Below are 57,181 nucleotides of genomic sequence, written 5' to 3'. Positions count from 1 at the left end.
CAGGCTGAACACCGTGGAGCCCAGAAGATCGGCCACAAAGCTGTTGGGCGCGAGCAGCCGCCACAGTCCGTCCCAGCGACTTAACAGCCAGCCGACCCCGCCAAGGACCAGAAACACCGCCATCGCCAAGGCCAGCAGCGGAATGATCCGCACAAGGTCTTGCAGCGTCGTCTCCAACTCGCCCATGGCGGGCGCGACGCGGGTGGAGACCGACAGATCACGGTCGATCCGGTTCTCCACCGTCACCACGCCCTCGACCCGAAGCGCCAGCGCCTCGGCGCGGCTGGCGGCGTCGGCGGTCAGGGTTTCCCCCGTCAGGGTGACGACGCCTGACTCAACACTGATTTCGACCCCGGACAGGGTGTCGATCTCGCCAAAGATCGTGGCTATGCGTTGCGCGATGGCGGCGTCCGACGGCGCGTCGGTCTCAAGCGTGATCTCGCCGCCCGCCTCACCGCCTTCGGCTTGCGCGAACGCAGTCTCTGGACACAGCGCACAGGCGCTCGCCAGAAGGATCAACAGGACGAGAGAGCGGAACAGGGTCAGAGGGTTCATCCGGCAAGATTTGCGCAGGGCGCAGGAAAAGAAAAGGCGCTTAAGAACCAAACGCCCCGCCGCCCCATTGGTTGCGCCCCGAGCAGCAAAAAGCCCCGCTGTTTCCAGCGGGGCTTTTCATGTCTGTCTGTCGCCAGCGCTCTAGCTGTCCAGGAAGGAGCGCAGCTTGCGGCTGCGGCTCGGGTGCTTGAGCTTGCGCAGCGCTTTCGCTTCGATCTGGCGGATCCGCTCGCGGGTCACGCTGAACTGCTGGCCGACTTCTTCCAGCGTGTGGTCGGTGTTCATGCCGATGCCGAAGCGCATGCGCAGCACGCGTTCTTCACGCGGAGTAAGCGAGGCGAGCACCAAAGTGGTGGTTTCGCGCAAGTTGGAGTGGATCGCGGCGTCGATGGGCAGAACCGCGTTCTTGTCCTCGATGAAATCGCCCAGATGGCTGTCTTCCTCATCCCCGATCGGGGTTTCAAGGGAGATCGGCTCCTTGGCGATCTTCATCACCTTGCGCACTTTCTCAAGCGGCATGGAGAGCTTTTCCGCCAGCTCTTCGGGGGTCGGCTCACGGCCGATCTCGTGGAGCATCTGACGGCTGGTGCGCACGATCTTGTTGATCGTCTCGATCATGTGCACCGGAATACGGATGGTGCGCGCCTGGTCGGCGATCGAGCGGGTGATCGCCTGACGGATCCACCAGGTGGCGTAGGTGGAGAATTTATAGCCGCGGCGATATTCGAACTTATCCACCGCCTTCATCAGGCCGATATTGCCTTCCTGGATGAGGTCGAGGAATTGCAGGCCGCGATTGGTGTATTTCTTGGCGATGGAGATCACCAGGCGCAGGTTGGCCTCCACCATTTCCTTCTTGGCGACGCGGGCTTCGCGGGCGCCTTTCTGGACGGTGGCGACGATGCGGCGGTAATCATCGATCGGAACGCCGGATTCCTGAGCCAGAGTGGCGATCTGTTCGCGCAGCTCGCCCGCCTCTTTCTCTTCACGCTCGACAAAGCGCGTCCAGGCCTTGGTCTTGCCGGACATGTCTTTCAGCCAGTCAGGATCAAGCTCATGGCCCTGATAGGATTTGAGGAAGTCCGTGCGCGGCACGCCATGGGCTTCCGCCATGCGCAACAGCTTGCCTTCAAGGCCCATCAGTTTCTTGTTGATGGCGTCCAGCTGTTCGACCAGCGCCTCGATCCGGGCGTTGTTCAGGTGCAGCGAATTGAGGTTCGCCACGATACGCTCGAACACATCGTCATAGGCGGCCTGGTCCTTGTCGCTCAGATGCTTGCCGGACAGGCGCGAGGAGACCAGACGGTCCTGCAGCTGACGGAAGACGTCGAAATCGGTGGCGATGGCGTCCAGGGTCTCCATGACCCCGTCGCGCAGCTCGGCCTCCATGGCGGCAAGCGACATGTTCGCGCCGTCATCATCATCATCGTCGTCGCTGTCGCCTTCGGACTCGCCTTCGGCTTTTTCGCCGTCTTCGCTGTCTGACGACTCGTCATCGGTTTTGGCGTCGGCGTCATCGGCCTTGGCCTCGTCACCCTCGCCTTCGCCGTCTTCATCATCTTCAGACACCGCGGTAGCGTCTTCACGCACGCCGCCATAGGTGGCGTCCAGGTCGATAATGTCACGCAGCAAGACCTGGCCTTCGCGCAGCTCGTCGCGCCAGACCATGATGGCTTCAAAGGTCAGCGGGCTTTCGCACAGCCCGCGGATCATCGCATTGCGGCCCGCCTCGATGCGCTTGGCGATGGCGATCTCGCCCTCGCGCGACAACAACTCGACCGAACCCATCTCGCGCAGATACATGCGCACCGGGTCGTCGGTGCGGTCTTGCGCAGAGGTGGTGTTCTGACCGGCGACGACATCCGCCTTGGCTTTCTTGGTGACGGCGGTGGACTTTTCCTCGTCCTCCTCGTCATCAGCCTCGGCGCCGGACGCGTCGGTGTCCGCATCCTCTTCGGAATCCACGACCGTAATCCCCATCTCGGAGAGTTGGGCGAGGATGTCCTCGATCTGCTCGGAGCTGAATTCTTCGCTCGGCAGGACCTTGTTCAGCTCGTCATGGGTCACATAACCGCGTTTTTTCGCGGTTTTGATCATGGCTTTGACGGTCTGATCAGTCAGGTCCAGCAGCGGGCCGTCCTGATTTTCAGAGGTCGCTTCAGCGTTTTCAGCGGCGGCTTTGCTCATTCGGTGATCATGCTCCCGGAGGATTTCATTGGCTGCGCGCACAAAGGGCGGCGTGGGCGCGCGCTAGCGCTGTCGACCCCGCCGCTCCGCGACGAGGTAATTTTTGAGGGCGTCAGAATCACCCTCTTCAAAGAAGTCGGCGTGTCTTGGTCGGTCCTGAGCGTCTTGCGCAACTCTTTCCATATAAGAAGCCGAAAGCCTGCGCCAAGCCTCAAGCCGGCTGTCAGCATCAGCCTCACTCCCCCCAAGACTGGCGCGCATGGGCGCTTTGTCCACAGCCAACCGTGTCAGTTGGGGGCCGAAACCCCGTCGAGACAACGCATCGCGCAGTCCGCCGACAGGCAGAGACTCCCCAGAGAAACACGCGTCTAGAATCGCGTCCCTAAGGCTGTCAAGCGTTCCGAACGAGATTTGCAGCAATGTCTCGGCCTCGGCCTCAGCGATTTCGGGGTGTTCGATCACCGCCAGAAGCAGCTGACGCAAGGGCGCAGACGGCGATTTATGCTTGCGCTGCGCCACCAGTTCGGCGGTCGGCGGCTGCAGCGGCATGAAGCGCCGACCGGCGCCGCGCCCTGTATATCCGCCCCGGTTTCGATCCGGTCGAAACCCGGCCTGGGGCGTACGCCCGAACTGCGCATCGATGCGCACATCAAATTCGGCGCGGTATTCCGCCTTGATGTCGGGATCCTTGATCTTGGCGACCAGCGCCTTGATCCGCTTACGGAAACCGGCGCGGCGGTCAGGGTCGTCCAGCGGTTCAAGCTCCACTTCACGCCGCCATAAAACGTCGATCAGCGGCTTGGCGTCATCGATGGCGTCTTTCAGCGCCTGGGCGCCGCGCTCGCGCAACAGGTCGTCGGGGTCCTGGCCATCGGGCAGGAAAACAAAGCGCAGCGTGCGCCCCGGTTCCAGCAATTCCAGCGCGCGTTCCGCCGCCAGCGCCGCGGCCCGCGTGCCCGCCGCGTCGCCGTCCAGACACACCACAGGCTCCGGTCCGGCGCGCCATAATAAACGCAGCTGGTTTTCCGTGAGCGCCGTGCCGAGCGGCGCCACGGCCTGGCCCAACCCGGCGCGGGCGAAGGCGATCACATCCATATAGCCTTCCGCCACGATCAGGCCCTTGGCCTTCACCTTGGGATCATGGGCGAAGGCGCGCGCTTCGGGATAGCGATAGAGCAGCGAGCCTTTGTGAAACAACTCTGTCTCGGGCGAGTTGAGATATTTCGCGCGAACGTCCTTGCTCATCGCCCGGCCGCCGAACGCCACCAGCCGGTCGCGCGCATCCTTGATCGGAAACATCACCCGGCCGCGAAACCGGTCATAAGGCTCGCCGCCATCATCGGGCAGGATCGACAGGCCGGCGTCCGACAAGTCTTGCGCGCTCGCGCCCTTCTGGATCAGCGCACGGGTCAGGCCGCGGCGATTATCGGGCGCAAACCCCAGACCAAAGCGCTCCATATCGGATCGGCTGAGCCCGCGGCGTTCGAGATAAAGTCGCGCCTCTTCGCCTTCAGGCGCATAAAGAGAGCGTGTGAAATACTCCTGAGCGAGCGCGATCCAGTCGAGAAGCGTTTTGCGATGCTGTTCTTGCTGGGGGTCGCGCTGCTCCATGCGCGGCACTTCCAGCCCGGCTTCCTGAGCCAGGGCCTCGATCGCTTCCATGAAGCTCAGGCCTTGGGTTTTCTGAAGCCAGGTGAAGATGTCGCCATGCTCCTGGCTGGCGAAGCAATGGTAGAAGCCCTTCTCGTCATTGACGAAAAACGAGGGCGTGCGCTCTTTCTTGAAGGGGGACAATCCGACGAACTCGCGGCCCTGCCGCTTGAGCGGCACCGTACGCCCGATCAGCTCGGATGGGCGGATGCGCGTCTTGATCTCGTCTTTGAAACCGTCGGGAATCGCCACGAACTGAACATCCTCCAGCCCGACAGCATAAACCGGCTCGGGTCAGACGGCTAGAAGCCTAAGCCTGACCTTGCAGCAAAGTTTTCACTTCCTTGCCGGCCTTGGCGAAATCCATGCGGCCGGTATAGCGCTCTTTCAGCGCCGCCATGCAGCGGCCCATGTCTTTCAGCCCGCCTGCATCCAGCTCGCTGACCACGGATTGGGCGGCCTGGGCGATTTCAGCAGGTTTCATGGGTTCAGGCAGATATGAGCTGACGATCTCGGCTTCCGCGCGTTCGCGCTCGGCGAGATCAAGCCGACCCGCATTTTCATACGTCTCGGCGCTCTCTTCGCGTTGCTTGAGCAGCTTTTGCAAGATCGCCTGAATTTCAGGCAAGTCGCAGCCGTCGCAGCGGTCTTCCTGACGCGCGGCGATGTCGCGGTCCTTGATGGCGGCCTGGATGAGACGCAGCGTGGAGACACGCGTGCTATCCTGAGCGCGCATGGCGTCTTTGAGGTCAGAGAGGATGCGGTCGCGAAGCGACATGAGGGCACCTATTTGCGGCGGCGCTGCAGATAAGCGCCAAGCCATTGAAATTACAAGAATTTGCAGCGCGGCCTTTTGCTTGACCCGGCCTCGCCGCTCGCCTACGTTCCGCGCGTTTAACCGCCCGCCGCTGGAGCCCAGCTCGCGGCCCCGCGCGTGTCAGGAGGCGAGCACCTATGCCGGAAGCAGTCAAGAATCAAGTCCCGATGCAAACACCATCATCGGATATCCAGCCCGAATGGGCGACCGCCGCTCTGATTCTGGCTGACGGTACAGTGTTTTACGGGACGGGAGCAGGCGCGACCGGCTCCGCCGTCGCCGAGCTCTGTTTCAATACCGCGATGACCGGGCATCAGGAAATCCTGGCCGATCCCTCCTATGCGGGCCAGATCGTGTGCTTCACCTTCCCGCATGTGGGCAATGTGGGCGCCAACGCCGAAGACGAGGAAGCGGCAAGCGCCATCGCCCGCAAGGCGGCCGTGGGCATGGTCAGCCGCGAAGAGATCACCCCGCCCGCCAGCTGGCGGGCCGAGACCGGCTTTGACGAATGGCTGGCGGCGCGCGAAATCATCGCCATCACGGGCGTCGACACCCGCGCCATCACTCGCCGCATCCGCGAGACCGGCATGCCCATGGCCACCATCGCCCATGCCCGCGACGGCAAGCTCGATATCTCCGCCCTGAAAGCCCAAGCCAAGAACGCCCCGCCCATGGAAGGCGTCGAGCTGGCGGGCGCGGTCGCTTGCGACGCGGCCAATGACTGGACGGACGGCGATTGGGGCTGGTCGGAAGGCTTCGCCAAAGGCCCCGAAGACGGCCCGCTGGTCGTGGTGCTCGATTATGGCGTGAAGGCCAACATCCTGCGCCGCCTGGTTTCCGCCGGCGCCCGCGTACAGGTCGTGCCGGGCAGAGCGAGCAAAGAGGATGTCCTCAAGCTCAACCCCGCCGGCGTTCTCGTCTCCAATGGTCCCGGCGACCCCGCCGCCACCGGCGAATACGCGCTCGAGACGATTCGCGGCGTGATCGAGGCCGGCGTGCCGGTTCTGGGCATCTGCCTGGGCCATCAGATGCTGGCGCTGGCGCTTGGCGCAAAAACCCAGAAGATGGTTCAGGGCCATCACGGCGCGAACCATCCGGTGAAAAACATCGAGACCGGTCAGGTGGAGATCGTGTCCATGAACCACGGCTTCGCCGTGGATCGCGACAGCCTGCCCGAGGGCGCGGTCGAGACCCATGTGTCTCTGTTTGACGGCACCAATTGCGGCTTCAAGCTGACCGACAAGCCGGTCTGGGCGGTGCAGCACCACCCCGAAGCCAGCCCCGGCCCGCAAGACAGCTTCAAGGTCTTTGAGAGCTTTGTGAGCGGCCTGAAGGCCGGTTAAGTCACTGGCGGCTCTGCCTGGCGCAATGCTAGTCTTCCCGCGTGAAACGGGGAGGGGCGCATGGTGAAGCTGACACGGCGGCAGACGCTGGTCACAGGTTTGGCGGGGCTGACGGGACTTGCGGCCTCCGCCTGTTCTGGCGGGACGGACGCGCCGGATGATCTGCTGCGCGTGGCGATCGAGACCGAGCCTGACAGCCTGGATCCGCTGCGCGGCCAGTTCGCCTCCGCCGCGCTTCTGTACAAGCAGCTGCACGCCCCGCTGACCGAATACGCGCCGTCTGGCGGTTTGGCGCCGGGGCTGGCTCTGACCTGGCGCAGCGAGGATGCGCGCGTCTGGCGCTTCACCTTGAGGCCCGACCTGGTCTGGTCGGACGGCGCGCCCCTGACCGCGGACGATGTGGTCTGGACCGCCCGGCGCGCCGTGGACCCCACCACCGGCTTTGCGGATCTGGGCGATTTTTTCGCCGTGATCGGCGCCCGCGAAGCGCTGGCGGGCGAGCGTCATCCCGACACCATCGCCGTCAGCGCCCCTGACCCGCGCACCGTTGTGTTCGAGCTGGATCGCCCGGTGGGCAATTTCCCGGTGCTGATGCGCGAGTTCTACCCCCTGCCCCGCCATCAGGTCGAAGCGTATCCTGATGACTGGATCCGGCCCGAACACTGGGTCTCGGCCGGACCGTACGTGCTGGACCGCCACGAAGCGCTGTCTTTGCAGCTGGTGAAAAACCCGCGCTTCACCGCCGCCGACAGCGTCAAGGTCAACGCCATCAGCGTGGATGTGATCGACACGCCCTCCGCCCGCGCCAGGCGGTTCCGGGCCGGCGATTATGACCTGGCCGAGCGCCCGCCGACCGACCAGATCGGCTTTCTGCGCGAGACGGTGGGCGATCAGCTGCACGCTTATCCGGCGCCGATCCTGACCTATCTCAAGCTCAATTGCGCCCAGCCCTATCTGAGCGACCCACGGGTTCGGCGCGCCTTGAGCCTGGGGCTCGACCGGGCGTTCCTGAACACGCATTTCTTCAATGGCGAGGCGCAATCAAGCGACACGGTGATTCCCCGACACGGTGACGCCTATACGCCTCCGCGCCCGGACCCTGACGCCGCCCGCGCCTTGCTGGCCGAAGCGGGCTTCACCGCGCAATCGCCTTTGCGACTGACCGTGCGTGCGACCGCCGGCGACCGCGACCGACTGGCCATCGCAATCCTGGACGACTGGTCACGGATCGGCGTGGAGGGCGAGCTGCTCGCCAGCTATCCGCTCGATCTTTATCAGGCGGTGGACGCCGGGGATTTCGATGTGGCGCTGGCGCGCTTTGATCGCGGGCTGAAATCGGATCCCGACTTCATGCTGCAGCCCTTCTCCCGCAACGGCTTCGCTGACAACACCAACTGGTCTGGCCCAGCGCGGGCGAGTTTCGACGCGCTGATGGCGGACGCCTACGCCATGATCGACCCTGCCGGGCGGGCGGTGCAGTTCCGGCGCGCGGAAACGATTTTCCTGGAGGCCATGCCGAACATCCCGCTGGTGCATGAGCGCGCCTACTGGCTGATCTCGGACCGCACCCGCGCCCCTGAAGACATCCAGCCTCAGCTCTGGCGGGATCTGGAATTGCGCTAGGCCTGTCGCGCGTGCGCGGCACATGCGTTGCACATCTTTTCCCCGGACATGCGAATACGGACGGGACGCTATAGAGCCCAGTCCCGGCTCAATTGTCTGAAGAGCGCTTGTATGACAAGGCGCTCAGCGCCGCAGCAAAACGGCGGCGCCGCCCCGTGAGAGGCGAGCTGAAGGCGGAAGAAACTGCCGATATGCAGATTTGGACGGCAAGACCGACCGGCCGCAACCTGTTGTGACCCGGCCTACGGGGACGAGACGTCAGGAGAAGACACATGAGCGCCAGCGCCATTACCGGCCCCTCATGGACACCCTGGGACACCAAGCACGCCAGGGGCGCCGCCCTGGGCGAGATGGCGCTGCCCGATCCCACCAAAAAGCCCGAAGACGCCCGAGAGAGCGAACAGGCCGCCGCAGCGCCTGAGCTCAACAGGGAAGAAAAGGCAGGCAAGATCAATGAAAGCCTGTCGTCGCAATTGTTCGCCGCCCTGCTCGATCTGCAGAATTTCGCGCAAGCCAATCCCATGGGTGACCGTGACAACGAAACCGGGTCGCAACTCGCGAATGGCGCCACCAGCGTGGATGGCGGCAGCGCCAATCTGACAGACACCGACGCACTGTCGGGAGGCGCGACGGGAGAAACGGTTCAACAAGCCGAAGAGAATGACGACAAACGCGGCGTCAGCGCCCAACAGTCTGGATCGGCCACTGTGATCAGTGCGAAAACGGCCGCGGCGACGGATGCGGATGACACAGCGCTGTCTCCGGCCCTGCTGGCCCAGATCGAAGGCGCGCGCAATCCGCAGGCTGCGTCCGACAGGCTCGCCCGTTTCCTGGCCTATAGCTAAACCATGACCCCCGATTTCGCCCTTACGCTCTGGCGCGCGGACCTCGTTCGGTTCGCGCTCGAGGATCGGCAGTTGAAAACCGGCAAGCGCGTGATCGCCACCCATGCCGGCTGGCTGCGGCGCTATCACGGCCTTGATCATCTGGCGTTTCTGTTTGAGCAAATCGAAGCGCAAGCGGACCAGATCACCGACTTGCCGCGGCTGGTCTACGCCGCCTGGTTTCATGACGCGATCCACAAGAGCTGGCGCAACGACAATGAGCAGCGCAGCGCCGACTGGGCGCAGGCGGCGCTTGTGGACATGGGCGCGGATGAAGCGCTGGCGACGCGGGTGCACAGCCTCATTCTGGCGACCGCTGACCCTGCCGGCGGCGGGGCGGATGCCGACGACGCGCTGTTCCTGGACATGGACTGCGCCGTTCTGGGCGCCAATCCTGACGCCTATGACCAGTATGCGCGGCAGGTGCGCGCAGAACATGTCTGGGCGCTGCCGCATTCCTATAAAAAAGGCCGTGCGGCGTTTCTCACCCGCCAGCTCGAGCGGGAGCGCCTGTATCACACGCCCGCCTATCAGGAGCGGTTTGAAGCGCAGGCGCGCGAAAATATGCAGCGCGAGCTGGCGAAGCTGACGCGCTAGTCGGCGCGCAACACCTCATCAAACATCGCCACTGACCGGTTGAGCAGGGTCATGCGAGAGCCGGGCAAATCCAGAAAATGGCTCTCCCCCTCAAGCCTCACATATTCAAAGCCCTCCACGCCGCGCAACTGGCGGCGCAGGGCGTCCGACGCCTCGATGGGAACGATGCTGTCCTGGGCGCCGTGCAAAAGCAGGATCGGCATGTCCAGCGTCTGGGCGTTGCGCAGGATCGAAACGCGATCAGAGGCCTCCTGATCCCAGACCAGATCGCCCATATACTGCTCCCAGAAATGATAAGCGATGAATGAGCCATTGCGACGCTCACGCCCCATAAGACTGACCGGGTTGGTCACGGGCGCGAACGCCACGACGCAGGCGACCTCATCGGGCGCCATGATGGCCGCGCGCAGCGCCGCATACCCGCCATAGGATCCGCCCGCCAGGCAATAACCCCCCGGTTGCGCCAGCCCGTCAGCCTGTACGGCGCGCGCGCCGTCAATGATGTCCTGAACCATCAGGTCGCCGAACTCGCCATATCCCGCGCGCTGGAAATCCAGCCCATAGCCGAGCGAGCCGCGAAAATTGGGCTGCAGCACCAGATAGCCCTGCGCCGCATAGGCCTGGGCCCACCAGTCAAACTCCAGACCATCACGGGCCGCCGGTCCGCCATGGGGCAACACAACAAGCGGCAGCGCCTCTGCACCTTCGCTCCAGCCCGCCGGCGTGGTCAAAACCGCTTCAATCTCCAGCCCGTCCGAGGCGGCGTAGCGATACAGCCGACGCGCGGGCAATGCGGTCCCAGCCAGGCTGGGATAGCTGGCGGAGAAGGGCCAGACATTTCGCGCCGACCGTTGATAGAGAAAGAATTCGCGCGGACGGGAGGGTTCTTCAATGGCCAGAACCAGCAGGTCCCGGTCATCACTGAAGGAGACGATCTGAACCGGCGAGCCCAAGGCTCGCGTCAGGGACGCCGCATCCGCCGCCAAATCCTCGTCAAAGAAAAACTGCGCGCTCTGGCCGTCGCGCTCGCCGTTAAAGCCCATCAATCTCTGGCGGCGATCCCAGATCGGCGCGCTGACTGTATCCAGTGTTATATTTTCAAGGCGCGTGATTTCGCCGCTGACCCGGTCCATGCGGCGATACCCGCCGCGCTCTCCCGGAAAGAATGCCAGGAACCCGGTTTCATCCATGAAGCCCAGCACGCTAGGCGCATCGCTCTGATGGGTGGCCGAGTAAATGACGGCGCCGCGTCGGCCCGGCTCTTTGATCTCATAAAGATAGCTGAGCGGATCAAAGTGTATTTCAGCGACCACGTCGCCCTGGGCGTCCAGAACCCGGTCAAAGATATCGGACCGGTCAATCCTGCGGTCATCGCCGGTTGCAAGGTCGACGCGAAACAGCCCGCTTTCAAACCCCTCACGGGTTTCAAAACGCGTTCCGATCTTACCCTCCGCCCCATTCAGAAAGGTCATCTGGATGAGGATGGTGTCAGGATCGACAAGATTAAGCGACGCCAGATCGGTCGCATTGGTGCTGCCTTGTCCGCGCTCCATCAGCATGACGACCTCGCCGCTTTCCAGGCTGAGCGACAGGGCGCGCGACACTTCATAATCGCGCAAACCACTCATTGTGCTCAGCGTCAGATAGGTGGAAAGATTCACGACCAGATAGTCTTCGGAGGCGAAGTACGCCCGGCCCAGCCAGGCGTTCTCCGGCGCCGGCATGGCGTGCGCCAACTGGTTCGTTTGCAGATCGAACACGCACACCGATGGCCGGACCTCGATATGGCATTCATAGGCCAGCCAGCGTCCCTCAGGCGATACGATCGGACGACTGGCCTCAGGCAATTGCGCGAAGTCCGCCAGAGTCTGCGCGTGAGCCTGGATCGACAGACCGCACAGCCCCCCGATCAGCGCCAGACACGCGCTCAGCACGGTTTGCGTCATGATGATCCCCCCGAGATTCAGCCTCCAACCTTTCCCCGCACGGGAGAGAATTCAAGGCCTTTTCTCTCATTTGGGGCATCGGGCAGGCGCGTGCGGCGTCCTTTACTGGACGTGACCGCAATCGCCTCTCGCCAAGCGACCGATTCCGGTCTAAGCACGGGTTTCAGCGTACATCATCAGCGCCGCACGCCGCCTCCACCCCGTTTCGGGCTTGTCAGAGGCTGCGTTTTCGCGCGCGCGTGCAACAGTTTAAGAGGCCGGCCATGCCCAAGCGCACAGACATCCAGTCCATCCTGATCATCGGCGCCGGTCCCATCGTGATCGGCCAGGCCTGCGAGTTTGACTATTCGGGCGTTCAGGCGGTGAAAGCGCTGAAGGAAGAGGGCTACCGGGTGATCCTGGTGAACTCCAACCCCGCCACGATCATGACCGACCCTGATCTGGCCGACGCCACCTATATCGAGCCGATCACGCCTGAAATGGTCGCCAAGGTGATCGAGAAGGAGCGCCCCGACGCGCTGCTGCCCACCATGGGCGGGCAGACCGCGCTCAATTGCGCGCTGGAGCTCGACAAGCGCGGCGTGCTGGAGCTGTTCAATGTGGAGATGATCGGCGCCAAGGCCGACGTCATCGACAAGGCGGAAAACCGCGAGCGCTTCCGCGTGGCGATGGACTCCATCGGTCTTGAAAGCCCCATCTCGCGCACCGTGCACACGATGGCGGAAGCCGAGATCGTGCTTGAGGAATTGGGCCTGCCGGCCGTGATCCGCCCCTCTTTCACCATGGGCGGCACCGGCGGCGGCATCGCCTACAATGTTGAAGAGTTCCGCGAGATCGTCACCTCGGGCCTCTATCACTCCCCGGTCACAGAAGTGCTGATCGAGGAAAGCGTTCTGGGCTGGAAAGAGTACGAAATGGAAGTGGTCCGCGACAAAGCGGACAACTGCATCATCATCTGCTCGATTGAAAACATTGACCCGATGGGCGTTCACACCGGCGATTCCATCACCGTCGCGCCCGCCCTGACCCTGACCGACAAGGAATATCAGCGCATGCGCTCGGCCTCGATCGCCGTGCTGCGCGAGATCGGGGTGGAGACCGGCGGCTCGAACGTGCAGTTCGCCGTGAACCCCAAGGATGGCCGCATGGTGGTCATCGAGATGAACCCGCGCGTGTCGCGCTCTTCCGCGCTGGCGTCCAAAGCCACGGGCTTTCCCATCGCCAAGGTCGCGGCCAAGCTGGCGGTCGGCTACACGCTGGATGAGATCGACAACGACATCACCGGCGGCGCGACCCCGGCGAGCTTTGAGCCGACCATCGATTATGTGGTCACCAAGATCCCGCGCTTCGCATTTGAGAAATATCCCGGCGCGAAAGCCACGCTGACCACCTCCATGAAGTCGGTGGGTGAAGCCATGTCCATGGGCCGCAGCTTTGCCGAAAGCGTGCAAAAAGCCCTGCGCAGCCTGGAAACCGGCCTGTCAGGCTTTGACGAGATCGAGATCGAGGGTCTCGATCAGGCTGAAGACGAAGCCGCGCGCCATCAGGCGGTGCTGGCGGCGCTGTCGCAACCCACGCCGGATCGCCTGTTGGTGATCGCCCAGGCCTTCCGCGAAGGACTGACCGTGGAGCGGATCCAGAGCGCCTGCCTGTATGAGCCATGGTTCCTGCGCCAGATCGAAGCCATCGTGCACGCCGAAGAACAGGTGCGCATGCTGGGCCTGCCGCAAAATGGCGATGAGCTTTTGAAGCTCAAATCCATGGGCTTCTCCGACAAGCGCCTCGCAACCCTCGCCAAGGTCGAGGAGACCGAGGTGAAGGCGCTGCGCAAGACCTTCGGAGTGCGCCCCGTCTACAAGCGCGTGGACACCTGCGCGGCCGAGTTCGCCTCACCCACCCCGTACATGTATTCGACCTATGAGCGCGGCGGCGAGTGCGAAGCTGCGCCGACGGATCGCAAAAAGGCGATCATTCTGGGCGGCGGGCCGAACCGGATCGGCCAGGGCATCGAGTTTGACTATTGCTGCTGTCACGCGGCCTTCGCCTTCGCCGAGATGGGCATTGAATCCATCATGGTGAACTGCAACCCCGAGACTGTCTCCACCGACTATGACACCGCGGACCGGCTGTATTTCGAACCGCTGACCGCCGAAGACGTGCTGGAGCTGATCGAGACCGAAATGCAGTCAGGCGAGCTGCTGGGCGTGGTGGTCCAGTATGGCGGCCAGACCCCGCTGAAACTGGCGCCGGAGCTGGAAGCGGCCGGCGTGCCGATCCTCGGCACCGCGCCGGACGCCATCGACCTGGCCGAAGACCGCGAGCGCTTCAAGGCGCTGCTCGATGATCTGGGGCTGAAACAGCCGCCCAACGCCATCGCCCATGATGAAGCTGAAGCGCGCGTCATGGCCGAGGAGCTGGGCTTCCCGCTGGTGCTGCGCCCGTCGCACGTGCTCGGCGGTCGCGGCATGGAGATCGTGCGCGATGTGGAGAGCTTCAGCCGCTATATTCGCGAAGCCGTCCATGTGTCAGGCAAGGCGCCGCTGCTGCTCGACCGCTATCTGTCAGACGCCTCCGAAGTGGATGTGGACGCGGTCTGCGACGGCGAGGATGTCTGGATTTCCGGCATCATGGAGCATATCGAGGAAGCGGGCGTGCACTCGGGCGATAGCGCCTGTTCCTTGCCGCCTTACTCGCTCTCTGACCAGACCGTCAGCGAATTGCGCCGCCAGACGAAAGCCCTCGCGAAAGCCATCGGCGTCAAGGGCCTGATGAACGTGCAGTACGCGGTGAAGGACAACATGGTCTACCTCATCGAGGTGAACCCGCGCGCCAGCCGCACCGTGCCGTTCGTGGCCAAAACCATCGGCGCGCCGGTGGCCAAGATCGCCGCCAAGGTGATGGCCGGCGCGAAATTGTCAGAGTTTGAGACCCCGGCCATGCCCAGCCGCCATATCGCGGTGAAAGAGGCGGTGATGCCGTTCTCGCGCTTCCCCGGCGTCGATCCGATACTCGGCCCGGAAATGCGCTCCACCGGCGAAGTCATGGGCATTGACGAACGCTTTGAAGCCGCCTTCGCCAAGGCCGAGCTGGGCGCGGGCGTAAACCTGCCCAAATCGGGCACGGTGTTCGTCTCGCTGAAAGAATCAGACAAGCCGATGATGATTGAATCCTGTCATCGTCTGACCGCTCTGGGCTTCAAACTGCTGGCGACCTCCGGCACGGCGGCGACCTTGAAAGAGGCGGGCGTCGCGGTTCAGCCGATCAACAAGGTCTTTGAAGGACGCCCTCACATTGTGGACGCCATCAAGAACGGCGAAGTGCAGCTGGTGTTCAACACCACTGAGGGTCAGCGCTCCATGATCGACAGTTATTCGATCCGCCGAACCGCGCTGGAAATGAAGATTCCATGCTATACGACAGCGTCGGCTTCACGGGCGGCAGTGAAGTCAATTGCGGCGATTGATGCAGGCCAGCTTGAACCGCGCTCATTGCAATCCTATCGTAATAGGCCGTCTGGCGGCTGAGTAGAGTTGTCAGTTCGTCAGAGCACTGATCACGAGACCGGACATTCATGCAGAAAATTCCGATGACCGCCGAGGGCCATAAAGCGCTCGACGAAGAACTCAGACACCTCAAGAGCGTGGAACGGCCTGCCGTGATCGCCGCGATTTCCGAAGCGCGCGAACATGGCGACCTGTCCGAGAACGCCGAGTACCATGCCGCCAAGGAGCGGCAGGGCTGGATTGAAGGCCGCGTGCAGGAGCTTGAGGACAAGATCGCCCGCGCCCAGGTCATCGACATCTCCAAGATGTCGGGCAGCCATGTGAAGTTCGGCGCCACCGTCACCGTGGTGGACGAGGACACCGAGCAGGAGAGCACCTACAAGATCGTCGGCGATGACGAGGCCGATGTGAAATCGGGCAAGATCTCGCTCTCCTCCCCGATCGCCCGCTCCATGATCAACAAGGAAGAAGGCGATGTGGTCGAGGTCAACGCGCCCGGTGGCGTGAAAAGCTATGAGATCCTCAAGGTCGAGTGGAAATAGGCTCGGCCTTCAAGGCTCAGAAGACAAAACGGCCGGCGCGATGCGCCGGCCGTAAGTTTATCCGAAGCTGTGGAACGATCAGTTCTCGGGAAACAGAGCCAAGCGGATCTGACGCATGGCGGTGGCGTCGTCAGCTCGACCAGTCTGCTCATAGAGGTATTGCAACAACAGCAGCGTGTCCCGGTCTTCACCATCCTGAACCTGCCTCGCGTATTCAGCGTATGGCAGGGCAGCCTCGAACTCATCCAACTGCAAATAGGCTTGAGCGACCGTCCTGCTCATTTGACCTGACATCGGGAAATCAAACTGAAGCAACCGCTCCAGCGACTGACTCACGGCCTCATAATCTTCCATGACGAGGCTGAGCTGGAGAATCGCCGTCTCGACTCTGTACCGCTCTTCCTCGTTAGCGCCGCCGCTGACGAGAGCGGCTTCAAAGGCCTCTACCGAAGCAGGGAAATCATCCAGCTCAAACAGAGCCCGTGCTTTGAGTTGTTCGACGATGAATGCGTCATACGGCGACTGGGGTTCGATCGTATTCAAGATATCCAAAGCCCGCTGATGGTCCTCGGCCTGCGCAGCCTCTTGCGCCGCCAGCACTTGCTCGCCGACAGCTTCGCTCAACACGCGGGTTTCAGCGCCCTGCACCTCCTGCCCGCTCAGCATCACCGCGAGCGCCGCTGACGGGGCCCCGGCCAGCAGGATCGCGGCGCCCGCCAAGACGGCTGCCAGGGCGCGCGGCTTGGCGCCGGTATGGCTGAGCGCGGCCTCAACGCGGCGTTTGCGCAAACGCTCCAGATCGGTCAGGAACCCTGTCGCCACCGCCGGCATGGGCGCGAGGCCAGCAATCGCTTCGGCATAGGGGCGGCGTTGGTCGGGCCCCAGGGCGTCCAGCACATCCGCATCACAGGCCAGCTCACGCGCGGCGGCCAGACGACGCTCGATGGCGCGATAGACCGGGTTGAACCAGATCAGCGCCGCCAGCGCCTCACCGATCAGGCGGTCCCGCTCATCGCCGCGCTTGATATGCATCAGCTCATGAGCGATGGCGGCTTCGGCATCGTCACGCTTTGCCAGCGTATCCGGCGCCAGGATGACCGGCTTGATGCCCACCACGAAAGGCGAGATCACCGCATCCACCACTCGCACCGGAGCCAGGGTTTGCGGCAGTCCAAGGTGCGCCCGCCAGCGTTGGGCGAGTTCTGACAAACGTCCATTGTCGGCGACCGAGGCGCGGATCAGGGTGCGGATCTGGCCGCGTTGCAAAACGCCTCGCGCCGCCATGATCGTGAGACCCGCCAGATAGAGAACCGCAATGAGCGGCAGGAGCGCGGCAGGCACGGAAGATACAGTCAGCTCGGCAAAGTCGAGAATCGGCTGGAATAGCGGCGCAGCGACGGGCACAGTCTGCTGCGCTCCATCTCCCAGAATCACCTGCACGCTCGATGCGTTGGCGCTCTGCTGTTGAGGGATCAAGCCTGCCCCCAGCACCACCAGGATCGGCGCAAAGGCGGCCAGGCGGGCCGCCTGCCACAGGCGCACGCCCAGACGCGGGGACAGATGCGGCTCCAGCACACGCGCTGCGAGCCAGGCGGACAGGGCGGCGGGAATACTCGCGGCACTGGTCCAGATCAGATCCATAAAGGTCATTGCCCTGCCTCCTCCTCGTTATCCTTATGGCCGCCCTCATCCGCGCCTGCTTTCAGCAAGGCGTCGAGTTCGGCGCGCTCGCCCTCGTCGAGCAGGCGGCTGCCTGCGAAAGCAGACGCCGGCAGAGCGGTTGGGTCCGCTTCCAGCACACGCTTGGTGAAGCTGCGCACCAGTCGGCTGATCAGATCGACCTTGCGATCGGCCGCCGCGAACACGGCGAGGCCATGCACGCTGTCCTTGTTCACCAGGCCCTTGTCGACCATGCGCTGGATGACCGTACGAGTGGTGGAATAGGACCAGCGCTGCGCCTCACCGATCTGGTCGTGGACTTCACGGGCGCTGAGCCGGTCATGGGACCAGAGCGCCTTGAGCACTTCGAGCTCGCTGGGATTGGGTTCGGTCGTCATGTGACACCTCGCTTGCTTGCATTACATGTGTCACATGATTCCGACAGACGTCAACACACATTCGACTCACCGCCCTTCATGCTTGACCCAAAAGGCATATCGGCGACGATGGCGGGCATGGACACGCGCTCTTGCATTGTGGTCTCTGACGGGCGTCGGGGCATTGAAAATCAGGCCCTTGGCCTGGCCGAAGCGCTTGGGCGGCTGACCCCGCTCCAGATCCTGCCCATCCAGGTGCCCCGCACCGGGAAATTGCCGGATGCGAGCATGATCGAGCCCGATCTGTGGATCGGCTGTGGCCGGGCGGCGGTGCGCGCGGCGGCGCTGCATCGACGGCGCTGGCGGCGCACGCGGTTTGTTTATGTCCAGAAACCGCGCAGTCACACAGACCTGTTCGACCTGATCATCGCACCTCGCCATGACCGGATGCACGGGCCGAACGTGCTCAACATTCTGGGCTCGCCCAACCGGATTACGCCGCAACGCCTGAACGAAGGCGCAAGCGCGTTCGCTGACCGGCTTGAGGCCCTGCCCGGTCCGCACGCCGCCCTGCTGATTGGCGGCGACAGCAAGCATCATCGTTTCACCGACGCCGCCTGCGCCAACCTTCTGGACGAGGCGGACTCCATAAGGCGCCAGGCGGGGTCTCTGATGATCACCGTGTCGCGCCGCACGCCGGATGCGCTGACCGAAACGCTGCGCAGTCGCTACGCCCAGGCCGAGCGGGTCTGGTTTCATGACGGTGACGGCCCCAACCCCTATTTCGCCTTTCTGGCGGCGGCGGACTGGATTTGCGTCACCGAGGATTCCACGAACATGCTGTGTGAGGCCGCCGCCACGGGCGCACCGGTCTACCGGCTGGGAGTGGACGGCGATCCGGGCAAGTTCCGTCTGCTTTACGCCGGGCTGGAAGGCGCCGGCGCCGTGCGCCCCTATCTGGGCCGGTTGGAGAGCTGGAGCTACGATCCGCTTCACGAAACCGACAGAGCAGCGCACGCCGTGCTTGAAATTCTGGCCTAGGAAGGCGACATCAGGGCCATCAGACTCGCCCTGCCTGCGCACAACCCGGTTGAAGGGTCCATTGCGCGGCCCATGATTACGAAGGAGCCGGCCATGGCCGAGACCCGTCACGCCAAGCTTGTCATCATCGGTTCCGGTTCCGCCGGCTACACCGCCGCGATCTACGCCGCCCGCGCCATGCTGGAGCCGCTCCTGATTGCGGGCATGCAGCCAGGCGGTCAGCTGACCATCACCACCGATGTGGAAAACTATCCCGGCTTCGCCGACCCCATTCAGGGTCCCTGGCTGATGGAGCAGATGAAGGCCCAGGCGGAAAACATGGGCACGGCCTTCGCCGATGACCTGATCGTCGACGCCGATCTCAGCGCGCGCCCGTTCAAGCTGACCGGCGATAGCGGCGTGGTCTACACCGCGGACGCCGTGGTCATCGCCACCGGCGCCAGCGCCAAATGGCTCGGCCTGGACAGCGAGCAGGCGTATCAGGGCTATGGCGTGTCCGCCTGCGCCACATGCGACGGGTTTTTCTATCGCGACAAGGAAGTCTTCGTGGTCGGCGGCGGCAACACCGCGGTGGAAGAAGCGCTGTTTCTGACCAATTTCGCCTCGAAAGTGACGCTGGTGCACCGCCGCGATTCCCTGCGTGCGGAAAAGATCATGCAGGACCGCCTGTTCAATCACCCCAAGGTGGAAGTGGTCTGGGACAGCCAGCTTGAAGAGGTCACCGGCGAAGACAAGCCGGTCAAATCCGTCACCGGCGTCCGGCTTAAGAACGTCAAGACCGGCGAGATCGAAGCGCGCCCCGCTGACGGCGTCTTCATCGCCATCGGCCATGCTCCGGCGACGGAATTGTTCACCGGTCAGCTGGAAACCAAGGAAGGCGGCTATCTGGTCACCGCGCCTGATTCCACCTCCACCACGATCCCCGGCGTGTTCGCCGCGGGCGACGTGACCGACGACAAGTATCGCCAGGCCATCACGGCGGCGGGCATGGGCTGCATGGCGGCGCTGGAAGCGGAACGCTATCTCGCCGCCCTCGACGCCGCCCGCGACAAGGCGTCCGACGCAGCTTAACGCGCCCGGTTTCACTTGGCGGGGCGCAGTCTCGACGTTACACAATTGCGTATGACCTCGACGCCTGCGCCCCCCGCCCTCGCCCTGTCTGATTTGCGCTTCGCCTATACGCGGCGTCAGCCGGATGTCATCTCCATTGACGCCCTGCGCGTGGAAGCCGGCGAGCGAATTTTCCTTCGAGGCGCCAGCGGGTCCGGCAAATCCACATTACTGGGCCTGATCTCCGGCATCCTGGAGCCTCGCTCGGGCGATCTGGAGATTCTGGGCCAGGCGATGCAGACCCTGTCCCCGGCGAAGCGCGACGCGTTTCGCGCGGCGCATCTGGGCGTGATCTTCCAGATGTTCAACCTGCTGCCCTATCTGCCGGTGGGCGAGAACGTCATGCTGCCCTGCCGGTTCTCATCCGAGCGTGCGCGTCAGGCTGAAGCTGCAGGCGGCGAACAGGCTGAAGCGCGCAGACTGCTGGAACGGCTTGGCCTTGACGCCCGTGAAGTCTGGTCCCAGCGCGCGGCCAATCTCAGCGTCGGCCAGCAACAGCGCGTCGCCGCGGCGCGCGCCCTGATCGGCAAGCCGGGGCTGATCCTGGCGGACGAGCCGACCTCGGCGCTTGATGCAGACAGTCGCGACGCCTTCATCGCCTTGCTCAAGGAAGAATGCACCGCGTCTGGCGCGGCCTTGCTGTTCGTCAGCCATGACGGCGGCCTCGCCTCCCAGTTCGACCGCGCGCTGGATCTGAGCGAGATCAACACGGTCAGTGCGAAGGAGCCTGCATAATGGCGCGTCTGCCTGTCCTGAACCTCGCCCTGCGCTCCATCGCCAATCGCCGCGCCACCGCCATCCTGACCGTGTTGACGGTCGCCATTTCAGTCATGCTGTTTCTCGGCGTGGAGAAAGTGCGCCATGGCGCCCGCGAGAGCTTTGAAAACACCATCTCCGGCGTCGACCTGATCGTCGGCGCGCGATCGAGCCCGGTGAACCTGTTGCTCTATTCGGTGTTCCACATCGGCGACGCCACCAACAACATCACCTGGGAAAGCTATGAGACAGTGGCCAGCGCGTCCGGCGTGGCCTGGACCGTGCCGATCAGCCTGGGCGATTCCCATCGCGGTCACCGGGTGATCGGGTCGACGCCGGACCTGTTCGAACACTATCAATACGGCGGCGGACGCCATCTGGAGTTCGCCAGCGGCCAGCCCTTCAGCGACCTGTTCGGCGCCGTGATCGGCGCCGCCGTCGCGCGCGAACAGGGCTATCAGACTGGCGACGAAATCATCGTCGCCCACGGCATGGGCGCGGTGGGCTTCATCGAACATGACAGCAACCCGTTCACCGTGGTGGGCGTGCTGGCGCCCACCGGGACGCCGCTGGACCAGTCCGTCATGGTCACCCTTGAAGCGATTGAAGCCATCCATCTGGGCGGCGCCACAGGATCGGGCGCGACTGTCTCCGCTGATGAGCTGCGCGCCATGGATCTGACGCCGGACCAGCTCACGGCCTTTTTCGTGGGGCTCGACAGCCCGGTGGCCGCGCTTCGGCTGCAGCGCGCCATCAACACCTATCCCGAAGAACCGCTGCAAGCCGTGATCCCGGGCGTGGCGCTGGCTCAGCTGTGGAGCATTGTGGGCGTCGCCGAACGCACTCTGGCCGCCGTGGCGGCGTTTGTAGTGCTGACAGGCCTTGTGTCGATCCTGACAGCCATTCTGACCAGCCTGAATGAGCGGCGGCGCGAAATGGCGATCCTGCGCGCCCTGGGCGCCCGCCCCGGCCATGTCTTCGTGCTGCTGGTGGCGGAAGCGGCCCTGGTCGCGCTCGCCGGCGCTGTCCTGGGGGCGATCGCCACGTATGGCGCGCTCAACGCGCTCGCTCCGCTGCTGGAGGCGCGCTTCGGCATTCTCTTGCCGGGCTTGGCGCCGGGGCTATACGATCTGACCATTGTCGGCGCCGTTACCGGAGCCGCCGCTCTTCTCGGCCTGTTTCCGGCCTGGCGCGCCTATCGCAATTCGCTCGCTGACGGCATGACGATCAAACTGTAAAGGCGCCCCCTGATGGATTGGGACAAGCTCAAAACCTTCCACGCGGCCGCCGAAGTGGGATCGCTGACCGGCGCCGCGGAAGCCCTGGCCCTGTCGCAATCCGCCGTCAGCCGACAAATCTCGGCGCTCGAAGGCGAGCTGGGGGTGAAACTGTTTCATCGCCATACCCGCGGCCTGCTGCTGACCGAGCCGGGGCGCGTCCTGTTTGAAGCCAGCAAGGATGTGGCGGGCAAGATCGCGCTCGCTGAAGCCAATGTGCTGGACTGCCGGGATGAACCGAGCGGCCTGTTACGGGTGACCGCGCCCACCGCCATGGGCGCCACATGGCTCGCGCCGCGCCTGGCGCGCTTTCATGCGCTCTACCCGCAAATCCGGGTGCGCTTGCTGCTGGTCGACCATGAACTGGATATCGCCAACCTTGAAGCCGATGTGGCGCTGAGACCCTGGGCGGCGACCCAGAACGATCTCATCCAGCGCAAGCTTATGGTGGTGGACCAGCATCTGTATGCGTCTGAAGCCTATCTGGAACGCAAGGGCGCGCCTTCGAGCTATGACGATCTCGACCGTCATGACTTTGTCGGCTACGGCCCGCGCAATCTGGCGCCCATCCCCAATCTCAACTGGCATCTGGATCTGGGCCGCGAGCCGGGCGACAAGCCGCGTGAGGCGCTGGCCGAAGCGAGCACGATTCACGGCATGATGCGTCTGGCCGAGGCCGGCCTGGGCCTGGTGGGCCTGCCCGATTACGTGGCGCGCGAAAATGACAGGCTCAAACGCCTGTTTGAGACCGTCGAGGGACCGCCCTTCGAAGTGTATCTGATCTTCCCTGAGGAATTGCGCGCGTCGCGCCGGGTGAAAGCCTTCCGTGATTTCATCATGGAAGAGGTCAAACTCTGGCGCGAATAGCCGTTTCGACCCGATTTGGGCCGGTTTGGATCCAATTGCGACACCATTGCGGCAGCCCTCTGACACAATTGTTGCAGCCCCGCAAAAACGCATAACGGCTATGGCGAACGGGCTGTTGTCTCGATTGAGGGAGAGGGGCATATACCCCCCGACAGCGGATGCTTTGTCTGCTTTCCCCTTTGAGCGCATACCGTCTCCTCCCCGATTAGGTATGCTAAACTGAGCCGGTCACCGCCGATGCGGGGCCGGCTCTTTTCTTATTATAGAAGGCTTAGTCAGCCGCTATTGACGTCATGGACGTGCGCACCCTCCCCCTCGAGCGCACGTACAGAAAACCCCGCCAGCGTCTTCGCTGGCGGGGTTTTTCATGCTCTGGCGGTGCTTGAAGACCTAGCCCAGCGTCGCCCGCAACATCCAGGCCGTCTTCTCGTGCAGGGTGATGCGCGGAGCGATCAGGTCTGACGTCGCCTCATCGCCATGTTCTTCCGCCAGCTTGAGCGCGTCGCGCGCCGTGCGCACCACTTGCTCGTGACCCGCCACCAGATTGGCGACCATGGTGTTGGCGTCAGGCGTGGCGCTGTCGTGCTTGATCTTGGCTGACGCGCCCATCTCTTCGTATGAAATCGGCGCCAGCACGCCCAGCGCCCGGATGCGTTCGGCGATGTCGTCAGTGGCCGTCCACAGCTCGGTGTATTGTTCCTCGAACATGGTGTGCAGGTCGTGAAAGCGCGGACCGGTCACGTTCCAGTGATAGGCGTGCGTTTTGAAATAGAGCGCATACGTGTCGGCCAGCAGCGCCGTGACCGCCTTGGCCATGGTTTCGCGTTGCTCTTTGCTCAGACCCATATTGATGTCCATTGCCGCCTCCTTTGCGGTGAAATCCATACTTACAATGTGGGGATGAACGCCTTCGGACGCCAACTGAGTTTTTGAAAGAAAGCTATAGAGTTTCTCTATGACTCGGCGGCGGCCTGACAGAACCGGACGATACGTTTCCCCGCCTCTTCCAGCGCGGCGTCATCGGTGGCGTATGACAGGCGGAAGCCGGCGGACGCGCCGAACGCGGTGCCAGGCACAACCGCCACGCCTTCTTCGGTGAGCAAGGCCTCACACACGTCCAGATCGGTCTTCAGGAACTGACCGCCCTGAGAGGTCTTGCCGATCAGCCCGCCGCAATCGGCGAAAATGTAGAACGCCCCTTCCGGCGTGGGCGCGATCAGGCCCGGCGCATCTTCTAGCTTGTCGAGCATGGAGTCCCGGCGCGCCTTGAAGGCGGCGTTGCGCGGCTTGAGGAAGCCGTGATCGCCGTTGAGCGCCGCCACCGACGCCCACTGGCTGATCGAACAGGGGTTGGAGGTGGTCTGGCTCATCACCTTGGCCATGGCCTTGATCAGCTTCTCCGGCCCGGCGGCGTAGCCGATCCGCCAGCCTGTCATGGCGTAAGCCTTGGACACGCCGTTCATGGTCAGCGTGCGATCATACAGATTGGGCGCGACCTGGGCGAGGGTGGCGAATTCAAAATCGTCATAGACGAGGTGCTCGTACATGTCGTCAGTCAGGATGAGCACCTGGGGATGGCGCTCGAGCACCGCGGCGAGACCCTTGAGGTCTTCAGCCGTATACGCGACGCCGGTCGGGTTAGAGGGCGAGTTCAGGATCACCCACCGCGTGCGGGGCGTGATCGCCGCTTCCAGCGCTTCAGGCGTCAGCTTGAAGCCGTCTTCAACGCCGGCGGAGGCGAACACCGGCTCCGCGCCGCACAACAGCGCCATTTCGGGATAGCTGACCCAGTAGGGCGCGGGGATCACCACCTCGTCGCCGGGGTTCAGCGTCGCGAGGAAGGCGTTGTAGATGACCGGCTTGCCGCCCGGCGACACGTTCACCTGGGCCGGCGTGTACTCAAGACCGTTATCGCGCTTGAATTTGGCGCAGATCGCCTCCTTCAGCTCCGGCAGGCCGTCCACATTGGTGTATTTGGTCTGACCGGATCGAATCGCGTTGATCGCCGCTTCCTTGATGTGGTCAGGCGTATCAAAATCGGGCTCGCCCGCGCCCAGACCGATCACGTCCTTGCCTTCCGCCTTGAGCTGACGCGCCTTCTGGCTGACCGCGATGGTGGCCGACGGCTTGACGCGGGACAGCGCCTCGGAGACGCGCAGCAAATCCTGCGCGGCGGATGCAGACTCGGACATGGACATACTCCTCAAGAATAAATTTCGCTGCAGCGCATCAATCAGGTCTACGCTGCAACAAAACAAAGCGGGTCACCAGCTGCGCCGGCGCCTCAATGGCGCGCTCGGCCACCCTCAACCCATAGGCGCGGGCCAGGCCCGACGGCCCCACAGCGCCCCATCCGGGATCGGACTCAGTGCGGATCGCCGCCAGGCCAGCAGTATTTGAAGCAAAAGCGCGTGTGCGCAAGCGCTTGTTATCGATATAGGGCGCCAGCTGAGCCAGCGCTTTTTCATGGCCCACAACTCCGATGAGCGGGGCCTCGTCCACAATCCGTCGATACAGATCAAAGCGGATCTCGATAGAATGCTCGGCCAGCACCTGCGCCCAGCCCTCTTCAACCGCGGCGACCGTTTCACCGATCGGCCCTGCGGCGCTATCGATCGCAGCGACGGCATATCGTGCGGCGCCACCGCGCAGGGCGCTCAGAACAGAGTCCAAGGTGTCATGGGGATCCAGCAGACTGGTTTGCGGGACCAGCTGCTCGGCGGCCTGATGGGTGAAACTGCCTTCAGGCCCCAGAAACGCGGTCAACATGGCGACATCCTCCCGTGATCCGTCGCCAGCCTAATCGGCGCGGCTTTGCGCACAACTGTTCCGCCCAGAAATCAACACATTTGACCTCGCCTTCGCCCGATTTCGGCCCCGGAGCCGCCTCGGGACAGGCTAAGGCTAATTCATGTCCGGTTCACACGCCGCAGACGAGGCAGGCCAAGGGAGGGCGAGACGATGAAGCAGAACACATCCAGCATGGGCCTTCTGGGCCTCGGGCTCGCAGCCCTGTGCCTGATCGCCGCCGCCTGGACGCTCTACACCGGATCGGCCAGCGGCGCGGAGTCCCTGTTTATCGCCGTCGAGGCGTCCGGCGCGACACATCTCGGACGCTAAGCGACTGATCAGTGATTGAAACCCCGGCGCAATGGCCTCATCTGTTGCGCTGTGAGTGTCTCCGCTTCTCCGCTCCCCGCCCTCAGCCCTGACCGGTTGCGCGACGCGATACGGCGCAGCCTGCCCTTGGGGCTGGCGATCCTCTTGCATGTGGCGATGCTCGCGCTTCTGATCCGGACGCCGCCGGCCGAACTCTTGCGGATCAGCGCTGTCAGCGATGTCCTGGATGTGCGCTTTTACACCATTAGCGCGACGGACGCCGAAAGCGACGCCCGTCTGATCGAACCGCCCCTGGCGGAGGTCGAAGCGGACCCGGCGGACGCTGAACCGTCGCCCGTGAATGAGACCGAGACAGCCGCGCCTGACCCCGTCGCCGCCGAAGACACGCCAGCGGACTCCCCTGAGGACGACACGCCGCCAATTGACGACACTGCGATCAGTCTGAGCCCCGATGTCGCCCTTCCACAGGATAGCCCCGCGACTCAGAACAGTTCACGCGGCTCGGGCCGCGGCCAGCTCTCTTCATCTGCACCGCCGGCTGCAAATGGCCCTGTCGCCACAACCCAGATCAATCCGGCGCCCCCGCGCGCCGCCGCCCGGCGGCCCAGCTTCGCTGATATCCTGACGCGGGCTGAAACCCGGCTGGACCCGGCCGATTTTCAGGTCGCCCTGTCCCTGAACGGCGTCGTGGGAACAGTCCGTGAGAGTTTTTGCCTCTCCTCATCCCAAGCCAATCTGGAAGCAGGAGCGTGTCCGGACGGGCCCAATCCGAGATCCGCCGAGCTGGCCCGCTTCGGTCTTCAGGCCCTGGGCGAGGCGTCGCCGGAATTTATCGAAGACATGGACCGCATGGCGTTCCAACTGCGTCAGCTGGGCGCAAACCCATCACAAGTCGAACGCATCATGCTGGCGCTCAGCGAGGCGCGCCGTGAAGCGATCGCCACCCCCGGCGTGACCCGCGCCATGCAGCGCGATCAAGACGCCCGAACGGACAATCTGGGAAACCGGCTTCCAGACCCCGATTGACCGCCTTGCACGACACGCCATCCACGCGAGTGCTTAATCACCGATCAACCCAAGCAGGCAACGCTTCAAGAGTGTGCTTCGGGAGATCAAGCAATGCTGTCCAATATACCCGTGACCTGGCGAATGATTGTTTCCGCCTTGTTGCCCACGCTCGCACTGGTGTTCTTTGCCGCCAGTCTTGTGATCAATCAATGGAGCGTCGCGCGTGATATGGCGGCTGTGGAGGACGCCACACGCTTCACGCGGAGCATCAGCGAACTGGTTCACCAACTCCAGCGAGAGCGCGGACGCTCAGCGGGGTTTGTCGGCAGCCAGGGCGGCGATACCTATCGTCGGGCTTTGCAAACGCAGCGCGATGAAACCGACAGCGTCCTGAGTCAGTACCGCACAGCTCGAACCACTGCCGCCGCAAGCCTGAACCAACCCCATCTCGAAGATGTTCTGCATCAGGTAGACGAGCATCTTGCGCAGCTGGTCACCCATCGCCAGCGCATAGACGGATTGAACCTCAACCTGGGCCAAGCGGTCGGCCCTTACACGCAAACCATTTCGGCGATGCTGGAATCCGTCGCCGAACTGTCCCATCTGGGCAAATCCAGTGACCTGTCGAGTCAGATGATCGGCCTGCTCAATCTCATGTCGGCCAAGGAAAGCGCCGGCATTGAACGGGCTGTCGGATCCAACATTTTCGCCTCACGCAGCGTAACGCCGGACAGGCACCAGCTGGCATTGAATCTGATGGCGCGTCAGACCGCCTTTTTTACAGAGTTTCGCGAATTGATGGGCGCTGACTGGGCGCAAAGGCTCGACACCCTTCTGGAACAACCCGAAGCACTCGCCGTCGACACTGCCCGCGAAAACCTGATTGCCGCAGGATATGGCGACGCGTTGTCAAACCTGACCGGCAGCGACTGGTTCGAGCTGACCACCCAGCGTATCGAGCTGCTGATGCAGCTCGAAGAGGTTCTTGCTCAGGACATCATCAGCAACGCCGCCACCTTGCGACTGCAAGCCCGGAATACAGCTCTGACAACCCTGGCCTTGACCATCGTGATCGCCCTGATTGCCCTTTTCGGGACCGCAGCGTTGATGTGGTCGGTCGTGCGCCCTCTCGCAGCGATCACGGCATGCCTGGGCAAGCTGGCGGGCGGGGACACCAGTGTTGTGATCACCGGAGCGGAGCGAGGCGACGAGATCGGCGTTTTGGCGCGCACCGCGGAATCCTTCCGCAAAGCGACGCATGAGCGAGAGCAGGCGGTCCAGGAACGGGCGGGGATGGAACAGGCGGCCATGAGAGAGCGCCGCAAGGTCCTGAGCGAGATGGCGACCCGCGTGGAGGCGGCGACACTGGAATCTGTCGGGTCCGTCGCCGACGCTGCTCAATCGCTGAAATCCAACAGCGACACGATCCGCAGCACGCTGGAATCAGCTGGTCGCACGGCGGATCAGGTCACCCAGGCGACAGAGCAGAACGTCAAGCATACCGGTCGCGCCGCAGAACTGGCGTCTGAACTGTCAGCCGCCATCGGCGAAGTCACCCAGCAGATCACACGCGGCGACGCCCTGGCGCGAAACGCCATGGGTGAGGCGGACCGGTCCCGGCAGAGCGTTGAGGAGCTCAATGAAGCCGCCCAGCAGATCAGCGACTTCATCGGAATGATCACCGACATCGCCGAGCAGACCAATCTGCTGGCCTTGAACGCCACCATAGAAGCCGCGCGGGCCGGAGACGCAGGCAAGGGCTTCGCGGTGGTCGCAAGCGAGGTGAAGGCGCTGGCCGCCCAGACCAATCAGTCGACCACCCAGATCGCCGAACGCGTCGCCCAGATCCAGAACCGCACCCAATCCACGGTGGAGGCCATGAACGCCATCAGCCAGTCCATTGAAAATATTGGCGAAGTGACAGCGTCTGTGGCCGCCGCGATGGAAGAGCAATCCGCGTCCACAGGGTCTCTCTCAAGCTTTGTCGACCAGAATCGCGAAGCGCTGACGCGCGTGAGCAGCGATATCAGTGAACTGGTCGAGATGACCACGCGTTCCGCCAAGGATGCAGAAGGCATGGCGGGCCTGGTGCAAACCATGGCGACCACAGCAAGCGAGGCCAGCACAGCGATTCCCGAGATCGTTCAGCAAGCCGTGGCCGCAGCCGAGAGCCGGCGAGAACAACGCCAGTCCGTGCAACACAATGCCGAGCTGATGGTCGGCGACAAGCGGATGACCATCACGCTGATTGATGCTTCAAAACAGGGCGTTCGGATCGCTTGCAATGACCTCACGGAAGGCCAGATCGTCAAGCTGACCAGCCCGCCGCTGGATGATCTGGCGACGGTGATCTGGGCCAGCGGGGGAGAGGCCGGACTAAGTTTCGCAGAGCCCCTAAGCGAAAACGCGCTGAAAGTGCTGTTAGACGCGGGCGCCCGGGCGATTGCAGCCTGATCAGCCGTTGACGGGTTGCGGCATTGACCGCGAGGGGGAAATGCCGCTTGCATGCGGCCATGAATTTTCTGTCCGACACCACCGCCCCCGCCCACCCGGCCCTTCTGGATGCTTTGGCTCGCGCCAATGACGGCTTCGCGCCCAGCTATGGCGCTGACCCCGTCAGCGCCGGGGTGAAACGCCAGCTCTGCGAGCTGTTTGAAACAGAGCTGGAGGTGGTCTTCACGGTGTCCGGGACAGCCTCCAACGCATTGGCCCTTTCCGTGCTGTGCCCGCCAGACGCCATGGTGTTGTGTCATGACGAAGCGCACATCCATCGCGATGAACGCGGCGCGCCGGAGTTTTTCACCCGCGGCGCCAAGCTGCTGCCGCTGGCGGGCGAACACGCCAAAATCCATCCCGAAGCGCTGGCTGACACGCTGAAGCAATGGCCGAGTGACTTTGTCCACGCCACGCCGCCCGCCGTTCTGAGCCTGTCCCAGCTCAACGAGTCAGGCTGCGCCTATACGCTGGACGAGCTGGACGCCTTGATCAGCCAGGCGAAAGCGCGCGATCTGTTCGTGCACATGGACGGGGCGCGCTTTTCCAACGCGTTGGTCTCGCTGAGCTGCACGCCCGCCGAGATGACCTGGAAACGCGGCGTCGACGCGCTGAGCCTGGGCGCCACAAAAAACGGCGTCATGGCAAGCGAAGCGATCATCCTGTTCCCGTCGGTCAAGGACCGCCTGCCCCAACTGCTCGCCAATCAGAAACGCGCCGGGCTTATGCTGCCCAAGATGCGCTATGTCTCCGCCCAGATGGGCGCCTGGCTGGAGCAAAATCTCTGGCTGGATCTGGCGCGCAAAGCCAACGCCGCCGCCAAGCGCCTGTCAGACGGGCTGGCGGCGCTGCCAGGGGCGGAGCTTGTGCATCCCACTGAAGGCAATGAGGTGTTCATCCGGCTTGATGAGACGCTGGCCGCGCGCCTGCGCGAGGCCGGGGCCGGATTTTACAGCTGGCCGGACGGCTCGGCGCGCTTCGTGGCCAGCTGGTGCACGACCGACGCCGAAATCAGCGCCGTTCTGGACGCGGCTGAGGCTGAGGCTGAGGCCTAGCCCTTGCCTTCTTCCTTGTCGCCGATGCGGCGGAAGGGACCCGCATAGCGCGGATCCTGACGGCGACGACGGTCGGGACCGAAATAGCCCGGCGTCTTCACAAAGCGTCGCGGCTTCTCGATCAGGGTCACCAGGCGATTGTACAGATCCACCGGCCGGACCGGCTTGGCGAGGTATTCGTTCACCCCCGCATTGATCGCCTCAAAGACTTTCGAGCGGTCAGTGTGGCCCGACACCATCACGATCGGCAGATACTTGTTCGGGCTGTCGGACGCGGTGCGGATCAGCCGGGTGAATTCCAGCCCGTCCACATCGCCGAGCATGTAATCGACCAGCGCCAAATCCGGATTGGCGTTGCGCATCAACTCGAAAGCATCCGCTGCGTCGCGGGTCTCGATCACCGAGCGCACCCCGAAGCCCTGCAAAATCGTGCGCAGGATCGAGGACATGTGGGCGTTATCCTCAACGATAAGCACCCGAATTCGTTCAAAACTGCCTTGAGACATGGCGCTTTAGCGACCCTGCTGATTGACGTCCGTGACCCGCACATTGCCTCACAAACGGTTAAACAAGACTTGCAGCTCCGCACCCCCTGTTCAAGCCGTTGCAGCGCCCCCATATTGCCCCCATGCCCAAGCTGACCCGTGATGATAGCGCCCTCGCCCCGCAAGGCGTCGAGGACATGGCCCAGGCCGATTTTGTTCAGGACCAGGCCGTGTCCGGATCCATCAAGGATCCGCTGAGCCTGCCTGCGAACTGGACCCCGCACCGCCCCGACCGTCACGACAAATCGGAGGGGGGGCAGAAATTCCAGATGGTCTCCGACTACGAACCCGCCGGCGACCAGCCCCATGCGATCGCGGAGCTGGTGGAGGGGGTTAATCAGTCGGAGAAGGACCAGGTTCTCCTCGGAGTCACCGGCTCCGGCAAGACTTTCACCATGGCGAAAGTGATTGAAAACGTTCAGCGTCCCGCTTTGATCCTGGCGCCGAACAAAACCCTGGCGGCGCAGTTATACGGCGAGTTCAAGGCGTATTTTCCCCATAATGCGGTGGAGTATTTCGTCTCCTACTACGACTACTACCAGCCCGAAGCCTATGTGCCGCGCACGGACACCTTCATCGAGAAGGAGTCCACCATCAACGAGGCCATCGACCGGATGCGCCACGCCGCCACCCGCGCGATCCTGGAGCGCGACGACGTCATCATCGTCGCCTCGGTGTCCTGCATTTACGGCATCGGCTCGGTTGAGACCTACACCGCCATGGTATTCGATCTGGAGGTGGGGGCGGAGAAAGACCCCCGCCAGGTCATGCGCGACCTCGTCTCGCTGCAGTACACAAGAAACGACGCCGCCTTCCAGCGCGGCACCTTCCGCCTGCGCGGCGACGTGCTGGAGATCTTCCCCGCCCACTATGACGCCCGCGCCTGGCGCATCAGCTTTTTCGGCGACGAGATCGAGTCCATCAAGGAATTCGACGCCCTCACCGGCCAGCCGATCAGCGAGCTTGAGAAGGTCCGCGTCTACGCGAACTCGCACTATGTCACCCCGCGCCCGACGCTGAACCAGGCCATTGTCAGCATCAAAAAAGAGCTCACCGAGCGCCTGGAATGGATGGAGGCCAACGGCAAGCTCTTGGAGGCCCAGCGCCTGCAACAGCGCACCGAGTTCGACCTTGAAATGCTCGAGGCCACCGGCTCGTGCATGGGGATCGAGAACTATTCGCGCTATCTCACCGGCCGCAAGCCCGGCGAGCCGCCCCCCACCATGTTTGAATACATGCCCGACAACGCGCTGGTCTTCATCGACGAAAGCCATGTCACCGTGCCCCAGCTCGGCGCCATGTACAAAGGCGACTTCAGCCGCAAGCGCACCCTGGCCGAGCACGGCTTCCGCCTGCCCTCCTGCCTGGATAACCGCCCCCTCAAATTCGAGGAATGGGAGGCCATGCGCCCGCAAACCCTGCACGTCTCCGCGACTCCGGGAAAGTGGGAGCTGAACCAGACCGGCGGCGTGTTCACCGAACAGGTCATCCGCCCCACCGGCCTGATCGACCCGCCCGTGGAAGTGCGCCCGGTGCAGACCGAAACCTCCAGCCAGGTCGACGACATCATCGAAGAGGCCCGCAAGGCCGCCGAAAAGGGCTTTCGCACCCTCATCACCACCCTGACCAAGAAAATGGCCGAGGACCTCACCGAATACATGCATGAGCAGGGGCTGAAGGTCCGCTACATGCACTCGGACATCGACACGGTGGAGCGGATCGAGCTGATCCGCGATCTGCGCCTGGGCGAATACGACGTCCTCGTCGGCATCAACCTGCTGCGCGAGGGCCTCGACATCCCCGAATGCGGCCTCGTCGGCATTCTCGATGCGGACAAGGAAGGCTTCCTGCGCTCTGAAACCTCGCTCGTTCAGACCATTGGCCGCGCGGCAAGGAACGCCGACGCCAAGGTGATCCTCTATGCCGACCGCATCACCGGCTCCATGGAGCGGGCGATGGAGGAGACCGAACGCCGCCGCGAGAAACAGATCGCCCACAATCTCGAGCACGGCATCACCCCGCGCACGGTGGTCCGCGGCGTCAGCGACATTCTGCAAGGCGTGATGGAGCAAACCGCCAAGGGCCGCGGCAAATCCCGCGACAAGAAACGCGAGCGCGCCGTCGCCGAGGATCAGGCCCGCTTCGAACCCAACAATCTCAAGGCCACGATCGCCGATCTGGAGAAGCGGATGCGTGTGGCGGCGGCCGATCTGGAGTTTGAGGAAGCGGCGCGGCTACGCGATGAGATCAAGAAGCTGGAGGGGGCTTAGGGGGTTAATTTTTATGTGGAACTTTTTTCACTGCGCGGTGCTTCTGACCAGTAATTCCCCCTTCGAAAATATCTTCCGCCAGAACACTTAGAAACAGACTACGCTTTGCATGACTGGAAAGGTCTGGCGTCAAAATAGCCTTATCACCTTCCATTTCTATATGGACATTAAGGCCATGGGTGGAAATGTATGATCGAATTCTAGGCCCAGTACACTGTTTAAGATAGTTTCCATACTGAAGAGCTGCGAGCTTTCGCGCAAATAGCTTACTTCCCGTCACAGCAGAGGAAAAATCATCCATATTTGTTATTTCAATGCTATCAATCGAAGACAGAACACTCAGCCCCTCCTTGGCCTTGTCTTCAATTGCTTTATTAAAATTAGTGGCCACCTGAAAGGCATTCGCGTTGAATATATAATAAAATCCACGGAATAAGAAAAAATCAATGTCATCAGAAAGCGTGAATATATCACTATCGCTTGGAATCAAAAGGTCCTTCTCAAAAAGAGCTACATGAGCGGCGCGTACAGTTTTTATATTCCCACTCTTGGTGAAAACATCAATGCACTCACTCGCGTCATTAGTTACAAACCGTGTCAACCTTATCTTTTGGTCAGAAACATTTTCCGAAGTAGGCTTAATAGTGCCGTCAATCTCAATGCCAGGAAGGTTATCCAGAAAAGTCCTAGGGCCACCTTCAAAATCAGATGGCAATATACCAATGGATGAGTCAGTTACAGCATCATATTCTAGCGGCACAACATCACGCTCTGCCAAGCTCAGGAGCCGCCTCTTTATTCCACCAGCTAACTGAATTCTGAGGTCATCCCTAGCATTTAGCCTAGCCCACCCCCCATCTGGCTGGTTGGGCTTCAGGGTGCCAAGAAAGATGCTTGCATCTGAGGGGCCGCCTGCGGCTCCCAAAATTTGAATCAGGTCGCTAAGCTCCGCTTCCGCTTTCTTTAGCAGATCCTCTTCAACGTTCAGATTGTCAGACATAGAAAAATTAACCCAGCCTAGGAACAACGTAAAAGTTAGTACTAGCGATTCTCACTAGCTTCACAATATCATTTGTTAATTTATTCTCACGGGGCACAATAAGGTAGGCATGAATTACCTCCTTGCCGCCAGACTGGATTTCCGCAGAATAAACTCTCCACCCCCAAAACAAAAGGAAAAGATTGGTAAAATATGAACGAGTAGCAATTAAAGCCATTACAAACAATGAAGAAAATGTAACAAATATAACCAGCCCTTTAGTATCCGTTATCTCGTTTATAAAAAATGCTGGTAGAAACGATATAACAAACGACATTACGTCCTTATCAATTCCATTGATATTCCTAATTTTAGTTGAATTTCCACCCTTTCTATTAGAAAGGAATGATATTATAGATATAGAGCAAATTGTAGAAACTATTACAAGAATAGAAGATATTACAAATTTACTCCAATCTCCCCACAGGGCAGCGGTGGCAACAATCAACATTGGCCACAAAAATGAAATAACGATTATGACATATCCGATACGGCTCATCATGCCCTCACTAGGAACAAATCCAGAACATTTGTCAAACTAAATTTTATCACTGGTTGATCCAAGCGGGAGTAACTAACCTTATCATCGCACTCTCTCTCGTAGATTGACCAACAATTAGTGGATAAAAAAATTGCACGTTAGGAAGGCTCACTTTCGCTATGTAAACGGTAAGAGAGTTTACGTACGCTCAGCCCTAATTCGGTCTGCCGCATCAGAGCCCAAAAAATACAAGAACGGCACCTGCTATCAAACGAGCTGCCCAGACTGCGGCCAGACTTGTTACTACTACCGATCGAATAAAGGCGGTTCGACGTGGTTTAGCGCTCTTGGACATCCATGGCCCAAACATCCTTGCATAACCCAAGGCAAAGGTTTCGGCGTTGTCCCAAGCAGCGATACAGCTGACCTCTTTGACGATCTAGAGTCACTTCCAGACGAATAGCCCAGAGATCGCTTTCTAATAACTCAACAGCTTCAGACAGCCCGGACGCGCAGCGATCCGGGATCAACCGGAAACGCTCCTATCTGATCTCTACGACGCCTGCAGTAAATCCCGGCTCAAGGCCGGGATGACGGGTGGCGATGCATCCCCCTTCTCTTCCCCGGCGAATGCCGGGGCCCAGAGCCGGAGTCGTGGTAACCATACGCGACTGACAAGCTGATCAGATTAAGCGCTAGCGCGTATTGAAATTACTCAGGACACGATATGTGATCGACGAATTCGTCGCCTCAATCACCTCAATCCTGGCTCCGCGATAGGCAAGTTCACTCGAAGAACTTAGATCGTATTCAACATCATTCGAGAAAGCCGGACGCGCAACGTTGCCGGAAAACTCACGATAGGAAATGTTGACCTTGTCTCCAACGCGACCGCTGTACAGCAAGGTCTGTTGGAATGAATTTGTATTGGCAACGATGCGCTGAGTTCGTTCAAACGGACGATCACGGCACGTGCGCATATTGAAGGCCGTCACAACACAAATTTGAGAACCACCCAGTTCCGCTTGGATTGTCTGTGGCGGGTCCATAAAAACATTTTGGCTAAGCGTTCCCACTTCGCCGGGAGCATTCCCCATAAGAAAGCTATGAAACGTCGTTTCAGAATCTTGGCCCACTTGCGGATAAAATCCGCCATGGAGGGTATAACCACTGATCGCTGTACGCTCATCGATGGCGATACCATCTTGATAAACCATATTGCCTTGCGAGAGCATTTCCTCGCCAACAGAAACAGTCACGGTCTCATTGAGTGGCGGCCTACTGAATTGGTCTGATGGAGCTACATAATTGTACTGCGGCGATACGCAGGCCGTTGCAGCAAGCGCTCCAAGTATCGCCAGTAGATGTTTATGCATTTTCATGCTCGCCCCCCCTAGACGTTGTTTTGCTTAAGTAAGCCAAGATGCATCAAAGGTAGCAAGATATTTTTGCTACAGGGGAAGCATGTACCAAAAATTCTCCATAACAGAGCGTACTAAATCCAGAGCCGGATGCGTGGCGCCTGCATATCTCTGGATCCCGGCCTTCGCCGGGAAAGAGGGGGCGTCCAAGGCGGAGAGCGCCACCCCTATCCCCCACCCCGCCCTCATCCCCTATTCTCACCGCCATGAGCGCTGAGAGCCCTGACATCAATGATCCGAGGATCGCCCGGGCGCGGGCGATGCGGAAGGCGGGGGCGGAGACCGCCGAGATCGCGCGCGCCTGCGGCGTGGGGGTGAGCACGATTTATCGCTGGGCCGAGGCCCATGGCTTTCGCGTCTGTGATCTGGAGGCGGCAGCCTGGGCCGCGTCGGGGCGGGGATGCAGCTCAAACGTCTCGGCCTTCGGGCTTGACCCGGAGGCCCATGCAAACGCCGCCGCGGGGCCTGGGTCCCCGGATCAAGTCCGAGGACCGAGCGGGGGAGAGCGTGTCTCCCCTCCTGAAGTCCCGGACGCGCGCAGCGCGAGCCGGGATCTCCCTCAGGATACAGCGCCTCACGCGGAGGGAGGCCCCGGATCAAGTCCGGGGTTTCAGGCCGGGAAAGAGATTGAAGAGACCGACGACGCCGAGATCACGGCTGAGCAATGGGCGGCGATGGCGCGGGGGTTGAAACAGCGCGCCTTGCGCCTGACTGAAGCCGGGCGCCTGCGCCAGGCCGAGCAGGCTTTGCGGCTGGCCGAACGCTATGAGCGGATGCAGGCCAGCGCCGCGCCGGCGCCGGCAAAGGATGACGGCGTGGATTATCACGCCCTGCTGGAAGCCAAGCTGACCCGGCTGCACGAGCACTTGCGCGAGAAGGCCGGGCTGAAAGAGGGCGAGGACTTCACCGACGCCCACCGCGCCGCCCTGGGCATCAAGCCCCTGCCGCCCGAGTATGGCGGATGAGGCGGGGGGAGATGGGAAGATGACGGTTTGGGAGCAATCTCCTCTTCTCTTCCCCTGCGTAGGCGGGGGCCCAGGGCCGAATACGTGGCGCTTGATGATCTCTGGGTCCCGGCATTCGCCGGGAAAGAGAGTGTTTGTGTAGCCGGGATGACGATTGGGGGTTATGGGAAAGCCAGTACCCAACCTCTCGGCCTTCGGACTTGATCCGGAGGCCCATGGGTCCCCGGGTCAAGCCCGAGGACGGAGCTGTGGAGCAATCACGCCGGCAGACTGACCCGCGCGCGCAACCCGCCCAAGGGTGAGTCTTCAAGCCGCAGTTCGCCGCCATGGGCGCGCAGGGTGTCGCGGGCGATGGCGAGGCCGAGGCCCACGCCCTTGCGGTTGGCGTTGCGGCTTTCATCGAGGCGAGAGAAGGGTTTGAACGCCTCCTCGCGCTGATCGCCGGGAATGCCGGGGCCGTCATCATCAATCAGGATTTCAATGCGCGAGCCGTTGCGGCGGGCGCTCAGGCGCACGGTCTGCGCATGGGCGGCGGCGTTGGACACCAGATTGGCGAGGGCGCGCTTGAGCGCGCTTTCGCGCGCCGGCGCGGTCAGCCCGTCTTCCAGCTCCAGCTCCAGATCGACGCCTTCGCGGGCCGCGTCATCAGCCAGGGTTTCGCACAGGGCGGTGAGGTCGAGCGCGTCCGCCTCCTCCCCCGCCTGGCCGCGGGCGAAGGCGAGATATTCCTCAAGCGCCGCCTCCATGTCCGCCAGATCGCGGCGAGCGGCGTCGCGCTCCTCGCTTTGCGGCATCAGGGCGAGCTGCAGGCGCAGGCGCGTCAGCGGCGTGCGCAGGTCATGGCTGACGCCCGCGAGCAATTGCGTGCGCTGTTCGATATGACGTTTGAGGCGCGCGCGCATGTCGAGAAAGGCCGCGCTGGCGCGGCGGACCTCGCGGGCGCCGGCGGGCTTGAACCGCTCCACATCCTGGCCGCGGCCAAAGGCTTCGGCGGCCTCCGCCAGCTGGCGGATGGGTTTGACCTGATTGCGGATGAACAGGATGGCGACGGTCAGCAGCAAGCCCGTGGCCAGAAACAGCCAGATCAGGAAGATATGCCCGGTGGTGGCGAACACCCGGTCGCGCACGGCGATGAAGCGCAGCACGCCGCCCTCCACCTGCACCCGGATGTCCACGTAGGAGGGATAGCGCGTGGTGTCGAACCAGAAGGCGTGATCGAGCTCCGCCCCCAGCGCGCTGCGCAGCGTGCGGTCGAGCGCACGGAAGAACGCCGTCCGCCGCGTGGTGGGCAGCACATCCCCCTCGCGATACTCGACGCTGAGATCGGTGGTGGCGAAGGCGAGATTGGCCAGCGCGTCGAAGTCTTCGGGGCCGTCGCGCTCGTACAGCCGGACCACCAGCGCCACCTCGCCGGCGACGCTCTCACTCAGGCGCGCGGTGGTGGTCTGCCAGTGCTGTTCAAAAAACGCCCAGGTCACCGCCCCCTGCATCAGCGCGACGGGCAGCACGATGATCAGCAGCGAGCGCTCAAACAGGCCCTTGGGCAGGTAGGGTTTGAGGGAAAAGCGCATCGGGCCTAGGGCTCGACGCCGTCATAGACCGGGTCGGCGACCAGCTTGTAGCCCGAGCCGCGGACGGTCTGGATATAGAGCGGGGATTTGGGATCGGTCTCGATCTTGCGCCTCAGGCGGGTGATCTGCACGTCCACCGCCCGCTCGCCGGCGCCATTGGCGGCCTGCTCGGACAGCGACTGGCGCGACACCGCCTCGCCATTGGACCGCGCAAGCGCGGCCAGCAGCGCCGTCTCGCCGCCCGTCAGGCGCACCGACGCGCCGTCCTGGCTCAGCTGCCCCGCCTCGATCTCGAACCGCCACGGCCCGAACGCCACCGCCGACGGCCCGCGCGTCTGCGGCAGGGCGCGGCGCAGGATGGCCTGCACGCGCAGCACCAGCTCTTCAGGCTCGAACGGTTTGCCCAGATAATCATCCGCCCCCAGGCTGAGGCCCTTGATGCGGTCCTCGGGCTCGCCGCGCGCGGTCAGCAGAAGGATCGGCGTGGCGTCGGTACGGCGCACCGTCTCGGTCACCTCAAACCCGTCCACGCCGGGCATCATCACGTCCAGGATGATCAGGTCGAAGCGCATCTGCGCCAGCAGCGACAACGCTTTCGCGCCATCGCGCGCCGCCGTCACGCGCAAGCCCCGCGCGCGCAGGAATTTCGTCAGAAGATCGCGAATGCGATCATCGTCATCAACGACCAGAATATGGGCGGGGCGCAGTTCCGTCATGAGGGCGAGAGTGCCCAAATCCGCCGCGATTGACCAGTTGCGTTTCTGCGCCTGAAACGTCCGCTAATGCTTCTTGAACGGAGAGCTGAGCGCGGTGCCGACGATCGCCACCAGAATGCGCGCCACCATGGTGAAGAACAGCAGCAGGATCGCGCCTTCTTCAATCAACAGATCGAGCCAGACCTTGTAGCGGACCGGAATGCCGGGACGCACCACCATGGCCTCCACGTCCTTGGCGCGCTGCACCAGCCAGTCGAGCCCTTCGGGCCATAAAATGCCCATGGCGATCAGCATGATGTAGGACAGGACGAACGACAGAAAAATCGTGAATGTCGCATTGGTCGCGCGTGCGAAGATCAGCCCCATATCGGCCTCCCTCAAAACCGTGGCGTCAACCTCCCCACGGGCGACGCGAGCCGACCCTAGCACTGCTTGCAGTCAGGATGCAGCTTTAATTAAGGCGGCTTTAACCCCACCCAGCGACGCCGGCTCTATTGAATGCGAGTGATGTGGGCCGGTCCGCCCTGCGCCGTCCAGTATCGGCTTTCATAGCTTTCACCGATCTCAAGGTCGCGCCAGGGCGTACACACTTCATACTCGGGCGCTTGCGGACCCGCCGCGGCGATCAGCATGCACAAGGTGCGCCCGTCAAACTGCCAACGCCCCGTTCGCGGCCTGTCGTCAAGATATGCGCCGCCGGGTTGAAACCTCGCCGTATAGCGCTCCTGCTCCGTCCGAACGTCATAGACCCGCCCTTCCGGCCCCGTCATCTGCGCCTGAGCTGCGTTGCATGCGAGCATCAGACACGCTGACGCCAGAGCCCAGGCGCACGCTCGACCGCTCTGTCGGATCACCCTGTAAAATAGTGTCATCGCTTATCCCCCCGCGGACGATAAGAAACGCCACACACGCCACGGGGGCAAGGGGAAAGCTCGAATTCGCGTCGGAACAGGCGAATCGAGCTTCGCCACATCATCAGAACGTCAAAAAAACCAGGCTGGAAATTTTAGTAAAGAATCAGCTGATGAAAATGATTGCGACAAGAGCCAGGACAAGAGCAGCCCCCGCCAAGGATGCATAAAGAACTTTTTCCTGCCAGCCTTTGCGCACAGCTTGGCGCGCTTCGTTCTTTTCAATTCGGGTGGCCATATTGTCTCCCTTGCAGTCTGTGGAGACCAATATATAGGATGATATGATCGCCTCTCAAGTTCAGGACGAAGACACAGCGGGGTCTGGAACCTCTGATGCCGGACGCCCCTTCAGCCCATTCAGCGCCTCGACCAGCGCCCGCATCTCAACGGGTTTTGTGAAATATCCGTCTACATCCAGGGCGTTGACACGGGTGCGGGTCTCCGTGGTGGCGTCCGCGCTGACCACATACACCGGCACCTCGGCCGCCCCCGCCTCTCCGGCGCGAATGCGCCGAATGGCCTCTTCTCCGCCCATACCCGGCATGTGCAGATCCATCAGCACGGCGTCAAACCGTTCGGATTGCAACAGATCGAGCGCCTCACGCCCGCTGGCCGCAATAACGGGTTGGCAGCCCCCTTGCCGCACCATTTCCGCCGTCACGTCCAGATTGACGGGCTGATCGTCCACCACCAGAACGCGCATATCCCCGGCGTCCGTCATCAAACCCAGTGAAGCGGCCGGCGCTGTGGTTTCGACCGGAGCATCGTCAACGTTGGCGAGCGGCGCTGGAATCTCGAACCAGAAACAGGCCCCCTCTCCCACACGGGAGCTGACTCCGATCCGGCCGCCCATCAGGGTCACAAGCTCACGTGCTATGGCAAGCCCCAGACCCGACCCCTCATGGCTGCGACTATGGGACATGTCGGCTTGTTCGAACCGGCCAAAGACTCGCTGCTGCACCGACTCGCTCAGCCCCGGCCCCGTATCGCGTACTACCACTCGCAACAAATCATCATCCAGCAGCATCGCCTCCACGCCAACGGAACCGGCATCGGTGAATTTCACGGCGTTGCTGAGAAGATTGCTGATCACCTGCCGCAACCGGTTGGCGTCAATCATCGCAATGCGCGACAGCTCGGATTGCAAAGTCACCGTCAGATCCAGCCCCTTGCGGGCTGCTTCAGGGCTGTGCGCCTGACACGTCTCCGCAATGACATCGGACGGTCGGCTGGGCCGTTTAACCAGGCTCAACTTGCCCGCCTCGATCTTTGAGAGGTCCAGAATATCCTCGATGATCGACAATAGCGCCCTGCCAGAAGAGCGGATCGTCTGCACGAACTCTTTCTGACGGTCATTCAGCTCGGTCAGGGCCAGCAATTGCGCAATGCCCATAACGCCGTTGAGCGGGGTCCTGATTTCATGACTCATATTGGCGAGGAACAGGGATTTGGCGTCGCTCGCAGCCTCTGCGCGAGCCAGCGCATTCCTCAAGGCATCTTCGGCCGCTTTTTGCTGAGACAGATCCTCGACGATGCCCACTATGCTCAAAGGCGCTCCAGCTTCGTCCCGATCCGTGACGCGAATATGCGCCTTGATCCAGACCACCGCGCCTGACGGCGTGATAACCCTGTGTTCCATGACCAGCTGATCCGCATGACCGTTCAACAGCGCTTCAAACCTGTTCTGGGCTTCAGCCACATCGTCCGGATGCGCCAGATCAAACAGCTCTTCTGGGTCCCTTTGCCCTTCCGCCAGCCAGGGTGCGCCCAGAATGCCTGCAAGCGTCTCATCGACGCGGACCTTGGCCTGGGTGGCGTCCAGCTCCCACACGCCCAATCCCGCGACCCGCAACGCCATTTGCGCCCGAAGGCCCGCCTGACGCGCTTCCTGTTCAATGCGCCGCCGTTCTGTGATGTCGCGCAACGTGCCGGACATCCGCAAAGGCCGCCCCTCAGGGTCGCAGATGACCTCTCCGGCGCCTTCAATCCAGAGGTAACCGCCATCTGACCGGCGCAGGCGAAAGATCAGGTGTTGCTTGTGCGGTCCGGTCTCGCCTCCGTTGAGGTCCGGCTCACGCATGATGCGCTGGACCGCCGGCAAATCATCCGGGTGCACCGCTTCCAGCAAGTCCGTTATGCGCCTCACGGATGTCGGCTGGGGATGGCGCAACATCTCGTAATAGCCGGGTGACGCGAACACGCGATCCACCTCGAAGTCGATGTCGAACACCGCCTGGTCCGAGCCCGCTATGGCCAGTTCATAGAGGCGGCGCAACTCATTGGCATCCTCTTCCGCTTTGCGCAGCGGGGTGTGGTCAGCGGCGATCCCCGTCAGCTCCCGGGCGCGCCCTTGCTCATCGCGCCGGATGGTCGCGCCGTCCACCTGCAACCAGATGACGTCCCCGTCCGCCCGGACGATGCGATGCGACAAGCTCAAACGGCCGTCCCTGGAATCAAGCGCTTCAGAGATGGCGGACATAACCTTGTCGCGGTCTTCAGGGATGGTCAGCGACAACATCTCGGAGATCGGAAAAGACCGGCCCTCCAGCTCGGGACGCCCCAGCAAGGCTGCGAAACGCGCATCCAGATTGAGCATCTCGTCATCCACCGAATACCACCACCGGCCCATATTCGCGCTTCCGATCGCAACCTCGGCCGTCAAACGCGCTTTCAGCGCATTCGACTCTGCATCCGCCAGGGCGCTGACATCCACCATGGTGCCGACCATGCGCCGGACGGCGCCGTCTTCGCCTTGTTCCGCCTGGCCATGACAGTCCACAGCGACCCAGGCGCCGTCCGCCCGTTTCAGCCGGATACGCAGCTGAAAGGGCTCGCCGCTGAGCATGTGGCGCTTGATCGTCGACTGGTATCGCAGCAGGTCGTCAGGGTGCACAAAATCCGCCCCGAGTCTTGAAGTCGGCGGCGTGTAATGAGCGGGAAAGCCAAGGATTTCCTTCAATCGCGGGGACCAGTACTGAGTCTGGTCTTCCGCATTCCATTCCCATATCCCCGCGCCCGTTCCCCGGATCGCCAGAGCGTAGCGCGATTCCGAATGCGCCAGTTGCGACTGAGCGCGCCGCGCCGCGTCCTCGGACCGGCGCGCCTTGATGAACGCGCCCATGGTGTTGGTCAGCGGCTTGAGGAAGTCTGGAAAGTCCGCCTCATATCCGCCGGCGCGGTTCGCGACGCCCGCAACCCCCAGCAATTCGTCGCCGCTCATCATCGGCAAGCCCAGAAAGGCGCTCATGGGCGGGTGACCGTGCGGGAGGCGCACATCCAGCGTGTCATCCGGACCGGCGTTGGCGATGACGGCCTTGCGGTTTTTCAACACCGAAGCGAACAACAAATCGGTATTGCTGAACTCCATGACGCCGGACGGACCATAACGCGCACGCGAAGCGTCATCCCAGCTGATATCGGTCATGGCCCAGGTGCGCAGCCAGGGATTCACCCCGTCGCCTGACCCCACAACCTCGCCGACGAAACCGTACTCGGAATCCGTGATGTCGAGCAGAATATCCAGCAAGCGCTGGAAAAAGGCGTGCGCGTCCTCATCGCCGCCTATGTAAATCGCCTGGACCTCGGAGATGGCTTCCAGAAGACGGCGGCTCTTGAAATCTGATGTGGTGTCGTTCGACATGAACGAACTCTCCGCCCGGGTTGCATAATTTACAAGCGTATCATGGCTGAGCGGTGTCAATGACTGGTGAACTTCAAGCGCGGACTCTTCCTCTCATCGCTGAGGCGCGCTATATGCGCGGGTGAACCTGCGCATCGCGCAAACCCGACTCATCAGAAGGACCGGTTTCATGGCAGCTCTTGTCGCCCTTGGCCTCGCTTTCGGCATCTTCGCGATCCTGAACCTGATCGACAACAAGCGCCTGGATTAAGGCGTCTGGCGGGGCGACCCCGCCGCGCGCCGGACATATCCATGCCTGATATCCTTCTGTTCAGCCTGATGGTGCTTGGCGGCATCGTCGTCCTTTTGACGGGCGGCGACATCCTGGTGCGCGGCGCGACTGCGCTCGCCAGCAAGATGGGCGTGCCGCCGCTGCTGGTGGGTCTGACCATTGTCGCCTTTGGCACCAGCGCGCCTGAAATGATGGTCAGCGCCGCCGCAGCCGTGGAAGGCGCGCCGGGCCTCGCCATCGGCAATATCGTCGGCTCCAACATCGCCAATGTCCTGCTGGTGCTGGGTCTGCCTGCGATCATCGCGCCTATCGCTTCGACCTCCACCGGGATTCGCCGTAATGCGCTGATCGCGCTCGCCTTTACCGGGCTGTTCATCGCCTTGTGCTGGGATGGCGGACTGGGGCTGACAGATGGCGTGATCCTCTCCGTCGGCATTGTCAGCTATATCGGTTTTCTGGCCCTGACGGCGAAAACCCATCGCGATGACCCCATGATCGCCGAGCTGACCGACATTGATCAGATGGAAGGTCTGCCCAGCAAGGCCCCGATGGTGGCGCTGTTCTTGTTGGGCGGCCTCGTCATGCTGCCCGTCGGCGCGAAGCTGATCGTGGATGGCGGCGTCGGGATCGCCGAGCTGTTCAATGTGTCTGACGCCGTGATCGGCCTGACAATTCTCGCCTTCGGCACCTCATTGCCGGAGCTGGCCACCGCCTTTGTCGCCGCCATGCGCAAACAGGGCGGCATGGCGATCGGCAATGTCGTGGGCTCCAACATCTTCAATATTTGCGCCGTGGGCGGCATAACCGGCGTCGCGGCCAGCGTCGCCACAGGCGCGCCCGCCCCCGTTGAGGCGGAGTTTCTCCAGTTTGACTTCTGGATCATGGCGGCCGCAGCCCTGGCGGTCCTTGCTTACGCAGTCCTGCGCCGTCCGATCGGGCGCATGTCCGGCGTGGCCATGAGTTTGGCCTATGTTGGCTATATCGCCATCCTTCTGCTTCTGAATCCCCCCAGCCTTCCCCTCTAGGCCCACCGACAAAAAAATGACCGGCTGCACGAAGGCAGCCGGCCAGATGGGAAGGTTCATCCGCCTTGCGGCGGGCGCTCGGGGAGGAGCACAGTCACTCTCTGCGCGTGGTGTGACGCCATAAGGGCTGCAACAAGGAAAGCTCGGGGCGTCATTAAGGCCGCTTCGCCGCAAGCCTGTCAGAGCGTTCATCTGCCCGACCACAAGACCGCAAAGACACAGGGCCGGTTGCTGTCGCAACCGGCCCTGGCCGTGCACGCTGGGGGACGTGCGAGGGTGTGAAGCGTGGCGTTTACTGGTGGTCGCCGTGGTCTTCAGCCGGGACGGTCGCGGCCCAGGCTTCAAACTCGCCTTCATCCAGACCGCCATCGGCGTTCACGTCAAACGCTGCGAACTCGTCTTCGGTCAGCTCGGGCGCGACCGCTTGCGCTTCCGACAGGGTGACCAGGCCGTCGCCATCCACATCAATTGTGTCAAACATCGGGGCTTGGGCGAAGGCGGTCCCCGCGAACGCGGCGGCGGCGATCGTCGAAATCAGAACTTGGCGTTTCATCAGTCTCTCTCCTTGCTCTAAAGCCAGACTCTGACGCGGCGTCTGAGGGTCGCCCCGTCGTCTGGCAGGATCGAGATTGATGGGCGCATGTGGCCGCAGATGGCCGAAACAATGATATTCTGGAGTGGATTTGACGGCGTATTCCCGCCCGCAAGCAGGCGGAAATGTGAACGTCTGTTCATTCAGGGCGCCGGCGCGAGGTGGGTCACCTTGGTCTGAAAGGCGTCGTCATTATCTTCCACGATCAGTGGAAAGGCGCGCGCTATGGCGTCCAGCAAGGGCCCGAGCCATTCAGCCTCCGCCTTGGAGAAATTACCCAGCACCCAGTTGGTGACCTGATTCTTGTCGCCGGGATGGCCGATGCCGATGCGCCCGCGTTTGAAATCGCCCTGGATATGCGCCTTGGTGGACCGCAAACCGTTATTGCCGGCATGGCCGCCGCCCGTCTTGAGGCGGAACTTGCCCGGCGCCAGATCCAGCTCGTCATGGAAGACAAGGATGTTCTCAGGCTCGATCTTGTAGAACCGCGCCGCCTCGGCCACCGCGCGCCCCGCTTCGTTGTAATAGGTCTCAGGCTTGAGCAGGAGCACTTTGCGCGGGCCTTTGGCGGTCTCCACCATCCCTTCGGCGGTCTGGCCCTGGAAGCGTTTCTTCCACGGCCCCAGCCGCCAGTCCTCGGCGATGGCGTCCAGCGCCATGAAACCGACATTGTGACGGTTGCCGGCGTACTGGCCGCCCGGATTACCCAGGCCCACGATCAAATGCATGGCGCGCTCCACAAATGAAAAAGGCGGCCGGGACCCGAAGTCCGCCAGCCGCCTTTTAAGTCCGTTTCCGGCGAAGGGAAGAGGATTACTCCTCGCCGCCCTCGGCCTCGGTCTCGGCTTCGTCGCCTTCAGCCTCGGCCTCGTCGCTGTCACGAGCAGCGCGCGAGTTCTGGATGGTGGCGATGGTGAAGTCACGATCGGTGATCGCCGGCTTCACGCCTTCCGGCAGGGTCACTGCGGAGATGTGAATGGAGTCGCCGATGTCATAACCAGACAGATCCACGTCGATCTGATCAGGGATCGAGCCCGCCGGCACGTTCACTTCAATCGCGTGACGCACCACGTTGAGAATGCCGCCGCGCTTCAGGCCCGGAGACTTTTCTTCATTGTGGTACTGAACAGCCACTTCGACGGTGATGACGGTGGTTTCGTCAACGCGCTGGAAGTCGATGTGAACCGGCTCGTCACGCACCGGGTGGAATTGCACGTCGCGCGTCAGCACGGTCTGCTTTTCACCCTTGTGATCGATGGTGATCATCGAGGCCAGGAAGTGGCCCGAATTGATCGCCTTGACCACTTCGTTGTTTTTCAGCGCGATCGCGACGGGACCTTTGTCACCGCCATAGAGAACGCCCGGCACATAGCCGTTGCGGCGGGTCTCACGCGAGCCGCCAGTACCTGTGCGCTCGCGCACTTCGACGGAGAGAACAATATCGCTCATGATCCGGTCCCATACGAAATCGGTTTAAACGCAAGCGCCGCCGGTTTTGGCGGCGCGCGCTTCGTTCAGCCATCAGTGACTGAGTAAGAACTTTCGAGCCGCGGCGTATAGCGGATGCTTGCGATGAGCGCAAGCGATCCGCTGACTCTTCGCCGCGGCGCGAGGCGAAAACGGCTAGTCAAACAGTTTGGAGACGGACTCGTCATTGGCGATCCGGCGGATCGCCTCGCCCAGAAGCGGCGCCACGGACAGCGAGCGGATATTCTTGCTCGCCTTGACCTTGGCGGTGACATCAATGGAATCGGTCACCACCAGCTCTTTCAGCACCGAACCGGAGATCCGCTCCACCGCCTTGCCTGACAACACGCCATGGGTGATGTAGGCGGAGACTTCCTTGGCGCCTTGATCCTTCAATGCCGCCGCGGCGTTGCACAGCGTGCCGCCCGAATCGATGATGTCGTCAAAGATGATGCAACGGCGACCTTCAACATCGCCGATAATGTTCATCACTTCTGACTCGCCCGCCTTCGGCCGGCGTTTGTCGACAATGGCGATGTCTGCGCCCAGTCGCCCGGCCAGCGAGCGTGCGCGCACCACCCCGCCCACATCCGGCGAGACGATCAGAAGGTCTTCCACATCGTAATGCTTGCGGATGTCATCTTCGATCACCGGTGTGGCGAACAGGTTGTCGGTCGGAATATCGAAAAAGCCCTGGATCTGGCCCGCATGCAGATCAATGGTCAGAACCCGGTGCGCGCCGGCTTCCGCGACCAGATTGGCCACCAGCTTGGCCGTGATCGGGGTGCGGCCGCCGGTTTTGCGGTCCTGCCGGGCATAGCCGAAATACGGGATGACGGCGGTGATCCGGTTGGCGCTGGCGCGCGCCAGCGCGTCCATGCAGATCAACAGCTCCATCAGATGGTCATTGGCCGGCTCTGAGGTCGGCTGGATGATGAAGACATCCTGGCCGCGCATGTTCTCGTCAATGCGCACGAACAACTCGCCGTCGGCGAAGCGTTCGATCTCAACATCCGACAGAGGGGCGTCAAGATAATCTGCAATGGCCTTCGCCAATGGCCGGTTGGCGTTGCCGCACATCAGTTTCATGATCCGCCCTCTCCCGTGTTCTGAGCCGCGGCGCGCTCATAGCAGGATAAGCGCGGCTGGCAAAGCGGCGCGGCGCCCGGTCTGCCGACAAGGCTCACATGACGTAAACGGACGATTTTCCCCTTTTGGGGGAACAGCTCGCCTTTTACTGGAACATTGTCTTAAGAGCGCTAACCTCAAAATCATCATGTTCTGCAAAAGCTTTCAGGGGTCCCATGCAATCGCTCCACGGATTCATGCCGCATGGCATGTGCTATTTATGGCGTCTGGACATCCTGATCATGCATGTCATGGCGGATGTGCTGATCGGTCTGTCCTATCTGTCCATACCGGTGGTGATCTGGTGGATCTCCGTAAAGCGCCCCGACATCCTGTTCCGACCGGTCGCGTATCTGTTCATTCTTTTCATCATTCTCTGCGGCGTCACCCATTTATTCTCGATCTACACGGTCTGGACGCCGGCCTATTTCATTGAAGGCGGGCTGAAACTCGCCACCGCCATTGTGTCTGTAGCGACCGCTGTCGTGCTCTGGCCGCTCTTGCCCAAAGCGCTGGCCATGCCGAGCAGCGAGCAATTGGCGCAAAGCAATAAAAGCCTTCAAGACGAAGTGCTTCTACGCACAGGCGCCGAACGCCAGCTCAAGCAATTGACCAACTCGCTGGAGCGTCAGGTGCAACGACGGACTTCCGAGCTGGAACGCTCCAACGGCACGCTGCGCGATTTCGCCGCCGGCGCGTCTCATGACCTCAAGGCGCCGGCGCGGCAAATCTCATTGCTGGCCGATCTCGCCCAGCGTGAGCTGGATGACACAGCCAACGAAAAAGCGGTCGGCTATCTCAAGGACGTGAAGTCCAAGTCCCGCGACATGCTGGTGCTGATCGACACATTGCTGAGCTATTCCGATCTGGTGGAAACCAAGGCGGCAGCAAACGCGACCGCGATCAAACCGATGCTGGAAGCCTTGTTGCACGACTATTACCCAGAGGCGCCGATCTCGCTGCGCATCGAGGGAGAGCCGTTGGTGCAAGGCGACGAGACCTTGCTGGCGCACCTGTTTCGCAATCTGATCGATAACGCGGTCAAATACGCTGACACGCCGCAGGTCATCCTGACGGTAGACAGCCATGACAGCGCACAGGGGCTCGTGATCCGCTTCGCCGATAACGGCCCCGGGATTCCCGAGACTCAAAGGACAGGCGTGTTCAAGATGATGCAACGCTATCGCAGCGATGTGCCAGGGTCGGGCGTAGGGCTGGCTTTCTGCGCCCGGATCATGGAGGCTCATGATGGTACGATCCTGGTCGATCCTGACTATGAGGACGGGGCGCGGTTCATCCTGACCTTTCCCGTGATTAAGGAGTTGAGTGATGACGAGCCTGATCATTGAAGACAGCCTGATTGACGCGACCTTGATCACCGACGCCCTGACGGCGCGCGGCTTTTCTGATTTCAAGGTCTTTGAGCGGGCCGAAGATGCGCTGGACTATATCCGCAGCGACGCCGCCAAGCCCGACTTTTGCCTGGTGGACAGCCGGTTGCCCGGCATGTCCGGCACAGACTTCATCAAGCTGGTCAAGGCCTGTCAGAAGATGACGGGCGTGCCGTGCATCAGCCTGTCCACCTCCAATCTGAAAGATGAAATCCGCATCGCGCTCGCAGCAGGCGCTGACGGCTATTTCGTCAAACCGTCAGATCTTGAGGAATATGAGCGCGTCATCGCCCGCATCATCGAGGCGCATCTGTCTGAGAGCTAACGGCTGAACGGCGCGATCCCCGGCGCGGGCGGCAGACCGTCGGAGCTGAACGCCGCCAGCTTGAACAGCTCGCCCATATCCTCAGGCGAAACCAGCCGGTGCATCTGGCGCTTCAGCCGGGCCTGGCCCGCCTCATCCACGGATTTCGACAGCACCGCCGCGCGTTGCTCGATCCCCAGCTCGGTCAGGAACTCGCCCTGGGTCATGGGCCCGAACGCCGCAAGGCCCGCATCAAGCCCCAGACGCAACAAGCGGTCAAAATCCACCCAGGCCGTCAGGTCCGCCGTGCCGGGCGCGTCCAGCGGGTCCACTTTCTGATGGGCGCGGATCGCTTGCAGCGTGTCGCCGGTTTCAGGTTTTGCCGAGCCGTAATCCACAAACAGGGCGTAGCCGGGATCGCGTTTGAAGCGATTGGCCAATTGCTCCATCTGCTGCTGATCGCCGGGACGCAGCTCCACCAGCGCGCCGTCTTCGGACTTGCGCAAGGCGGGGGCGATATAGCCGATATCCGAATCGCTCAGCATCGGGCCAAGACCGAAGACGAAGCGGTCCTGATCTTCGGGGTGCAGGGTCACCACGCGCTCGCGCCACTGGCCCTGATGCCGGACCGCCTGGCGGATCGGCAGACAGTCCAGAAACTCATTGCCGATCACCACCGCGGGGCCGGACGGGGTTTTCTCGAAATCCTTCGCCCAGTGGACCGGAACCGGCGCGTTCGCCAGCGTCTGCCCCTGCACCATTTTCAAGGCCGGCGAGGCTTCGACCAGCGTCACATGCACCGCATCCAGAAAGCCCGGCGCGGCGCGGCCCGCGCGCAGCATGTCGCTCATCATCCGGCCTGTGCCCGGACCCAGCTCGATCAGCTCGAAGCGCGACGGCGCGCCCATCTGCATCCAGCATTCCGCCGCCCACAGGCCCAGAAGCTCGCCGAACATCTGGCTGATCTCAGGCGCGGTGATGAAGTCGTTCGCCGCGCCCAGCGGGTCTTTCGTGGCGTAAAACCCCGCCATGGGATGAAACAGCGCCTCGGCCATATAGGCCGCAACCGACAGCGCGCCCTCGCTGCGCAAACGGTCCTGCAGGCGCTCTTTGATCATCTGCGCCGGGCGAAAGTCATCATCGCTCATGAAAGAGGCGTCCTCGTATAGGTTCAGGCTTTGCGCGCGCCCACGGCCGGATTCCGGCGGGCCCGCCAGACCAGATAGGCGCCCGCGGCGATCATGGGAATGCACAGCACCATGCCCATGGTCACATAGCCCTGCAGCGCTTCGGGCATTTGCCGGTCAGGCTCCCGGAACACCTCGACGAAGGCGCGGAACACGCCATAGCCCGCCAGGAAAGCGCCCGTCAGAAGCCCCGGACGGCTGAGCGCCCGGAACCGGTAGATCAGCACCGTCAGGATCACGAACAGCACCACGCCCTCAAGCGCCGCTTCATACAGCTGGCTGGGGTGGCGCAGCTGACAGGTGGGATCGGCGGAGAATCGCATGGCCCAGGGCAGGTCCGGCGCCGGACGCCCCCACAGCTCGCCATTGATGAAATTGGCCAGACGCCCGAACAACAAGCCGATAGGCGTCGCCGCCGCCACCGCGTCCGAAACCCGCAGCAAGGGCGCTTTGTAAGCGCGCGCGGTGAACACCATCGCCAGAGTCACGCCCAGAAGCCCGCCATGAAAGCTCATGCCGCCGTCTGTGATGCCGGTGACCACGCGCACCGGCTCCTCCCAGATCATCGAGGTGTTGTAGAAGAGCACATAGCCCAGCCGTCCGCCGCCGATGATGCCGATCATGATCCACAGCACCAGATCGTCCACGAAGGCGCGGCTGTATGGCGCGGTCTGGGTTTTGGGCGTCAGCCCCCAGAGGCGCCCCTGGGACACCAGACGCAACACCCAGTACAGACCCAGGAAGAGCCCGGCGATATAGGCGATCGCATACCAGCGGATGGGAAACGGGCCGAGGCCGGCGATCTCCGGTATCGAAAACAGAACCGGGTCGATCAGGTCGAAGCTGGCGGGGCATGCGCCTATCATGAAAGGCTCCAGAAAAATAATTCGGCCGTAAAGCCCGATTGTTAACTGTTAGACAACGCGGCGCCGCATTGCCTAGCGGGGCCACAGACGCCTATATGGGTCTTCATAGCAGAGCACACGGTGATGTCATGCAGTCCCGCAACCCAATGTTCGCAGATCTGGCCGATCTGATGACCGACGCTTTCAGCGCGGCGCAAGCTGCAGGCGACGAAGCGCGCGCGGTGTTTCGCGCCCAGGCCGAGCGCATGGCGTCCGAACTGGACCTTGTCAGCCGTGACGAGTTTGAGGCTCTGCGGGCCGAAGCGGACGCCAGCGCCGCCCGGCTTCAATCGCTGGAGGCCCGTCTGGCGGACCTGGAAGCCCAATCGGCGAAAAAGCCGAGCCGGGCGAAACCGGCCGCCAAGACTTCCACAGCAAAAAAATCCGCTGAATAAACCACTTACAATTTCCCTAACGCTGAGCGCTTGCACCCCGGGGATCGGGGCGCATACCGTTCCTTATGGGCGGCGAACTGAGTCGCCAGGCGCAGCGAGGGGCTAGAGGACCATCATGGATCTCACCACCCAGGAAACCATCATTGCGATGGATCCGCTGGAAAGCATCGAACAAGCCGTCCTGACGGCGCAATACGCCTATGAGCGCGACGATCTGGAACTGCATATGGCGGTGCCGGGCTCCTGGCGTGACCATCAGATCTGGTTCGCCTATCGGCCCGATCTGGATGTGATCCACGTCTTTTCCGCGCTCGACCTGAAGGCGCCCGACAGCCGCTACAAGGATGTCTGCGAGCTGGTGGCGCGGCTGAACGAGCGCCTCTGGATCGGTCATTTCGAGATCTGGCATGAAGACGGCTCGGTCGTCTTTCGCCACGCGCTGACCTTGCCGGAAGCGGAAAATGTCTCCGTCGCGCAAGGGGCCGCGCTGATCGAAGCGGCGAAAGAAGCGGGCGAACGACTGTATCCGGCGTTCCACTATCTGCTCTGGAGCGGTAAGACTCCGCTCGAAGCCGTGGCCGCCGCCATGTTCGACACGGCCGGAGAGGCCTAAAAGGACCCGAACGCACTTATGTCAGACATTGAGGGCCGGATCGGCCTGCTGGGCGCGGGCCGAATGGGGTCTGCACTGGCACAGGGCTGGCTGCGCAAAGCGCGCGGCGGCATTAGCGCCGATGACATTATTCTGATCGACCCCCGGCCCGGCGTCGGCGCCCAGGCGCTGATCGAGACGCGCGGCGTGGCGCAGGCGGACGCCCTGACGCCCGAGCTGGCGCGCACGCTCGGCACGCTGGTGGTGGCGATCAAGCCCGATCAGGTGCGCCCAGTGCTCAGCGCTCTCAATGACGACCTGCCGCTGGACGCGCTGGTGATTTCGATCGCCGCAGGCGTGCCCTTGCGCACCTTGTCGAAAGCCTTGCCGGACCGTCCCATCGTGCGCGCCATGCCCAACACGCCCGCCGCGATCGGCGAAGGGATGACCGTGTGCGTGGCCAACCCGATCGCCGACACCAAGCTGTATGAAAAACGCGTGGAGAGATTGCTCAAGCCCGCCGGGCTGGTGGAGTGGATTTCCGATGAGCGGCTGATGGATGCGGTGACGGCGGTCTCGGGCTCCGGCCCCGCCTATGTGTTCTTGTTTACCGAGGCGCTGGCCGCAGCGGCGGAAGCGGAAGGCCTGCCGCGCGCGCTCGCCCTGACTCTCGCCAAACAGACCGTCGCCGGCGCCGGCGCGTTGATGAAGGCGGGCCAGGGCGAACCGGACGAGCTGCGCCGGGCTGTGACCAGTCCCGGCGGCGCCACCCAGGCCGGTCTCGATGCGCTGATGAACGGGGGCGGGCTGCCCGGACTTGTCCGCAACGCCGTCGCCGCCGCCGAGCGTCGGGGCCGCAAGATGGGCAGCCAGAGCGCGGGCGACTAGACCCGGGCGCGCCTTTGCTGGACGTGTTTTCGAACCGCGAAACCGGTCCCCACTTTCGCTGAAAAGGCTCTAGAGATAATTCAGCAGGCTGATCTGGCTGAGCGTGGAGAAGGTCTGGGCGGACACCTGCACGGCGGTTTGCGCCTGCTGGAAGCGGGTCGCGGCCTCGGCCATGTCCGCATCCTCGATCCCCGCCACCATGATGGTGAGGTAATCGGACCGCTTTTCATGGCCGGTGGTGGCGTTCTCCACCTGTTTCTGGCGTGAGCCGTTCTCCGCCATCGCCACATTGATCGTGTCAAAGGCGGCGATGATGTTGGCCAGCTCGGTCTCCAGGAACGCCTGCTGGTTTTCGGTGATCTGGCCATCAAACGGACCGTCCGGCCCGGCGTTGAAATCGGCGATCCGCTCGATGGACGCCATCAGATCCGTGCCGACTTCCGAGGCGGTCGAGTTGATGTCGATGGTGATCGTCTCTTCGATCATGGTGGTCTGGCGCCGCGGGGCGTTGTCAAACATGGCCGAGACGTCCGGGGCCGCCGCCTGAAGGTCTGCGATCGTGTCCGCAGTGAAGGGCAAGGCGTCCGTGCGCACGCCGCCGAAGACGTAAGAGCCGTTGAAGCGCATGTTGAGCGCCGCCGACGCCTGATCAAAGACCTCCTGCACCTTGTCCATCATGAAGGAGCCGTCATTGGTGGTCAGCGCCGTGCGCAGGTCCGTCGCGGCTTGAGACAATTCCTGATAGGCGAGGTCCTGGATCTCCAGCCGGTTCATGATGCGGCTATTGGAGGTCGCGAAGGATTCGCTGCGCTGCTGGGCGGCGCGCGCGGAGATGATCGTCTCGGCGGTGTTGGCGTAGCCCTTGAGGTCCGGCGCCTTCTTGCCGCTGGCGAGCTGGTCGCGCGCATCATAGGCTTCGCGCTGGGCGCGCATCAGATCCATGAGCGCCGCCTGGGATGCGGCTTGGGTGGAAATTCTCATTCTAAGCTCCCTTCCCGACCTAAACGATACGCAGCAATGTGTCTGACATCTCGCGCGCGGCCTGCAGAAGGCGCGCCGCGGCGTTGTACGATTGCTGGAACTGGATCATCCGGGCGAGCTCTTCATCAAGGCTCACCCCTTCTACGTCCGACCGCTTAATGTCGGCGGCTTCCTTGACCGCGGCGGCGGCCGATTCCTGGCGCTGGGCGGACGCGGCGACCGAGCCGACCTTGCCCGCAACCCGCGAGCCATATTCGATCAAGGTGGACTGACCCCCGCGCATATCGCCCGCATCATCAAAGGTGCGCTTGACCTGCCCGGCTGCGGCCAGTTCCTGACCGCCGCGATTATCGCCCGCGCTGACCACCAGATCCCCTGGCGCGGACGCGCCCGTCACATCCAGCTTGGCCATGGCGAGCAGCATGGAATCCGACCGGATCGCAGGCCGCACTTCAAAGCCCTCAGACCGGCTCATCCGTGAATTTTCCGACACCCCGAAAATCGTGGTGAAGGATTTTCCCGTGCCGGTGCGAATGCTGGTGTCGCCAGTGACCACCACTTCATACTGCTCAAACCCGGCGCTGGGCGTGAAACTGACCTCGCCATTGGCGTCCATGCCGAATGAGCCGTAGGCGCCCAGCCCCGTTCCCGCCGCGTTCAAGGCGTTGAGCTGATCCTGGATGGTCGCGCCGGCGACCGTCACGTCGATATCGGCCGTGCGCGCGCCGTTCGGGCCGAGCACCTTGAAGCTCATCACCCCGCCCGGCGCCAGGCCATGCGCGCTGGTCGCGGTCAGGCCCGTCTCGAAAAAGGCGGGACGATCTGAATCCACGATGTCGTTAAGGCCGAAGAAATGCGCGAAGCCCCGTCCGCCGATGGAGGACGGCGTGGTCTCGTCCTGCACCGTGGCCACGCCGTGATTGGCGTTGGTCGCGTCAATGCTCAGCCGGCCATTGGTGAAGCTCGCCGTACCGTTGGCGCCCAGCGCCGTATTCAGCTCATTGACCAGATCCGTGATCGAGTTCGCAGCGTTGCCGTCCACCGTAAACCCGGCGCCGGTGACCGTAATGGCGACCTGCTGCACCAGCGTGCCGTCATTATTGACGATCGCCAGCGTCGCGGCGCCCGAGCCTTGCAACACATCCCCGCCCACCAAGCTGGTGTCGCGGCCCGTCAGCGTGTTGGGCGGCGGATAGGCTGTGGCGTCGTTATGGGCCGCATTCATCGCGTCCGCCGCCCCGGCAGTGAACTCGCCCAGGGCCGCCGCGAGCTGCGGCAGGTCCTGATCGCGCAGATCAATCAGGCCGCGGATTTCACCGGAGGTGATGTTATGGGTCAGACTGACCCGCGCGCCGGACGCGGAGACCACCGCGGTGATCTCGCCATAATCCAGCCCGTAACTGCCCGTGCCGGACGGGGTGTATTCCAGATTGAGCCGCGAATTATCGAGCAGCGCGACGCCGTCGGCGGTGGAGACAAAGACCCGCCCGTCAGGCTGGCGTTGTGTGCGCACATCAATCAGGCTCGACAATTCGTCCAGCAATTCAACCTGACGGTTGGCTGCGCCGCTGGTGTCGGACGCGCTGGCGTTCAGCGATTGCGCCTGAATGTTGAGATCCTGCATCTCCTGGAGAATCTCGTTGATCCGGCCGACCCCGGCGCCGATCCGCGTATCCGCTTCGTTGCGCAGCGTGCGCATCTCCACAGACAAACGCTGGGTTTCATCAAAGAAACTCTGCAATTCAGAGGCTGCGCTGAGACGAGACACGGTTTCCGCACTGTCAGCCGCCGCCGCGCTGAGCGAGCTGAACGCCGCGTTCAACCGGCCAAAGATCGACGTCTCGTCATCCGTGCCGCCGAACTGGGCCTGCAACCGGTCCAGCGCGCCATTGCGCGCCATGGCCGCAGAGTAATCAGACTGGGCGCGCACCGAGGCCGCAAGCAGATACTCATCAGTGATGCGCTCGACGCCGCGTACCTGAACGCCCATGCCCTGACCGGCCACATTGCGTGAGGTGATGGCGAGCTCTGTCCGCGCATAGCCGGGCGTGTTGACGTTGGCGACATTGTTGGACGCCGTCCGCAA

Annotated in this window: 52 protein-coding genes (2 of these 52 running past the window's edge); 24 read left to right on the top strand and 28 right to left on the bottom strand. The window is 62.5% G+C overall.

The features are described 5' to 3' along the window. The 4 genes from G405_RS0111015 to G405_RS0111000 all read right to left on the bottom strand — a co-directional run. Positions 1–555 carry the 5' end (the start) of a mechanosensitive ion channel family protein gene (locus G405_RS0111015; RefSeq protein ID WP_022701579.1) on the bottom strand. The gene continues 816 nt to the left of window position 1, outside the view, so only the first 555 of its 1,371 coding nucleotides appear in the window; it begins with the start codon at positions 553–555; the stop codon falls past the left edge of the window. Positions 556–696: 141 nt separating this feature from the next. Further along, entirely contained in the window at positions 697–2,742 is a 2,046-nt protein-coding gene (rpoD, locus tag G405_RS0111010) for an RNA polymerase sigma factor RpoD (protein WP_022701578.1), read from the bottom strand. A 63-nt stretch (positions 2,743–2,805) separates the two neighbouring features. Continuing rightward, positions 2,806–4,644 (bottom strand): DNA primase, encoded by a 1,839-nt coding sequence (gene dnaG / locus G405_RS15840; protein ID WP_022701577.1) that lies wholly within the window; start codon positions 4,642–4,644, stop codon positions 2,806–2,808. 58 nt (positions 4,645–4,702) lie between these two features. Further along, a complete protein-coding gene (locus tag G405_RS0111000) occupies positions 4,703–5,170 on the bottom strand; it encodes a GatB/YqeY domain-containing protein (protein ID WP_022701576.1) in 468 nt (155 codons plus the stop codon). Positions 5,171–5,376: 206 nt separating this feature from the next. Here G405_RS0111000 and carA point away from each other — a divergent pair, with 206 nt between their 5' ends. The 4 genes from carA (at position 5,377) to G405_RS15835 (ending at position 9,656) form a co-directional block, all read left to right on the top strand. After that, the gene (gene carA / locus G405_RS0110995; RefSeq protein ID WP_051143384.1) at positions 5,377–6,552 is read left to right on the top strand and encodes a glutamine-hydrolyzing carbamoyl-phosphate synthase small subunit; all 1,176 of its coding nucleotides are present in this window, start codon (positions 5,377–5,379) and stop codon (positions 6,550–6,552) included. A 60-nt stretch (positions 6,553–6,612) separates the two neighbouring features. Next, the gene (locus tag G405_RS0110990) at positions 6,613–8,175 is read left to right on the top strand and encodes a peptide ABC transporter substrate-binding protein (RefSeq protein WP_022701574.1); all 1,563 of its coding nucleotides are present in this window, start codon (positions 6,613–6,615) and stop codon (positions 8,173–8,175) included. Positions 8,176–8,447: 272 nt separating this feature from the next. Beyond that, positions 8,448–9,020 carry a hypothetical protein gene (locus G405_RS0110980; protein WP_022701572.1) on the top strand — a complete coding sequence of 191 codons (573 nt, stop codon included), beginning with the start codon at positions 8,448–8,450 and terminating at the stop codon, positions 9,018–9,020. A 3-nt stretch (positions 9,021–9,023) separates the two neighbouring features. Continuing rightward, complete coding sequence (locus G405_RS15835; protein WP_022701571.1) at positions 9,024–9,656, top strand: HD domain-containing protein; 633 nt, start codon at positions 9,024–9,026, stop codon at positions 9,654–9,656. On the opposite strand, the gene G405_RS0110970 is transcribed toward G405_RS15835, so the two are convergent. After that, positions 9,653–11,602: an alpha/beta hydrolase family protein gene (locus G405_RS0110970; protein ID WP_022701570.1), complete on the bottom strand. Its 1,950-nt coding sequence runs from the start codon at positions 11,600–11,602 to the stop codon at positions 9,653–9,655. The two genes, G405_RS15835 and G405_RS0110970, sit on opposite strands and share 4 nt — an antisense overlap. Before the next feature lie 263 nt (positions 11,603–11,865). On the opposite strand from G405_RS0110970, the gene carB reads away from it, so the two are divergent. After that, a complete protein-coding gene (gene carB / locus G405_RS0110965; protein WP_022701569.1) occupies positions 11,866–15,126 on the top strand; it encodes a carbamoyl-phosphate synthase large subunit in 3,261 nt (1,086 codons plus the stop codon). A 47-nt stretch (positions 15,127–15,173) separates the two neighbouring features. Further along, complete coding sequence (gene greA, locus G405_RS0110960) at positions 15,174–15,647, top strand: transcription elongation factor GreA (RefSeq protein ID WP_022701568.1); 474 nt, start codon at positions 15,174–15,176, stop codon at positions 15,645–15,647. A gap of 78 nt (positions 15,648–15,725) precedes the next feature. Here the strand turns inward: greA and G405_RS0110955 are convergent, their stop codons facing one another. Together G405_RS0110955 and G405_RS0110950 are read right to left on the bottom strand one after the other, a co-directional pair. Further along, positions 15,726–17,297: a M56 family metallopeptidase gene (locus G405_RS0110955; RefSeq protein ID WP_022701567.1), complete on the bottom strand. Its 1,572-nt coding sequence runs from the start codon at positions 17,295–17,297 to the stop codon at positions 15,726–15,728. After that, a complete protein-coding gene (locus G405_RS0110950) occupies positions 17,294–17,704 on the bottom strand; it encodes a BlaI/MecI/CopY family transcriptional regulator (RefSeq protein WP_022701566.1) in 411 nt (136 codons plus the stop codon). The genes G405_RS0110955 and G405_RS0110950 overlap by 4 nt, the downstream gene beginning before the upstream one ends. A gap of 117 nt (positions 17,705–17,821) precedes the next feature. On the opposite strand from G405_RS0110950, the gene G405_RS0110945 reads away from it, so the two are divergent. From G405_RS0110945 to G405_RS0110925, 5 genes are all read left to right on the top strand, one after another. Further along, entirely contained in the window at positions 17,822–18,724 is a 903-nt protein-coding gene (locus G405_RS0110945; RefSeq protein ID WP_233346026.1) for a mitochondrial fission ELM1 family protein, read from the top strand. Between the two features lie 93 nt (positions 18,725–18,817). Continuing rightward, the gene (trxB, locus tag G405_RS0110940; protein WP_028284741.1) at positions 18,818–19,795 is read left to right on the top strand and encodes a thioredoxin-disulfide reductase; all 978 of its coding nucleotides are present in this window, start codon (positions 18,818–18,820) and stop codon (positions 19,793–19,795) included. Positions 19,796–19,846: 51 nt separating this feature from the next. Beyond that, the gene (locus G405_RS0110935) at positions 19,847–20,569 is read left to right on the top strand and encodes an ABC transporter ATP-binding protein (protein WP_022701563.1); all 723 of its coding nucleotides are present in this window, start codon (positions 19,847–19,849) and stop codon (positions 20,567–20,569) included. Next, the gene (locus G405_RS0110930) at positions 20,569–21,828 is read left to right on the top strand and encodes an ABC transporter permease (protein WP_022701562.1); all 1,260 of its coding nucleotides are present in this window, start codon (positions 20,569–20,571) and stop codon (positions 21,826–21,828) included. Before G405_RS0110935 ends, G405_RS0110930 begins: the two co-directional genes overlap by 1 nt. A 12-nt stretch (positions 21,829–21,840) precedes the next feature. After that, positions 21,841–22,734 carry a LysR family transcriptional regulator gene (locus G405_RS0110925; RefSeq protein WP_022701561.1) on the top strand — a complete coding sequence of 298 codons (894 nt, stop codon included), beginning with the start codon at positions 21,841–21,843 and terminating at the stop codon, positions 22,732–22,734. 390 nt (positions 22,735–23,124) lie between these two features. Here G405_RS0110925 and G405_RS0110920 read toward each other — a convergent pair whose 3' ends face one another. The 3 genes from G405_RS0110920 to G405_RS0110910 form a co-directional block, all read right to left on the bottom strand. After that, a complete protein-coding gene (locus G405_RS0110920) occupies positions 23,125–23,592 on the bottom strand; it encodes a Dps family protein (protein ID WP_022701560.1) in 468 nt (155 codons plus the stop codon). A 95-nt stretch (positions 23,593–23,687) separates the two neighbouring features. Then, positions 23,688–24,926: a pyridoxal phosphate-dependent aminotransferase gene (locus G405_RS0110915; protein WP_022701559.1), complete on the bottom strand. Its 1,239-nt coding sequence runs from the start codon at positions 24,924–24,926 to the stop codon at positions 23,688–23,690. A gap of 37 nt (positions 24,927–24,963) precedes the next feature. Next, a complete protein-coding gene (locus G405_RS0110910) occupies positions 24,964–25,503 on the bottom strand; it encodes a prephenate dehydratase domain-containing protein (protein WP_022701558.1) in 540 nt (179 codons plus the stop codon). A gap of 192 nt (positions 25,504–25,695) precedes the next feature. Here G405_RS0110910 and G405_RS17010 point away from each other — a divergent pair, with 192 nt between their 5' ends. From G405_RS17010 to G405_RS0110890, 4 genes are all read left to right on the top strand, one after another. Continuing rightward, positions 25,696–25,854 carry a hypothetical protein gene (locus tag G405_RS17010; protein ID WP_156861479.1) on the top strand — a complete coding sequence of 53 codons (159 nt, stop codon included), beginning with the start codon at positions 25,696–25,698 and terminating at the stop codon, positions 25,852–25,854. A 96-nt stretch (positions 25,855–25,950) separates the two neighbouring features. Continuing rightward, positions 25,951–26,880 (top strand): hypothetical protein, encoded by a 930-nt coding sequence (locus G405_RS0110900; protein WP_022701556.1) that lies wholly within the window; start codon positions 25,951–25,953, stop codon positions 26,878–26,880. Positions 26,881–26,973: 93 nt separating this feature from the next. Continuing rightward, positions 26,974–29,316, top strand: coding sequence for a methyl-accepting chemotaxis protein (locus tag G405_RS0110895; RefSeq protein ID WP_022701555.1), 2,343 nt, complete (start codon positions 26,974–26,976; stop codon positions 29,314–29,316). A gap of 59 nt (positions 29,317–29,375) precedes the next feature. After that, positions 29,376–30,410, top strand: a complete 1,035-nt coding sequence (locus tag G405_RS0110890) for a threonine aldolase family protein (RefSeq protein WP_022701554.1) — start codon at positions 29,376–29,378, stop codon at positions 30,408–30,410. Here the strand turns inward: G405_RS0110890 and G405_RS0110885 are convergent. Continuing rightward, positions 30,407–30,916: a response regulator gene (locus G405_RS0110885; protein WP_022701553.1), complete on the bottom strand. Its 510-nt coding sequence runs from the start codon at positions 30,914–30,916 to the stop codon at positions 30,407–30,409. The two genes, G405_RS0110890 and G405_RS0110885, sit on opposite strands and share 4 nt — an antisense overlap. Before the next feature lie 122 nt (positions 30,917–31,038). On the opposite strand from G405_RS0110885, the gene uvrB reads away from it, so the two are divergent. Further along, complete coding sequence (uvrB, locus tag G405_RS0110880) at positions 31,039–33,225, top strand: excinuclease ABC subunit UvrB (RefSeq protein WP_022701552.1); 2,187 nt, start codon at positions 31,039–31,041, stop codon at positions 33,223–33,225. A 4-nt stretch (positions 33,226–33,229) separates the two neighbouring features. Here the strand turns inward: uvrB and G405_RS0110875 are convergent, their stop codons facing one another. From G405_RS0110875 to G405_RS0110870, 3 genes are all read right to left on the bottom strand, one after another. Next, on the bottom strand, positions 33,230–34,225 hold the full coding sequence (locus tag G405_RS0110875) for a Kiwa anti-phage protein KwaB-like domain-containing protein (protein ID WP_156861477.1): 996 nt from the start codon (positions 34,223–34,225) through the stop codon (positions 33,230–33,232). Between the two features lie 7 nt (positions 34,226–34,232). Beyond that, on the bottom strand, positions 34,233–34,763 hold the full coding sequence (locus G405_RS17005; RefSeq protein WP_156861475.1) for a hypothetical protein: 531 nt from the start codon (positions 34,761–34,763) through the stop codon (positions 34,233–34,235). A 677-nt stretch (positions 34,764–35,440) separates the two neighbouring features. Next, positions 35,441–36,127, bottom strand: coding sequence for a hypothetical protein (locus tag G405_RS0110870; protein WP_022701550.1), 687 nt, complete (start codon positions 36,125–36,127; stop codon positions 35,441–35,443). A gap of 245 nt (positions 36,128–36,372) precedes the next feature. Between G405_RS0110870 and G405_RS0110860 the strand changes: the two genes are divergently transcribed. Next, positions 36,373–37,131: a helix-turn-helix domain-containing protein gene (locus G405_RS0110860; protein ID WP_022701548.1), complete on the top strand. Its 759-nt coding sequence runs from the start codon at positions 36,373–36,375 to the stop codon at positions 37,129–37,131. Between the two features lie 257 nt (positions 37,132–37,388). Here G405_RS0110860 and G405_RS0110855 read toward each other — a convergent pair whose 3' ends face one another. The 6 genes from G405_RS0110855 to G405_RS0110830 form a co-directional block, all read right to left on the bottom strand. Continuing rightward, complete coding sequence (locus tag G405_RS0110855; protein WP_022701547.1) at positions 37,389–38,702, bottom strand: ATP-binding protein; 1,314 nt, start codon at positions 38,700–38,702, stop codon at positions 37,389–37,391. A 5-nt stretch (positions 38,703–38,707) separates the two neighbouring features. Further along, a complete protein-coding gene (locus G405_RS0110850; protein WP_022701546.1) occupies positions 38,708–39,418 on the bottom strand; it encodes a response regulator in 711 nt (236 codons plus the stop codon). A 63-nt stretch (positions 39,419–39,481) separates the two neighbouring features. After that, positions 39,482–39,784: a hypothetical protein gene (locus G405_RS0110845; RefSeq protein WP_022701545.1), complete on the bottom strand. Its 303-nt coding sequence runs from the start codon at positions 39,782–39,784 to the stop codon at positions 39,482–39,484. A gap of 125 nt (positions 39,785–39,909) precedes the next feature. Beyond that, complete coding sequence (locus G405_RS0110840) at positions 39,910–40,218, bottom strand: hypothetical protein (protein ID WP_028284737.1); 309 nt, start codon at positions 40,216–40,218, stop codon at positions 39,910–39,912. A gap of 217 nt (positions 40,219–40,435) precedes the next feature. Continuing rightward, on the bottom strand, positions 40,436–40,567 hold the full coding sequence (locus G405_RS17255) for a hypothetical protein (RefSeq protein WP_022701543.1): 132 nt from the start codon (positions 40,565–40,567) through the stop codon (positions 40,436–40,438). A gap of 60 nt (positions 40,568–40,627) precedes the next feature. After that, on the bottom strand, positions 40,628–43,969 hold the full coding sequence (locus G405_RS0110830) for a PAS domain-containing protein (RefSeq protein WP_022701542.1): 3,342 nt from the start codon (positions 43,967–43,969) through the stop codon (positions 40,628–40,630). Between the two features lie 121 nt (positions 43,970–44,090). Between G405_RS0110830 and G405_RS17250 the strand changes: the two genes are divergently transcribed. Next, a complete protein-coding gene (locus G405_RS17250) occupies positions 44,091–44,219 on the top strand; it encodes a hypothetical protein (protein WP_267878755.1) in 129 nt (42 codons plus the stop codon). A gap of 41 nt (positions 44,220–44,260) precedes the next feature. Then, positions 44,261–45,265 carry a calcium/sodium antiporter gene (locus G405_RS0110820; protein ID WP_022701541.1) on the top strand — a complete coding sequence of 335 codons (1,005 nt, stop codon included), beginning with the start codon at positions 44,261–44,263 and terminating at the stop codon, positions 45,263–45,265. 292 nt (positions 45,266–45,557) lie between these two features. Here the strand turns inward: G405_RS0110820 and G405_RS0110815 are convergent, their stop codons facing one another. The 4 genes from G405_RS0110815 to G405_RS0110800 all read right to left on the bottom strand — a co-directional run bounded on the left by G405_RS0110815 (position 45,558) and on the right by G405_RS0110800 (position 48,413). Further along, the gene (locus G405_RS0110815; RefSeq protein WP_022701540.1) at positions 45,558–45,818 is read right to left on the bottom strand and encodes an EF-hand domain-containing protein; all 261 of its coding nucleotides are present in this window, start codon (positions 45,816–45,818) and stop codon (positions 45,558–45,560) included. A gap of 182 nt (positions 45,819–46,000) precedes the next feature. Beyond that, positions 46,001–46,585 carry an aminoacyl-tRNA hydrolase gene (gene pth / locus G405_RS0110810; protein WP_022701539.1) on the bottom strand — a complete coding sequence of 195 codons (585 nt, stop codon included), beginning with the start codon at positions 46,583–46,585 and terminating at the stop codon, positions 46,001–46,003. Positions 46,586–46,670: 85 nt separating this feature from the next. Continuing rightward, entirely contained in the window at positions 46,671–47,306 is a 636-nt protein-coding gene (locus G405_RS0110805; RefSeq protein WP_022701538.1) for a 50S ribosomal protein L25/general stress protein Ctc, read from the bottom strand. Positions 47,307–47,480: 174 nt separating this feature from the next. Further along, a complete protein-coding gene (locus G405_RS0110800; RefSeq protein ID WP_022701537.1) occupies positions 47,481–48,413 on the bottom strand; it encodes a ribose-phosphate pyrophosphokinase in 933 nt (310 codons plus the stop codon). A gap of 215 nt (positions 48,414–48,628) precedes the next feature. Here G405_RS0110800 and G405_RS16610 point away from each other — a divergent pair, with 215 nt between their 5' ends. Next, positions 48,629–49,801, top strand: coding sequence for a sensor histidine kinase (locus G405_RS16610; RefSeq protein ID WP_022701536.1), 1,173 nt, complete (start codon positions 48,629–48,631; stop codon positions 49,799–49,801). Further along, entirely contained in the window at positions 49,782–50,168 is a 387-nt protein-coding gene (locus tag G405_RS0110790; protein WP_022701535.1) for a response regulator, read from the top strand. The genes G405_RS16610 and G405_RS0110790 overlap by 20 nt, the downstream gene beginning before the upstream one ends. Here the strand turns inward: G405_RS0110790 and G405_RS0110785 are convergent. Both G405_RS0110785 and lgt read right to left on the bottom strand, forming a co-directional pair. After that, the gene (locus tag G405_RS0110785) at positions 50,165–51,295 is read right to left on the bottom strand and encodes a class I SAM-dependent methyltransferase (protein ID WP_022701534.1); all 1,131 of its coding nucleotides are present in this window, start codon (positions 51,293–51,295) and stop codon (positions 50,165–50,167) included. The genes G405_RS0110790 and G405_RS0110785 overlap by 4 nt on opposite strands. Positions 51,296–51,318: 23 nt before the next feature. Beyond that, entirely contained in the window at positions 51,319–52,200 is an 882-nt protein-coding gene (gene lgt / locus G405_RS0110780; protein ID WP_022701533.1) for a prolipoprotein diacylglyceryl transferase, read from the bottom strand. 128 nt (positions 52,201–52,328) lie between these two features. On the opposite strand from lgt, the gene G405_RS0110775 reads away from it, so the two are divergent. The 3 genes from G405_RS0110775 (at position 52,329) to proC (ending at position 54,114) form a co-directional block, all read left to right on the top strand. Further along, positions 52,329–52,634: an accessory factor UbiK family protein gene (locus G405_RS0110775; protein ID WP_022701532.1), complete on the top strand. Its 306-nt coding sequence runs from the start codon at positions 52,329–52,331 to the stop codon at positions 52,632–52,634. A 115-nt stretch (positions 52,635–52,749) separates the two neighbouring features. Continuing rightward, positions 52,750–53,247: a type III secretion system chaperone family protein gene (locus G405_RS0110770; RefSeq protein WP_022701531.1), complete on the top strand. Its 498-nt coding sequence runs from the start codon at positions 52,750–52,752 to the stop codon at positions 53,245–53,247. Between the two features lie 18 nt (positions 53,248–53,265). Beyond that, the gene (gene proC, locus G405_RS0110765; RefSeq protein ID WP_022701530.1) at positions 53,266–54,114 is read left to right on the top strand and encodes a pyrroline-5-carboxylate reductase; all 849 of its coding nucleotides are present in this window, start codon (positions 53,266–53,268) and stop codon (positions 54,112–54,114) included. Between the two features lie 69 nt (positions 54,115–54,183). Here proC and G405_RS0110760 read toward each other — a convergent pair whose 3' ends face one another. Both G405_RS0110760 and flgK read right to left on the bottom strand, forming a co-directional pair. Beyond that, a complete protein-coding gene (locus G405_RS0110760) occupies positions 54,184–55,095 on the bottom strand; it encodes a flagellin (RefSeq protein WP_084683465.1) in 912 nt (303 codons plus the stop codon). A 19-nt stretch (positions 55,096–55,114) separates the two neighbouring features. Continuing rightward, a protein-coding gene (gene flgK, locus G405_RS0110755) for a flagellar hook-associated protein FlgK (protein WP_028284736.1) crosses the window boundary here: on the bottom strand, positions 55,115–57,181 show its 3' portion. It continues 60 nt past the right edge of the window; 2,067 of the gene's 2,127 nt are visible here — the last part of the coding sequence; the start codon falls outside the window, past its right edge — the gene reads right to left on this strand; it ends in the stop codon at positions 55,115–55,117.

This window comes from Oceanicaulis alexandrii DSM 11625, from assembly GCF_000420265.1.
Lineage (GTDB): Bacteria > Pseudomonadota > Alphaproteobacteria > Caulobacterales > Maricaulaceae > Oceanicaulis > Oceanicaulis alexandrii.
This window is presented reverse-complemented; position numbering and strand designations above follow the sequence as displayed.

Excerpts from the sequence above, each read along its gene's own strand:
- lgt (WP_022701533.1), bottom strand. The coding sequence starts at position 52,200 with ATGATAGGCGCATGCCCCGCCAGCTTCGACCTGATCGACCCGGTTCTG.
- G405_RS0110845 (WP_022701545.1), bottom strand. The coding sequence starts at position 39,784 with ATGGGGCTGATCTTCGCACGCGCGACCAATGCGACATTCACGATTTTT.
- G405_RS0110820 (WP_022701541.1), top strand. The coding sequence starts at position 44,261 with ATGCCTGATATCCTTCTGTTCAGCCTGATGGTGCTTGGCGGCATCGTC.
- G405_RS0110815 (WP_022701540.1), bottom strand. The coding sequence starts at position 45,818 with ATGAAACGCCAAGTTCTGATTTCGACGATCGCCGCCGCCGCGTTCGCG.
- G405_RS0110955 (WP_022701567.1), bottom strand. The coding sequence starts at position 17,297 with ATGACCTTTATGGATCTGATCTGGACCAGTGCCGCGAGTATTCCCGCC.
- G405_RS0110980 (WP_022701572.1), top strand. The coding sequence starts at position 8,448 with ATGAGCGCCAGCGCCATTACCGGCCCCTCATGGACACCCTGGGACACC.
- G405_RS16610 (WP_022701536.1), top strand. The coding sequence starts at position 48,629 with ATGCAATCGCTCCACGGATTCATGCCGCATGGCATGTGCTATTTATGG.
- G405_RS0110860 (WP_022701548.1), top strand. The coding sequence starts at position 36,373 with ATGAGCGCTGAGAGCCCTGACATCAATGATCCGAGGATCGCCCGGGCG.
- G405_RS0110760 (WP_084683465.1), bottom strand. The coding sequence starts at position 55,095 with ATGAGAATTTCCACCCAAGCCGCATCCCAGGCGGCGCTCATGGATCTG.
- G405_RS0110935 (WP_022701563.1), top strand. The coding sequence starts at position 19,847 with ATGACCTCGACGCCTGCGCCCCCCGCCCTCGCCCTGTCTGATTTGCGC.
- G405_RS0110950 (WP_022701566.1), bottom strand. The coding sequence starts at position 17,704 with ATGACGACCGAACCCAATCCCAGCGAGCTCGAAGTGCTCAAGGCGCTC.
- greA (WP_022701568.1), top strand. The coding sequence starts at position 15,174 with ATGCAGAAAATTCCGATGACCGCCGAGGGCCATAAAGCGCTCGACGAA.
- carB (WP_022701569.1), top strand. The coding sequence starts at position 11,866 with ATGCCCAAGCGCACAGACATCCAGTCCATCCTGATCATCGGCGCCGGT.
- G405_RS0110910 (WP_022701558.1), bottom strand. The coding sequence starts at position 25,503 with ATGTTGACCGCGTTTCTGGGGCCTGAAGGCAGTTTCACCCATCAGGCC.
- G405_RS0110930 (WP_022701562.1), top strand. The coding sequence starts at position 20,569 with ATGGCGCGTCTGCCTGTCCTGAACCTCGCCCTGCGCTCCATCGCCAAT.
- proC (WP_022701530.1), top strand. The coding sequence starts at position 53,266 with ATGTCAGACATTGAGGGCCGGATCGGCCTGCTGGGCGCGGGCCGAATG.
- G405_RS0110770 (WP_022701531.1), top strand. The coding sequence starts at position 52,750 with ATGGATCTCACCACCCAGGAAACCATCATTGCGATGGATCCGCTGGAA.
- G405_RS0110855 (WP_022701547.1), bottom strand. The coding sequence starts at position 38,702 with ATGCGCTTTTCCCTCAAACCCTACCTGCCCAAGGGCCTGTTTGAGCGC.
- G405_RS0110915 (WP_022701559.1), bottom strand. The coding sequence starts at position 24,926 with ATGTCCGAGTCTGCATCCGCCGCGCAGGATTTGCTGCGCGTCTCCGAG.
- G405_RS0110895 (WP_022701555.1), top strand. The coding sequence starts at position 26,974 with ATGCTGTCCAATATACCCGTGACCTGGCGAATGATTGTTTCCGCCTTG.
- rpoD (WP_022701578.1), bottom strand. The coding sequence starts at position 2,742 with ATGAGCAAAGCCGCCGCTGAAAACGCTGAAGCGACCTCTGAAAATCAG.
- G405_RS0110870 (WP_022701550.1), bottom strand. The coding sequence starts at position 36,127 with ATGAAAATGCATAAACATCTACTGGCGATACTTGGAGCGCTTGCTGCA.
- G405_RS17255 (WP_022701543.1), bottom strand. The coding sequence starts at position 40,567 with ATGGCCACCCGAATTGAAAAGAACGAAGCGCGCCAAGCTGTGCGCAAA.
- uvrB (WP_022701552.1), top strand. The coding sequence starts at position 31,039 with ATGCCCAAGCTGACCCGTGATGATAGCGCCCTCGCCCCGCAAGGCGTC.
- G405_RS15835 (WP_022701571.1), top strand. The coding sequence starts at position 9,024 with ATGACCCCCGATTTCGCCCTTACGCTCTGGCGCGCGGACCTCGTTCGG.
- G405_RS0110885 (WP_022701553.1), bottom strand. The coding sequence starts at position 30,916 with ATGTCTCAAGGCAGTTTTGAACGAATTCGGGTGCTTATCGTTGAGGAT.
- G405_RS0111000 (WP_022701576.1), bottom strand. The coding sequence starts at position 5,170 with ATGTCGCTTCGCGACCGCATCCTCTCTGACCTCAAAGACGCCATGCGC.
- G405_RS0110990 (WP_022701574.1), top strand. The coding sequence starts at position 6,613 with ATGGTGAAGCTGACACGGCGGCAGACGCTGGTCACAGGTTTGGCGGGG.
- G405_RS0110850 (WP_022701546.1), bottom strand. The coding sequence starts at position 39,418 with ATGACGGAACTGCGCCCCGCCCATATTCTGGTCGTTGATGACGATGAT.
- trxB (WP_028284741.1), top strand. The coding sequence starts at position 18,818 with ATGGCCGAGACCCGTCACGCCAAGCTTGTCATCATCGGTTCCGGTTCC.
- G405_RS0110800 (WP_022701537.1), bottom strand. The coding sequence starts at position 48,413 with ATGAAACTGATGTGCGGCAACGCCAACCGGCCATTGGCGAAGGCCATT.
- G405_RS0110875 (WP_156861477.1), bottom strand. The coding sequence starts at position 34,225 with ATGTCTGACAATCTGAACGTTGAAGAGGATCTGCTAAAGAAAGCGGAA.
- G405_RS0110805 (WP_022701538.1), bottom strand. The coding sequence starts at position 47,306 with ATGAGCGATATTGTTCTCTCCGTCGAAGTGCGCGAGCGCACAGGTACT.
- G405_RS0110970 (WP_022701570.1), bottom strand. The coding sequence starts at position 11,602 with ATGACGCAAACCGTGCTGAGCGCGTGTCTGGCGCTGATCGGGGGGCTG.
- G405_RS0110840 (WP_028284737.1), bottom strand. The coding sequence starts at position 40,218 with ATGCTCGCATGCAACGCAGCTCAGGCGCAGATGACGGGGCCGGAAGGG.
- G405_RS0110925 (WP_022701561.1), top strand. The coding sequence starts at position 21,841 with ATGGATTGGGACAAGCTCAAAACCTTCCACGCGGCCGCCGAAGTGGGA.
- G405_RS0110790 (WP_022701535.1), top strand. The coding sequence starts at position 49,782 with ATGACGAGCCTGATCATTGAAGACAGCCTGATTGACGCGACCTTGATC.
- G405_RS0110830 (WP_022701542.1), bottom strand. The coding sequence starts at position 43,969 with ATGTCGAACGACACCACATCAGATTTCAAGAGCCGCCGTCTTCTGGAA.
- G405_RS0110945 (WP_233346026.1), top strand. The coding sequence starts at position 17,822 with ATGGACACGCGCTCTTGCATTGTGGTCTCTGACGGGCGTCGGGGCATT.
- G405_RS17005 (WP_156861475.1), bottom strand. The coding sequence starts at position 34,763 with ATGAGCCGTATCGGATATGTCATAATCGTTATTTCATTTTTGTGGCCA.
- G405_RS0110785 (WP_022701534.1), bottom strand. The coding sequence starts at position 51,295 with ATGAGCGATGATGACTTTCGCCCGGCGCAGATGATCAAAGAGCGCCTG.
- G405_RS17010 (WP_156861479.1), top strand. The coding sequence starts at position 25,696 with ATGAAGCAGAACACATCCAGCATGGGCCTTCTGGGCCTCGGGCTCGCA.
- carA (WP_051143384.1), top strand. The coding sequence starts at position 5,377 with ATGCAAACACCATCATCGGATATCCAGCCCGAATGGGCGACCGCCGCT.
- G405_RS0110775 (WP_022701532.1), top strand. The coding sequence starts at position 52,329 with ATGCAGTCCCGCAACCCAATGTTCGCAGATCTGGCCGATCTGATGACC.
- G405_RS0110920 (WP_022701560.1), bottom strand. The coding sequence starts at position 23,592 with ATGGACATCAATATGGGTCTGAGCAAAGAGCAACGCGAAACCATGGCC.
- G405_RS0110890 (WP_022701554.1), top strand. The coding sequence starts at position 29,376 with ATGAATTTTCTGTCCGACACCACCGCCCCCGCCCACCCGGCCCTTCTG.
- pth (WP_022701539.1), bottom strand. The coding sequence starts at position 46,585 with ATGCATTTGATCGTGGGCCTGGGTAATCCGGGCGGCCAGTACGCCGGC.